The 57671-nt window shown below is 46.4% G+C and carries 55 protein-coding genes and 1 riboswitch (1 of these 56 only partly in view); of the genes, 29 read left to right on the top strand and 26 right to left on the bottom strand.

The features are described 5' to 3' along the window. On the bottom strand, positions 1-680 hold the 5' portion of the coding sequence (locus QT973_RS14920) for a glycosyltransferase (RefSeq protein WP_333211332.1). Its footprint begins 259 nt before the window's first position; the window shows 680 of its 939 coding nt (coding positions 1-680); it begins with the start codon at positions 678-680; the stop codon falls past the left edge of the window. Between the two features lie 308 nt (positions 681-988). Between QT973_RS14920 and QT973_RS14915 the strand changes: the two genes are divergently transcribed. Both QT973_RS14915 and QT973_RS14910 read left to right on the top strand, forming a co-directional pair. Beyond that, positions 989-2197 (top strand): argininosuccinate synthase, encoded by a 1209-nt coding sequence (locus QT973_RS14915; RefSeq protein ID WP_333054600.1) that lies wholly within the window; start codon positions 989-991, stop codon positions 2195-2197. 360 nt (positions 2198-2557) lie between these two features. Continuing rightward, the gene (locus QT973_RS14910) at positions 2558-3232 is read left to right on the top strand and encodes a hypothetical protein (RefSeq protein ID WP_333054599.1); all 675 of its coding nucleotides are present in this window, start codon (positions 2558-2560) and stop codon (positions 3230-3232) included. Between the two features lie 249 nt (positions 3233-3481). Here QT973_RS14910 and QT973_RS14905 read toward each other — a convergent pair whose 3' ends face one another. Next, a complete protein-coding gene (locus QT973_RS14905) occupies positions 3482-4930 on the bottom strand; it encodes a GTP-binding protein (protein ID WP_333211334.1) in 1449 nt (482 codons plus the stop codon). A 376-nt stretch (positions 4931-5306) separates the two neighbouring features. Here QT973_RS14905 and QT973_RS14900 point away from each other — a divergent pair, with 376 nt between their 5' ends. Next, a complete protein-coding gene (locus QT973_RS14900) occupies positions 5307-6140 on the top strand; it encodes a type II CAAX endopeptidase family protein (RefSeq protein ID WP_333054597.1) in 834 nt (277 codons plus the stop codon). Between the two features lie 81 nt (positions 6141-6221). After that, positions 6222-6596 (top strand): S-layer protein, encoded by a 375-nt coding sequence (locus QT973_RS14895; protein WP_333054596.1) that lies wholly within the window; start codon positions 6222-6224, stop codon positions 6594-6596. An 81-nt stretch (positions 6597-6677) separates the two neighbouring features. On the opposite strand, the gene QT973_RS14890 is transcribed toward QT973_RS14895, so the two are convergent. The 4 genes from QT973_RS14890 to psbH form a co-directional block, all read right to left on the bottom strand. After that, positions 6678-6944: a DUF3146 family protein gene (locus QT973_RS14890; protein ID WP_332958583.1), complete on the bottom strand. Its 267-nt coding sequence runs from the start codon at positions 6942-6944 to the stop codon at positions 6678-6680. Beyond that, positions 6941-7603, bottom strand: coding sequence for an aminoacyl-tRNA hydrolase (pth, locus tag QT973_RS14885; protein WP_015176009.1), 663 nt, complete (start codon positions 7601-7603; stop codon positions 6941-6943). The genes QT973_RS14890 and pth overlap by 4 nt, the downstream gene beginning before the upstream one ends. After that, on the bottom strand, positions 7604-7864 hold the full coding sequence (locus QT973_RS14880) for a TatA/E family twin arginine-targeting protein translocase (protein WP_333054595.1): 261 nt from the start codon (positions 7862-7864) through the stop codon (positions 7604-7606). 151 nt (positions 7865-8015) lie between these two features. Continuing rightward, the gene (gene psbH / locus QT973_RS14875; protein WP_015176007.1) at positions 8016-8219 is read right to left on the bottom strand and encodes a photosystem II reaction center phosphoprotein PsbH; all 204 of its coding nucleotides are present in this window, start codon (positions 8217-8219) and stop codon (positions 8016-8018) included. Positions 8220-8431: 212 nt separating this feature from the next. Between psbH and psbN the strand changes: the two genes are divergently transcribed. The 4 genes from psbN (at position 8432) to QT973_RS14855 (ending at position 12381) form a co-directional block, all read left to right on the top strand. Next, positions 8432-8563, top strand: a complete 132-nt coding sequence (gene psbN, locus QT973_RS14870; RefSeq protein WP_190742515.1) for a photosystem II reaction center protein PsbN — start codon at positions 8432-8434, stop codon at positions 8561-8563. Between the two features lie 247 nt (positions 8564-8810). Beyond that, positions 8811-9911, top strand: a complete 1101-nt coding sequence (aroC, locus tag QT973_RS14865) for a chorismate synthase (protein WP_333054594.1) — start codon at positions 8811-8813, stop codon at positions 9909-9911. A 1-nt stretch (position 9912) separates the two neighbouring features. Then, positions 9913-10824: an MBL fold metallo-hydrolase gene (locus QT973_RS14860; protein WP_333054593.1), complete on the top strand. Its 912-nt coding sequence runs from the start codon at positions 9913-9915 to the stop codon at positions 10822-10824. Between the two features lie 633 nt (positions 10825-11457). Then, positions 11458-12381, top strand: coding sequence for a hypothetical protein (locus tag QT973_RS14855; protein WP_333054592.1), 924 nt, complete (start codon positions 11458-11460; stop codon positions 12379-12381). On the opposite strand, the gene QT973_RS14850 is transcribed toward QT973_RS14855, so the two are convergent. Then, on the bottom strand, positions 12378-12554 hold the full coding sequence (locus QT973_RS14850; protein ID WP_333054591.1) for a hypothetical protein: 177 nt from the start codon (positions 12552-12554) through the stop codon (positions 12378-12380). The genes QT973_RS14855 and QT973_RS14850 overlap by 4 nt on opposite strands. Positions 12555-13379: 825 nt before the next feature. On the opposite strand from QT973_RS14850, the gene QT973_RS14845 reads away from it, so the two are divergent. The 3 genes from QT973_RS14845 (at position 13380) to QT973_RS14835 (ending at position 15785) form a co-directional block, all read left to right on the top strand. Continuing rightward, positions 13380-13991 (top strand): class II aldolase/adducin family protein, encoded by a 612-nt coding sequence (locus tag QT973_RS14845; RefSeq protein WP_333054590.1) that lies wholly within the window; start codon positions 13380-13382, stop codon positions 13989-13991. Between the two features lie 596 nt (positions 13992-14587). Then, the gene (locus QT973_RS14840) at positions 14588-15142 is read left to right on the top strand and encodes an Npun_F5560 family protein (protein WP_333054589.1); all 555 of its coding nucleotides are present in this window, start codon (positions 14588-14590) and stop codon (positions 15140-15142) included. Further along, on the top strand, positions 15135-15785 hold the full coding sequence (locus QT973_RS14835; RefSeq protein WP_333262402.1) for a hypothetical protein: 651 nt from the start codon (positions 15135-15137) through the stop codon (positions 15783-15785). Before QT973_RS14840 ends, QT973_RS14835 begins: the two co-directional genes overlap by 8 nt. A 44-nt stretch (positions 15786-15829) precedes the next feature. On the opposite strand, the gene QT973_RS14830 is transcribed toward QT973_RS14835, so the two are convergent. Continuing rightward, complete coding sequence (locus QT973_RS14830) at positions 15830-16174, bottom strand: STAS domain-containing protein (protein WP_333054586.1); 345 nt, start codon at positions 16172-16174, stop codon at positions 15830-15832. A gap of 349 nt (positions 16175-16523) precedes the next feature. On the opposite strand from QT973_RS14830, the gene QT973_RS14825 reads away from it, so the two are divergent. From QT973_RS14825 to QT973_RS14810, 4 genes are all read left to right on the top strand, one after another. Continuing rightward, complete coding sequence (locus tag QT973_RS14825) at positions 16524-17147, top strand: DedA family protein (RefSeq protein ID WP_333054585.1); 624 nt, start codon at positions 16524-16526, stop codon at positions 17145-17147. 196 nt (positions 17148-17343) lie between these two features. Then, entirely contained in the window at positions 17344-18078 is a 735-nt protein-coding gene (locus tag QT973_RS14820) for a hypothetical protein (RefSeq protein ID WP_333391610.1), read from the top strand. 175 nt (positions 18079-18253) lie between these two features. Then, on the top strand, positions 18254-18886 hold the full coding sequence (locus QT973_RS14815) for a Uma2 family endonuclease (RefSeq protein ID WP_333391608.1): 633 nt from the start codon (positions 18254-18256) through the stop codon (positions 18884-18886). 200 nt (positions 18887-19086) lie between these two features. After that, a complete protein-coding gene (locus QT973_RS14810) occupies positions 19087-19500 on the top strand; it encodes a hypothetical protein (RefSeq protein WP_333262393.1) in 414 nt (137 codons plus the stop codon). A 139-nt stretch (positions 19501-19639) separates the two neighbouring features. On the opposite strand, the gene QT973_RS14805 is transcribed toward QT973_RS14810, so the two are convergent. After that, complete coding sequence (locus QT973_RS14805; protein ID WP_333233550.1) at positions 19640-20029, bottom strand: hypothetical protein; 390 nt, start codon at positions 20027-20029, stop codon at positions 19640-19642. A gap of 70 nt (positions 20030-20099) precedes the next feature. Then, on the bottom strand, positions 20100-20711 hold the full coding sequence (locus QT973_RS14800) for a hypothetical protein (RefSeq protein WP_333233551.1): 612 nt from the start codon (positions 20709-20711) through the stop codon (positions 20100-20102). A gap of 283 nt (positions 20712-20994) precedes the next feature. Between QT973_RS14800 and QT973_RS14795 the strand changes: the two genes are divergently transcribed. After that, positions 20995-21522: a pentapeptide repeat-containing protein gene (locus tag QT973_RS14795; protein WP_333391605.1), complete on the top strand. Its 528-nt coding sequence runs from the start codon at positions 20995-20997 to the stop codon at positions 21520-21522. A 411-nt stretch (positions 21523-21933) separates the two neighbouring features. On the opposite strand, the gene purM is transcribed toward QT973_RS14795, so the two are convergent. Beyond that, positions 21934-22959, bottom strand: a complete 1026-nt coding sequence (gene purM, locus QT973_RS14790; RefSeq protein ID WP_333262387.1) for a phosphoribosylformylglycinamidine cyclo-ligase — start codon at positions 22957-22959, stop codon at positions 21934-21936. Between the two features lie 494 nt (positions 22960-23453). Between purM and QT973_RS14785 the strand changes: the two genes are divergently transcribed. From QT973_RS14785 to QT973_RS14775, 3 genes are all read left to right on the top strand, one after another. Further along, the gene (locus tag QT973_RS14785) at positions 23454-24530 is read left to right on the top strand and encodes a septal ring lytic transglycosylase RlpA family protein (protein WP_333054576.1); all 1077 of its coding nucleotides are present in this window, start codon (positions 23454-23456) and stop codon (positions 24528-24530) included. A gap of 325 nt (positions 24531-24855) precedes the next feature. Next, complete coding sequence (locus QT973_RS14780; protein WP_333211377.1) at positions 24856-26472, top strand: bifunctional pantoate--beta-alanine ligase/(d)CMP kinase; 1617 nt, start codon at positions 24856-24858, stop codon at positions 26470-26472. A 493-nt stretch (positions 26473-26965) separates the two neighbouring features. Further along, positions 26966-27901, top strand: coding sequence for a polysaccharide deacetylase family protein (locus tag QT973_RS14775; RefSeq protein ID WP_333391603.1), 936 nt, complete (start codon positions 26966-26968; stop codon positions 27899-27901). A 515-nt stretch (positions 27902-28416) separates the two neighbouring features. Here the strand turns inward: QT973_RS14775 and QT973_RS14770 are convergent. Both QT973_RS14770 and QT973_RS14765 read right to left on the bottom strand, forming a co-directional pair. Next, positions 28417-29484 carry an FAD-dependent oxidoreductase gene (locus tag QT973_RS14770; protein WP_333391601.1) on the bottom strand — a complete coding sequence of 356 codons (1068 nt, stop codon included), beginning with the start codon at positions 29482-29484 and terminating at the stop codon, positions 28417-28419. A gap of 64 nt (positions 29485-29548) precedes the next feature. Then, the gene (locus QT973_RS14765) at positions 29549-30301 is read right to left on the bottom strand and encodes a class I SAM-dependent methyltransferase (protein ID WP_333054572.1); all 753 of its coding nucleotides are present in this window, start codon (positions 30299-30301) and stop codon (positions 29549-29551) included. Between the two features lie 490 nt (positions 30302-30791). On the opposite strand from QT973_RS14765, the gene QT973_RS14760 reads away from it, so the two are divergent. Continuing rightward, a complete protein-coding gene (locus QT973_RS14760; protein ID WP_333262381.1) occupies positions 30792-31637 on the top strand; it encodes a YaaW family protein in 846 nt (281 codons plus the stop codon). Positions 31638-31680: 43 nt separating this feature from the next. Next, positions 31681-33216, top strand: a complete 1536-nt coding sequence (locus QT973_RS14755) for an O-antigen ligase family protein (RefSeq protein ID WP_333211384.1) — start codon at positions 31681-31683, stop codon at positions 33214-33216. 132 nt (positions 33217-33348) lie between these two features. Here the strand turns inward: QT973_RS14755 and glmS are convergent, their stop codons facing one another. From glmS to QT973_RS14735, 4 genes are all read right to left on the bottom strand, one after another. Beyond that, positions 33349-35271 (bottom strand): glutamine--fructose-6-phosphate transaminase (isomerizing), encoded by a 1923-nt coding sequence (glmS, locus tag QT973_RS14750; protein ID WP_333054568.1) that lies wholly within the window; start codon positions 35269-35271, stop codon positions 33349-33351. A gap of 158 nt (positions 35272-35429) precedes the next feature. After that, on the bottom strand, positions 35430-35675 hold the full coding sequence (gene psaC, locus QT973_RS14745) for a photosystem I iron-sulfur center protein PsaC (RefSeq protein ID WP_015175986.1): 246 nt from the start codon (positions 35673-35675) through the stop codon (positions 35430-35432). 269 nt (positions 35676-35944) lie between these two features. Next, positions 35945-36850, bottom strand: coding sequence for a CoB--CoM heterodisulfide reductase iron-sulfur subunit B family protein (locus tag QT973_RS14740; RefSeq protein ID WP_333054567.1), 906 nt, complete (start codon positions 36848-36850; stop codon positions 35945-35947). A gap of 174 nt (positions 36851-37024) precedes the next feature. Next, positions 37025-37216 carry a hypothetical protein gene (locus QT973_RS14735; RefSeq protein ID WP_333054566.1) on the bottom strand — a complete coding sequence of 64 codons (192 nt, stop codon included), beginning with the start codon at positions 37214-37216 and terminating at the stop codon, positions 37025-37027. A 160-nt stretch (positions 37217-37376) separates the two neighbouring features. Between QT973_RS14735 and QT973_RS14730 the strand changes: the two genes are divergently transcribed. The 6 genes from QT973_RS14730 to QT973_RS14705 all read left to right on the top strand — a co-directional run bounded on the left by QT973_RS14730 (position 37377) and on the right by QT973_RS14705 (position 42916). Beyond that, a complete protein-coding gene (locus QT973_RS14730; protein ID WP_333054565.1) occupies positions 37377-37625 on the top strand; it encodes a hypothetical protein in 249 nt (82 codons plus the stop codon). 91 nt (positions 37626-37716) lie between these two features. Beyond that, positions 37717-38256 (top strand): hypothetical protein, encoded by a 540-nt coding sequence (locus tag QT973_RS14725; RefSeq protein WP_333054564.1) that lies wholly within the window; start codon positions 37717-37719, stop codon positions 38254-38256. Positions 38257-39182: 926 nt separating this feature from the next. Then, positions 39183-39437, top strand: coding sequence for an acyl carrier protein (acpP, locus tag QT973_RS14720; protein ID WP_333054563.1), 255 nt, complete (start codon positions 39183-39185; stop codon positions 39435-39437). Positions 39438-39534: 97 nt separating this feature from the next. Continuing rightward, entirely contained in the window at positions 39535-40788 is a 1254-nt protein-coding gene (gene fabF, locus QT973_RS14715) for a beta-ketoacyl-ACP synthase II (protein WP_333054562.1), read from the top strand. 107 nt (positions 40789-40895) lie between these two features. After that, on the top strand, positions 40896-42203 hold the full coding sequence (locus QT973_RS14710; protein WP_333054561.1) for an AAA family ATPase: 1308 nt from the start codon (positions 40896-40898) through the stop codon (positions 42201-42203). Next, positions 42191-42916, top strand: a complete 726-nt coding sequence (locus QT973_RS14705) for a DUF4276 family protein (RefSeq protein WP_333054560.1) — start codon at positions 42191-42193, stop codon at positions 42914-42916. Before QT973_RS14710 ends, QT973_RS14705 begins: the two co-directional genes overlap by 13 nt. Positions 42917-43051: 135 nt before the next feature. Here QT973_RS14705 and psbA (QT973_RS14700) read toward each other — a convergent pair whose 3' ends face one another. The 4 genes from psbA (QT973_RS14700) to cobG form a co-directional block, all read right to left on the bottom strand. Further along, the gene (gene psbA / locus QT973_RS14700; protein WP_333070606.1) at positions 43052-44134 is read right to left on the bottom strand and encodes a photosystem II q(b) protein; all 1083 of its coding nucleotides are present in this window, start codon (positions 44132-44134) and stop codon (positions 43052-43054) included. A gap of 227 nt (positions 44135-44361) precedes the next feature. After that, on the bottom strand, positions 44362-45072 hold the full coding sequence (locus tag QT973_RS14695; RefSeq protein WP_333058637.1) for a precorrin-2 C(20)-methyltransferase: 711 nt from the start codon (positions 45070-45072) through the stop codon (positions 44362-44364). After that, positions 45069-45698 carry a precorrin-8X methylmutase gene (locus QT973_RS14690; RefSeq protein WP_333212848.1) on the bottom strand — a complete coding sequence of 210 codons (630 nt, stop codon included), beginning with the start codon at positions 45696-45698 and terminating at the stop codon, positions 45069-45071. The genes QT973_RS14695 and QT973_RS14690 overlap by 4 nt, the downstream gene beginning before the upstream one ends. Positions 45699-45864: 166 nt before the next feature. Then, positions 45865-47514: a precorrin-3B synthase gene (gene cobG, locus QT973_RS14685; protein WP_333391598.1), complete on the bottom strand. Its 1650-nt coding sequence runs from the start codon at positions 47512-47514 to the stop codon at positions 45865-45867. A gap of 8 nt (positions 47515-47522) precedes the next feature. Beyond that, positions 47523-47602, bottom strand: a riboswitch (adenosylcobalamin-variant (AdoCbl-variant) riboswitch). A gap of 230 nt (positions 47603-47832) precedes the next feature. Between cobG and psbA (QT973_RS14680) the strand changes: the two genes are divergently transcribed. Further along, a complete protein-coding gene (gene psbA, locus QT973_RS14680; RefSeq protein ID WP_333070606.1) occupies positions 47833-48915 on the top strand; it encodes a photosystem II q(b) protein in 1083 nt (360 codons plus the stop codon). Between the two features lie 192 nt (positions 48916-49107). Here the strand turns inward: psbA (QT973_RS14680) and QT973_RS14675 are convergent, their stop codons facing one another. From QT973_RS14675 to gltB, 5 genes are all read right to left on the bottom strand, one after another. Beyond that, entirely contained in the window at positions 49108-49692 is a 585-nt protein-coding gene (locus QT973_RS14675) for a GNAT family N-acetyltransferase (protein ID WP_333055101.1), read from the bottom strand. A gap of 143 nt (positions 49693-49835) precedes the next feature. Next, positions 49836-50693, bottom strand: a complete 858-nt coding sequence (locus QT973_RS14670) for a hypothetical protein (protein WP_333341293.1) — start codon at positions 50691-50693, stop codon at positions 49836-49838. A gap of 28 nt (positions 50694-50721) precedes the next feature. Then, positions 50722-50952 (bottom strand): type II toxin-antitoxin system RelN family antitoxin, encoded by a 231-nt coding sequence (locus tag QT973_RS14665; RefSeq protein ID WP_333055104.1) that lies wholly within the window; start codon positions 50950-50952, stop codon positions 50722-50724. 270 nt (positions 50953-51222) lie between these two features. Continuing rightward, entirely contained in the window at positions 51223-51789 is a 567-nt protein-coding gene (locus QT973_RS14660; protein WP_333055105.1) for a transposase, read from the bottom strand. Positions 51790-52166: 377 nt separating this feature from the next. After that, positions 52167-56753, bottom strand: a complete 4587-nt coding sequence (gene gltB / locus QT973_RS14655; protein ID WP_333391596.1) for a glutamate synthase large subunit — start codon at positions 56751-56753, stop codon at positions 52167-52169. Positions 56754-57165: 412 nt separating this feature from the next. Between gltB and QT973_RS14650 the strand changes: the two genes are divergently transcribed. Then, complete coding sequence (locus QT973_RS14650) at positions 57166-57426, top strand: hypothetical protein (RefSeq protein WP_333055107.1); 261 nt, start codon at positions 57166-57168, stop codon at positions 57424-57426. Positions 57427-57671: the final 245 nt, after the last annotated feature.

Genomic DNA, 57671 nt, shown 5'->3' with positions numbered 1-57671 from the left:
ACTCCCATTCTCCCGCGCTCAATTTCTCGGTTAATCATGCCTGGAATTTGCTCCAAACTAAAAGCTGGATGCCAGTGATAACCGACCGCAGCGGGACATTTAATGAGTTTTAAACCTAATTTTTTTAACCTAACTCCCAACTCTAAATCTTCCCATCCGTACAGTTGAAAGCGAGTGTCAAAAAGTCCAGCGGCCAGCAGCCAGTGGCGGGCGATCGCCACATTTCCCGTAGCAAAATAAGCCGCCGAAAAATCGGTGATTTTGTAAGGTTCTGAGGTAGGATTGTCGAAATTGCAAGTATTAATCACGCTGCCGTAAGTAAAAACAGCATCAGTATCTTTGTAACCCTGTAGTAAAGCATCGGCGTGTGCTTGCAAAAAATGCTCTGTTACCACCAAATCGCTGTCAATAAAAATAATCGTATCGCCCTTAGCATCTTCAACGCCCAAATTCCGGGCAGCGGCCGGGCCCTGGTGAGATTGACAGATCGATCGCACATGAGGCAACAAGTCAGCATTTGCGGCCAACCACTCCAGCGTCCCGTCCGTCGATCCGTCGTCCACGACAATTACTTCATAGTCTCTGACAATCTCACCGAACTGCTGATTTTCCAAAGCCAGTAGACATTTTGCCAAAATCGGTTTACGATTATACGTCGGAATTACAACACTAAAAAACACGGTTTTTCCCCATCGCCACAGTTACCGTATCCCACGGTAGCAGATTTTCCGCAGCAACTCCTCCGGTAAATAGCCAAGTTTATCAAAAAAAGAATATATAAATCTGTACTATTTCTGACAAGAATCGATCTCAATTAGGTGCATAATGAAAAGTCGGTTAAATATCACATCTTGCACCATTCTCCAGAACAGGCAAGATGCCTGTTCCACAAAAATGATATTTTTTTGTGGGGTGGGCATCTTGCCCGCCCTTAAAAGCTTAGTGACAAGGGTGCAAGATGTCAGTTAAATTCAGGATGTAAAGAGCAATGAGTCGCGCTAAAAAAGTTGTCCTAGCATATTCCGGCGGAGTCGATACCTCCGTCTGCATTCCTTACCTCAAAAACGAGTGGGGTGTTGAAGAAGTAATTACTCTGGCCGCGGATTTGGGACAGGGAGACGAATTAGAACCGATCCGCAAAAAAGCTTTAGCATCCGGTGCTTCGGAATCTTTAGTTATTGATGCTACCGAAGAATTTGTCAAAGACTATGCGTTTCCAGCGATTCAAGCTAACGCACTTTACGAAAACCGTTATCCCCTTTCGACTGCCCTGGCTCGCCCGCTGATTGCTAAATTGTTAGTAGAAGCTGCGGAAAAATACGGTGCAGATGCGATCGCCCACGGTTGCACAGGTAAAGGAAACGATCAGGTGCGGTTCGATGTGTCGATCGGCGCACTCAACCCCAAGATTAAAATCTTAGCACCAGCGCGGGAGTGGAAAATGAGCCGCGAAGAAACGATCGCATACGGCGAGAAATGCGGTATTCCGTCGCCCGTGAAAAAGTCTTCGCCTTACAGTATCGATCGCAACTTATTGGGAATGGCAATTGAAGCCGGAATCCTCGAAGATCCTTGGGCGGAACCGCCGGAAGAGGTGTATTTGATGACAAAGGCGATCGAACAAACTCCCGACACACCCGAATACCTAGAAATCGGTTTCGATTGCGGAAATCCTGTCAGTTTAAACGGCACAAATTTATCACCAGTCGCCTTAATTACCCAACTCAACGAAATAGTTGGAAACCACGGAGTCGGCCGGATTGACATGATTGAAAACCGCCTCGTCGGGATTAAATCGCGGGAAATTTACGAAACACCAGCGATTTTAGTTTTGATGCACGCGCACCGAGACTTAGAAAGTTTGACGCTGACAGCAGATGTAACGCGGTACAAGCGAGGCATCGAAGAAACCTACAGCCAAATGATTTACAACGGTCTTTGGTACAATCCTTTGAAAACAGCTTTAGACGCATTTATTCAGGACACGCAAAAGCGAGTAACTGGAACCGTGCGGCTCAAACTGTTCAAAGGAAATGCGACTATTGTCGGCCGCAAATCTGACAATTCTCTGTACAGTTTCGACTTAGCAACCTACGGCGCAGAGGACGAATTCGATCACAAAGCTGCCGAAGGATTTGTCTATGTTTGGGGACTACCAACCCGCATTTGGTCGGAAAAAAATAGAGGTTACAAATAGGAGGCAATTAGGGTTAAAAACCTGATGTTCAGCCGCCAAATCGAATTCGGATTAACAATTCGATGTTAACCCACCGAATCGAATTGGCGGCTACACAAACAAAGTCCGCCTTCGCGGAATTAGAGTAGGGTGTGCACGTCGCACCTTATCTGTCGCAATCGCCCAACCTGTGCCAGTTGCGTAAGTCTTGTTATTATTAAAATCTGTATATGATTATTAAACTCGGTAAATAACCTGAAAAGTTTTAGTCTCATCACTCACATCGGGGTATTATACTGAAAAAGTCAGTCTAATTAATAGTTAGACCTCAGCATATTTGAAGCATAATATTTGAAGCATAAGATCAGGAGAAAATTGGCTATGTCTGAAGTATGTTTTAATGTGAGCGGTCATAAAATACAATTAATTCTAAGCCTGTCGGGTCAACAAAGTATTGTTCATGATAACAAAACGATTTCCGAAAAAGGCAGCTCTCTCGCTCCGACCTCTAACCACTATTTTAAAGTCAGTGAAGATGGAAAGATGTCAAGCTATGAAGTGGTTTTCAAAGCCAACTTTTCGGGTGTAATAGAATATAGTGTTAAACGAAATAATGTGCTGGTTAAAAAGGGTATATTAAGTGCATTCACACCCGGACTAATGAGGATATCCTTTTTTTCCATTGGTCTGGCTCTGTTCTTAAATACAATATCTTTAATTTTTATTCCACAATTTAGAGAAGTTTTCCTTCAGTCGCTTTTCAATTATATTGATGTCGGAATAAAATTGCTGTTTTCTATTGCTTTTTTGGGATTTGGAATCTCCTTAAAGAGAGTTCTTTTAAGAAACTTGCGCTTTGTGACCACAGTGCTCTGGATTCATATAGGTCTAATGATTTTCGGCTCCTTATCACTTATTTTCCGCTACCTACAAGAAGGAATTATTTTGAGTAACATTTGGGTTATTGCTATGAGGCTTGGATTTATCTGGCTGTTTTGGTTTCTTTTGAACAATTGTGAGGCGCTAGCTCAAGAATTTAAGTCCCAATCTTCCTAATGTGAGAGTTATCCGGCGATCGTCAAAGCAGGGGGTAAAGTACGCAGGGCCACCCTTGTCAAAGTCCGAGCGAGCGATTTGCGTCATCAAAGGCGATAGTAATAATTGGTAATTGGTAATTGGTTGTTATCTTAATAATTTGTTAAATTGTCTTCAGACAAATTTAGCTTTGAGGCAGGGGTTGAAACCCCTGCCGGATTGCGGCAGGGCTGCGCCAGGATTGCTGGGTCAACGTAAAACAGCCGATCGCTAAGATTTCTGTTTTTCCACACTTCCCAAATCCAACTTAGCCCGCAACTCCTCCTTAATCCGATTTAAAATAGAATCCTCATCCAAAGAAGACAAAATCTTGCTCACCACAGCCTTTGGCCCATCATCTCCCCAAGAAGCACCATTAGCCAAATAAGCCTTAGTAACTTGACCGATACCATAGGAAGAAACCCCCGCGATCGCAGCTTGCGTCACCGCCACAGACAAATAAGGCCCTAAAGCCAAACCCCCCGTCGCCGGCGTCGCCAAACCCAACAATCCTTTCAAAGAACTTAAACCAAAATTAGCCAACAATTCACCCGCCGTAATTCCCCCCATACTAATCGCAATCTTTTGCAGCAATTCCACCGCGCCCGCTTCCGTCATCGCAATGCCGTAAACTTTAGATAAAGTTAATATCATCACCACATCAATTACCGCACCGCTAAGAATATCAACTACAGTAATTGGATTAAGTGCGATCGCCACCGATTTCGTCATTACGCCGTTCCAGATAATTCGATTAGCTGCGTCATCTCGAATCTCCATTTTTCGCTGCACCAAATGCTCGTTAATATCCCCCGCACAGAGCATCGTATTCAGCGCGACCAAAGATTTGCCTTCCCGGTCTAAAACCTCCAAAATCTTTAATTTTAAATCTTGCACTTGTGGCAAACTGCGAGTCATTTGCACCCCCATACTTCCGTCGGGACGGCGCACCGCCCTCGCCGTCAAAGGCGAAGCCGCCGCCATCACAATTTCATCGGGAGACAACAATTCTTTCACGCGATCGTCTCGAATTTTATGATAAATTGCCAGCCTGTCTGCATCAGGATATTGGTCAATTTTATTAAACACTAATAACATCGGTTTTCCGGCTTCCCGCAACTGCGAAAGTGCTGCGTATTCCACCTTCGTAATGTCGCCAGCAACTACAAACAAAATCAAATCTGCTTGTTGAGCAACGCGGCGCGCTAAAAGTTCGCGAGTTTCGCCGTCAACTTCATCTATTCCCGGAGTATCGATTAATTCCACTTGCGACAAACGGTAAATAACTGGCGAAAGTCTATCGGGCAACTTCTCATCAATTCCCTCTCCGACATCCCACTGCCCGATAGTCGTCGTGCGAGTCACCCCGTGAGTCGGGCCAGTTTCAAACACATTTTGACCTAGCAGCGCGTTCAAAACCGAAGATTTTCCCCTTCCCACCATCCCAAACACAGCTATTTGCACGCAAGCGCGCTCTAGCTTGTCGAGCATTTTCTCCAACCCGCCAATTTCCGGTTCCAGTCCAGTTCGCTCTTGAACTGTCAAGTCGAGATTTTCTACTATATCTCGCAGAGCATCTTTAGCGTGGCGCAGGTTGAGTTCTGCCTGAATGTCTGCGAAGCTTAAAATTGTGTCATCTAATTCTCGATCGACATTTGAAAAATCCGAGGCTTCAGTCATTGTTCCCTTATTTTATAGTTCTGTTTTGTTTAAAGTTTCAGCGAATACAATGCTATTCTAGCTTTCTCTGTCTGCTTTGTACATTCTCTCGGATTTATCCAACTCTAACTCTCGGATTTACCAAATTCTAACTCTCGGATTTACTCAAGCCTGACTCAGCCAAAAGTTCTCGCATTCACCCGCAAGCCCGCCGGGGATTTAAATCCCCGTCTTATAGCAAAAGTCGGTTAAAACCGACTGCCAACCTAAATTAGATTGTGATAAATTTCAGTCCTCTTTGAGAGGACTTTCGCTATGAGACAGGGGTTTTTAACCCCTGTCGGACAGTGCGACAGACCACTAAGCCGATTTACCCAATTTCAACTCATTTACAACAATGATTAACCGCCTCCAAATAATAGCCAGTTATCCCTTTCCTTTACGTGTGATAATTTTCCTATTAATCTTGCTAGCAATTTGGCTGCCCCTAGCAGCACCAATTTACTTGTTAGTTAAAGATAGCAACCTTGCAACTATTCTCACTATGGCGCTGTTGTTTACAGAGTTTCTATTTTTGGTGCGGATCTGGGGAAAAAAGGTTTACGGACAAACCCAATTACTCAAAAGTTACGGTTTAATCAATACGCGAAAAAACGGTTTTGAGCTTTTAATCGGATTGGCGATCGGGCTTTTGCTCACTTTTAGCTTATTTGCGGTGCAAGGACTGTTCGGCTTAGTCGCGTGGCAAAATTCTGATAATTTGCCGAGAATCATCGCAGAAGGGCTGTTAAGCGCCCTTGGAGTCGGTTTTGCGGAGGAGTTGGTATTCCGAGGTTGGTTGCTGGACGAGTTGCAGCGGGATTACAATTATAGAATATCTCTGTGGGTGAATAGCCTGGTGTTTGCCCTATCTCATTTTATCAAACCTGTGGCGGCCATGCTGCAGAGTTGGCCGCAGTTTCCGGGGTTGTTGTTGCTGGGTTTGATTCTGGTTTGGGGAAAACGATCGCGCCAAAATCGCCTCGGTTTGTCGATCGGGCTTCATGCAGGTTTAGTCTGGGGATATTACATTATTAACATCGGGCAGTTAGTGCGATATTCGGCCTCTGTTCCCGATTGGGTAACAGGAGTTAACGGCAATCCGCTAGCTGGGGCGATCGGGCTGTTGTTTTTGAGTGTCTTGGCTGTGGGAATGCGAAAAATGTCCCAACAATCCAAGGGTTTCGAGTAAGGACGAATAGTCCTTATTTCAGACTGCTTTGAGGACTAAACTCCTCACTACCAAACAACTTATTACGAAATTGATAAACTTATGAAACTCAGCATCTTTGCCATTGCCACACTGTTAACTTATCCAGGTTTATTTGCTCCCGCACAGGCGCAAAATCCAGCACAAATAAAGCAAAATAATTCTTTAGTTCAAGTGCAGCAAACGCCAGAACAAATTATCAATGCTTGCGTGCAGAATCAGGCTGAAACTCTGCCCAATCCTTTTACCGATGTACCTTCCAATCACTGGGCTTACAAAGCTGTTTTGACAATGTATTATTGCGGGGCTTACCGAGAAGGGATGAACCCTGCTTTAATTAAAGAATCACTGGAATCTGGAGATACTACTAGAGAAAGTTTGCCTTCCCGATCGCCCTTTCCCAATTTCCCATTACAGCCTTTTCCCGTAATTAATTAAAGAATTACTGGAAGCGGGATATCCTACTACAGGAAGCTTTTATTCCCGATTACCTTTTCCGCATTTCCCATTACCAAGATTTTAAAACTCAGCCCGAACCGTAAACGAATAATCCCCGCCCGGTTCAAGCTGATAATCCCATTTTTCTAGAAAACGGTGCAGCGGTTCCTGAATCAATGCCCTACCCTGAGAAGGCTCAAGAATCAGTGTTTTTTCTGACGTGAAACGCCACTGAAACTGCCACTCAAAATTGCCGGCAGTGACTTCACCCTCAATCGTGCCTTTTTGCCAAGATTGGCCAGTAACCCGGACATATGCAGTTGTTTCAGGCAAACGTCTCGAACTCACCTTTTTGTTTCCGCGTTTGTTTCTGCAATTGTGCGACTATTGTAAAGGCTCATGGCTTTTTCTACTCCTTGGTGCAGACTTAGTTCCACAGCTTCTACAACCAGTTTAAGCACTTTCTCTACTAACTGACTTTCCTCTGAGGAAAATTTTCCTAACACGAAGGAAATCGTATCTTTCTCATTTTTAGCAGCATCGTTTTGAGGTTTGCCGATGCCAATCCGCAAGCGAGGAAATTTGTCTGTGCCCAAATGAGAAATTGTCGATTTCATGCCGTTGTGTCCGCCGGCCGAACCGGCAAGACGCATTCTCAATTTCCCGATCGGCAAATCCATATCATCGTATACTATTAATACCGACTCCGCAGGTATCTTGTACCAATCCGTCGCCGCCCGAATCGCTTGACCCGACAGATTCATGTAAGTTAGAGGTTTCAGCAAGCGGATTTTCTGTCCCCGCGGCCGGTTTCCCTCGCCAAATATGCCTTGAAATTTGCGATTTTCCGACAGAGAAATCTGCCAAGATTTAGCCAAGGCATCAACAGCATTAAAGCCGATGTTGTGTCGGGTGCGATCGTATTTAGGTTCGGGATTGCCCAACCCAACAATTAGCTGGGGAATCACTAACTCCGCTGGTGTTTCCGACTTCTGAGTGTTGTTCATTTAACTCTCTGTGCTATCTTCCTTGGGAGTAGCCGCCGTGAGTTTTTCAGTTGCCGGTTTGCTGCTAGTTGCTACTGCTTCTTCTAACTGCTTAGCTTCCCGCGTGAATTCCGACTCAAAATCCCGCGAAGCGTCTTGAAAGCCCCGAATTGCTTTCCCCATACTCCGACCGATTTCAGGTAATTTTTTCGGGCCAAATACCAATAGGGCGATCGTAAAAATAACGGCCATTTCGGGCAAACCAATGCCAAAAATATTCATGGTTTTTCTCCAGCAATTTGTTTAGTTACTTTTTGTTTATTTATGGCAAAAGTAATCGGAAAGGGTAAGGAAAAACGGGAAAACTTAGCTTTTGCCCTTTCTCCTCAACCCTCAGCTTTTACTTTTAGCCTTACTGTTTTGCGATCTAGTTTTAGCGGCCGAGACTCGACCAATCCATATCCACACTCTCCAGAATCAGAGAAGAGTTGTAGATTTGCAAAATAATCAACAAGAACACGAAAAACAGTCCAATGAACACGCTCATCAATAGCGTGGTTCCCCAGCCGGGGGCTACCTTGCCGTATTCCGAGTTAAGGGGTTTGAGTATATCTCCTAACCAAGTCCGTTGTGCCATAAGTCACCTGAAATGAATCTCTACAGAAAAGTTTGACATATTTCTACCGCTAATTGCGATCGCAATTTCTCAGAAATGCCACCGGGGGACTCGCAAAACGGGGAGTGGGGGCTGGCTGCCATACCGTACAGCGCCTAAAATCACGAGACTTTCAGACGGATTGTTATTTTTTGTAATATTATAGAGTGGAGCACTCATAATCGATCAAAAATATGGAACCTGCAGCAGTTCTTGGCATTTCACTGGGCGTGTGTCTGGTGGCTATCACCGGTTTCTCGATCTACACGGCTTTCGGCCCTCCCGCTAAGGAATTGAGAGATCCTTTTGAAGAACACGAAGACTAAAGAAGAAGGAAGGCACAACACGGATTCGGACACGGATACACGGATGAATTTAAGTGTGTTTCCAGATATCTCCTATTCTCGGTCTCTCCCTCTCTCCCTGGTAGATATTCTTCTAGGGGCGGGAAGGGAGTGATGCTGTGAGGCGATCGCCTGTCGTCGTCTACTCGTCAATGGTATATTTTTCATAAATACAGTAAATCTCTATTCCATTTAAGCTAAAAATTATTAGGTTTCAGGGCAAAGCATAATGGGCAATACCTTTGGGCATTTATTTCGGATATCGACATTTGGGGAATCTCACGGCGGCGGTGTGGGAGTAGTAATTGACGGGTGCCCGCCCCTGGTGTCGATCGACGCATCGTTCATTCAAGCCGAACTCGATCGCCGCCGCCCTGGTCAAAGCAAAATTACTACGCCCCGCAAAGAAGCAGATACCTGCGAAATTCTGTCGGGGGTGTTTGAAGGCAAAACTTTGGGAACGCCGATCGCAATTTTAGTCCGCAATCAAGACACTCGCCCCCAAGATTACGGCGAAATGGCGACAACTTACCGCCCTTCTCACGCTGATGCTACCTACGATGCTAAGTACGGAATTCGTAACTGGCAAGGCGGAGGTCGCAGTTCGGCGAGAGAGACAATAGGTAGAGTAGCAGCAGGGGCGATCGCCAAAAAAATTCTCCAACAAGCAGCAGGAGTAGAAATAGTCGGCTACGTCAAACGCATCAAAGACTTAGAATGTGTCGCCGACCCGGACACTGTTACCTTAGAACAAGTAGAAAGCAACATCGTTCGCTGTCCCGATGCCGAATGTGCCGAAAGAATGATTGAACTGATCGAAAAAGTTCGCGACAGCGGAGATTCGATCGGCGGTGTAGTCGAATGCGTCGCCCGCAATGTACCAAAAGGGCTGGGAATGCCCGTATTCGATAAACTCGAAGCCGACTTGGCCAAAGCCATCATGTCCTTGCCCGCCAGCAAAGGCTTTGAAATAGGTTCCGGGTTTGCCGGGACTCTGCTCAAGGGCAGCGAACATAATGATGAATACTATACTGATGATAAGGGTGTAATTCGTACAGTGACGAATCGCTCTGGCGGAATTCAGGGTGGCATTGCTAACGGCGAAAATATAATTTTGCGGGCGGCATTCAAGCCGACTGCGACAATTCGCCAGCAGCAGCGCACCGTTACCCGAGAAGGCGAAGAAACGCTGCTGGCTGCCAAGGGACGGCATGACCCTTGTGTTTTGCCAAGAGCTGTGCCAATGGTGGAAGCAATGGTAGCTTTAGTGTTGTGCGACCATCTGCTGCGCCATCACGGACAATGTGGAACCTTAAAGCCTGAATTTTAAAATGGAAATCAGCTTGTCCTCAGTAGCGGCAAATCCCCTTGATTGCCCTCAACCCTCCGAATCAATAAAAGGTATAGATGATTTTGTAGTACAGTTTTGGGGCGTGCGGGGCAGTGTTCCGACACCCGGACAGGAAACTGTTCGCTACGGCGGCAATACTTCTTGTTTGGAAATGCGAGTCGCTGGCAAACGCTTGATTTTTGACGGCGGAACAGGCTTGCGGATGCTGGGAGACCAGTTGGTGCAAGAAATGCCCGTGCAAGCTTATATGTTTTTTACTCACTATCACTGGGATCACATTCAAGGTTTCCCGCTGTTCGCCCCAGCTTTCATCCGCGGCAATAGCTTTGATATTTACGGCGCGACTCCGCCGGATGGAGATTGCATGAAAAGGCACTTCGTTGAACGGGTGCTCCACTCGAATTCGCCGGTGCCGCTGATGGGTTTGCAGGCAGATTTGAATTTCTACGAACTCAATCACAACCAGACGATGATGCTGGACGATATTGAGATTAGGACGGGTTCTCTGAATCACCCGAATACTGCTATGGGATATCGGGTGACTTGGCAGGGACGATCTGTGGTTTATTGTTCGGATACTGAGCATTTTCCCGATCGACTAGATGAGAATGTCTACAATTTAGCCCTCGACGCTGATGTGCTGATTTACGATGCGATGTACACAGACGAGGAATATCACAACCCCAAGTCTCCGAAGGTGGGTTGGGGACACTCGACTTGGCAGGAAGCGGTGAGAATGGCTAAGGAGGCGCGGGTGAAACGAGTGGTGATTTTTCACCACGATCCGGCTCACACAGACGATTTTCTCGATCGCATCGCCGAAGATGTGCAAATTGCTTTTCCGAAGGCTGTCATGGCCCGCGAGGGTCTGATTTTGCCGATCGGCTTCTGAAAAGTCGCCCTTGCCAGAGCGATCGAACCATCAACCGATCGAACCATAATTGTTATGTGAATATGTGGATCTGGGGCGAAACCAGCTCCACAATTTTTTTGAATACGCAGCAAACTCTTAAGTGCATGGTATAATTCTTGCTTGTTAAGTTTTTAGGCAGATTATTTAAGGTTTTTTTTATTCTTCAACCGCGTCCGCAAGACGCCAAGACGTAAGATAATTGGAGGATTGCCAAGGGTGAAAAGGAGACAGTTTTGAATGTCAACAAACACGGGGAGGCGAGGCTCTCGCACGCCTGAGTGCTAGTCTGAGGCCAGTAGACTTCCAGAAGCCTTGTTACAGATTAATTATTAAGGACAAAAACTGAAGTTATAGCTCGGATCAAATAAAAGCGCGATCGGTTTTTTGGGCTCATGAATATTGACAACTCTCAAAAGCTAATAGCTTTTAGGTACAAACTGAGAAAATTTTCAGCAGTCAATTTGACTAACCAGAAAGAAACGATCGCTCTGGCGTTTGGCAGTAGCTGCGGCAAGCGAATGTTATGACTTGACTATCAAAATGGGAAATTTACGTTTTAGATCTTCAGCACATCAATACAGATGGATTGCCCTAGGCAGTTTTGCTGTAATTATGGGTATTTCAGGCGCCCTGGCCTACCGCCTCGCCCCGCCCCCCGGATTCATGGCTCAAGGCACTCTCAGTTCTAATAATCCGCCAGTCAAATTTTCGACCACGGGCACGACAATTCTCAAGCAGGGAGAGCAACTCACCCCGGAGGTTCTCCTAGCAGATAATGTTGTCAAAGCAGTGGCAGATGCAGTTAAGCTGTCGCCCCAGCAAGTTCGACAAAATGCTATTGTCAAAATTTCTAAGCCGGAACAACCCCTAGAAATTGTGGTTGGGTATCGCTCGCTAGATCAGGAGCAAGCAATCAAAACGGCGGATATGTTGATGAAGGGCATGGTTGAAAAAAGCCGCCTGATTAACAGATATCGGTGGCAATCAGTCAATCAGTCACTCAACCAACGCTTGGCACAAGTCACTCAAGACCTGAAACAAGCTCAGCAAAAACTCGACCAATACGAAAGAGAGCGCGCTCGTCTGTTGCAGCAAATGAAGCTTCAGCAAGACTTTTACAACAAAACTCAGCTTGCAATGGCGGATACGCAAGCGTCGGAAAAAGAAATGGTTAGCAGTTTGGCCGCCGCTACAGTGCCGCAAATTGTGGCGACGCCTACGAGCGATCCGACAGTGCCTCTGATTTTGGGAATTGGCTTGCTGCTAGCAATTTTGGTCAGCCGCGGTTTGATTCCTTCTGTGGCGGATTGGAGGTACAAAGCAGCTTTTCAGCGAGAAGAGAGCGAAAGGCTCCAAAGTGCTTTGTACCGATTGATCAAAGAAGGCCGGGGCGAAATCACTCTGGTGCGGTTTGCGATGGAAACGCGGCTGTCGCCGGATGTCGCTCAGCGTTTTTTGAACCAACAAGCTGAAGTTTTTAATGCCAATTGCGAAATTAAAGACGACGGCAGCATCTTGTATCACTTCCACATTTAAAGGGCTGGGGGCGATCGCGCTTCCCAGAAAAATTTAGCCGATCGAGTCATCACTGCTCGATCGGCTTGTTTTTTTCTTAATCTGATATCTTGCACCATTGTCAGCAACAGGCTTTTCGGCCTGTTCCACAAAATATAAATTTTCTTGTGGAACAGGCCGAAAAGCCTGTTCATAAAAGACTAATGGAGAATGGTGCAACATCTCAGTTAATAGGACTTATATCAGGTTCGGTCGATCGACTATCCCCCTCTAGGTAGGCGCGGGTTTACCGGATCTATAACTTATACTACTACTACAGATTTTGGTGAACCCGCCGACGCGAGCTGGCGTTGCGGTGATTTTACGTGACATAATATTAGGCTCAACCCGGTTTCTTAGGTTGTAGGATGCCCCGGAGCTAAAAATTGCTCGATCGACAGAGGTGTTGAATAACGTAGAACACCCGAAGATTGTGCCAGTGCGTCCCAGACTGGCTAAAAAATATTTTTTTTGTGTTCCGCTTGCTTTTTTCTTAAATATATGTACACTTATAAAAAATAAGTAAATCTACGGTTGCTTTTTACCGGACTTACCGGATTAAGGGTACTTTATCCTTAAATATTTCTTAAGGTAGAGCTCAACTCAGTAGAAATGCTGTAGTATAGAACAATAAGCGATTCAGGGATGTTATGTAGTTTCACATCAGAAACTCGATCGGGCAAAAGCCTAGAATCAAACTCCCCGACTGAAAGGGTACATTTTCATATTGAACTTTTGTAATCACCTAGAGGCTAAATCATGATTTTTGGAATAATTGGTTCAACTTTCCTAGCTTACTTTTTGCTAATGTCGGTAGCTAATTACGGCGACACTGGAATGTAGATTAGTTAAGGCACTTATGCACGGAGACATAAGGCAGCAAGCAAAAAAAGCTGTTTGACAACTTCTTGACAAGTTCGATTAAGTCTCAGCTTCAGCCAACTCTGTCGTGTCACAGTAGTGTCCGATCAAACAAAAAAATGGATGAAGGAGTCGTTAAGTACCGTTGTGATTGGGAAGAGGCAGGCCCTGTAGCTGCCACCAACATAACAGATTTGATGGACTGGCGCGATCGGCTCCACTCTTGGGGATTAATTGGCGTCTACGAAAATGGCATAGGGTTTGGCAACGTCAGTGTCAGACTCGGTAATTCTTGCCAATTCGTGATTTCGGGAACCCAGACTGCACACTTGAGGAATCTGGGGCCAGAATCATACTGTACTGTTACCGAATTTAACTTAGAACAAAATTACCTTGGCTGCCGGGGGCCCGTACAAGCTTCGTCGGAGTCCCTAACTCACGCGGCCCTGTACCTTCAGAGAGAGGAGGTGGGCGGGATAATTCATGTCCACAATCCTAAGCTATGGCAGCAACTGCTGTTTAAGATTCCTACTACTAGAAAAGAAATACCTTACGGCACTCCCCAGATGGCCTTAGAAATGTTTAGACTTTTTGAGGAGGAGAATTTGGCCGATCGCAAAATTCTGGCGATGGCCGGTCACGAGGACGGCATTATCTGTTTTGGCGGCACCGTGGACGAAGCTGGCAAAGTGCTTTCGGCTGCGATTAATGAGATTGGAGTTGAGCGTTGATCTCTCGAACGGTTGATCCATCGCCTCGGTTGTGGTAAAGATCGAGCATCAAACTCTCGCAACCAGCTCAAAAATTGCCAAGTGCCTCTTGCCTCTGTGGTAATGGAAAGATATTCTAAATAGCAGATATATACTAGATTTAATCGTAAAAGCTGAGAGTCATTGTCAGTAACCCAGCCCTAAAGGGACTGAGCTTGGTCGCGACTGATTGAGCAAGCTGTACTGACCAGCCTAAGACTTTAGAGGTCTACGTTATTTGGGTCACGACACCGGAGAATGCGACGCTAGTTTTCCGCTCTGTCGCTTGTAGTTAAACAGCCTTAAGGTCACTGAGGCAGTGCTGCAAGCTTAACAAGCTCTTATAACATTGGCGAAGCGAACATTACCCCGAAAGGGAGCCGGAGATAACCATATCTCCACAGAGGGGTAATTATACCCCTCTACCCCTCGCCGGAGGGGAAAGCGGATTCAAGGCTGTGGTCACGCTCGCCCTTCGGCTTCGCTCAGGATAAACTCCGTCGAATGTATTGAAACCGCCCGTGTCGTTTACCTCTCAGGGCTAAAGCCTCTGAGTTTCCCACTTACCGAGCATTCTTATGAATCAAACTAAACTTGTAAGCTCAAAAGAACTGCAATCAGAGGTATCTCGTCTCACCGAAGAGCTGCAAATGCGCGACCAATTGGTGCAGCAGTTGTCTCAAGAACTTTTCCGGCTGGTGAAGGGCAATTCTAATTTTGTGCCGGCGCCGGAAGTTTCCGATCGCCACCAAGCTCAAATGCAGGCAATGCGGGAACAACTCCAAGCTGTTGAAGAACAGGTGGGTTTTTATCAGGAACAAATCGCCGAACGGGATGCTGAGGTTTACCAACTGCGGCAGTCGGTGCAAGAATTGACGGATCGCTCTCGGATGCTAGAACAGGTAGTGCAGGAATTGCCGGGGGTTTACCGCCAGAAGTTTGCCGAGCGGCTCGATCCGATTAAGGAAAAGTTGGATCAATTGCAAAAGGAAAACCGTCAGTTGCACACTGAGTTGCAAAGCGTAACTTACCGTCTCGCGGTGCGGAGCCGCAAGGCTAAGGGCCTGGATCTGCCGAGCGTCGATGAAACGGACGATCGGGGAATTCAAATGCCGAGCTTTGGCAATGTCTAAGGTTTTGATTGTGGCGGGTGGTGAGAAAGATTCGGCCGCAAGTCTCTCCGCGGCGATCGCTCAATCTGATCCTTTAACTGAAGTCAATATCTGTGGGGTTTCTGAACTCGATTCTGGCGCGATCGCTCCGGGTGGGGCGATCGTTTGTCCTTTGACGCTGGATGTGCCAGAAAATCTGGTTTTTCCTGCTCAAGATGTGTTTCGATTTTGTAGCAATGTTTCCGCAGCGCGCGATCGAGTGTCCCAGGAGTTGCTTTTTCCCGTCGGCGGTGGCAATTTTTGGCTGCCTGTGGTGTTGACGGCAAAGGGCCCACTGTATGCTGAGGCGATCGGTGGGGAACCTTCTAAGCAGTCTGGCGAGTTGAGTTACTCTCAACCGGTGCATTTGTCGGATGTTTGGCGACAGCAGTTGTATGAGTTGGCTTACCGCTTGCTGAATCTTTTAAATGCGCCGCCAGCGACTTATTTGATGCAGTTCGGGTTTGTAGGGGAAAGGATTTGTTTCGATCGACTTTTGCCTTTTCCTGCTGCACCTGCGATCGCTTCTGTCGGCGTTCAAGTGCCGGATTTATTTCTTTGTCATTGGTATTGCTTGACAAATAAACCTATTTATGATATTGAGATTCACTCTGCGGTTGCTTGAAGTCTCTGGGAAACTTGAGATTTAAACTCGGTATCTCATTTTAATCAAGCAACTAAAGCCGGAGTTTCAGTGGAGATAACTTGCTCGAAACTGTCGAAGATTTCAAAGAGTTGGTCGAGTTGAGTAATTTCAAAAATTAGCTTGACTGTCGCTGAGAGGTTGCAGATGACGAGGCGGCATCCCCGGTGGCGGGCGGCGTTGAGTCCGCCGACTAAGGCGCAGATCCCGGAACTGTCGATGAAATCTACGGCAGCCATGTCTATTACCCAGAGTTTGTGGCGATCGGGCACAATCTCGGCTAGCTGTTGCTGGAGGAGGCTGCCGGCTTGGGAGTCGAGGCAGTTGTGAGGTTGAAGGACGATGGGTGGGTTGAAGTTGGGAGATTCCATAGCAGTTATCCTAGGATCGTAAAGTATGAATAAGTTTGTTTAGTTGCTGACTCTCTTAAGAGACTCAGGGGATTTCAGCGTATGTTTTAGGATTGGCGATCGCCCTTGTGGGAATCGGTGGGGAGAGCCGTTGTGATAAATTTAGGAGGAAAACTGGCTGGCGATCGCGCGGAACGCAACTGCAACAATTCTCTATTCATCTAGTATGCCTGAAAGCCTAATTTTTAGTTGGGCCAGCGATCGCGACAACAGTGTGTTTTTCATCACAGCGAAAGATTGCACTATTGGCTGAATCGAGCCAATATATAAATGTATTGAGCTTTGCAAAAGTTTACGAAGGCAGTATCGAATGTCTTTTGAGTTTTTATCGTTAGAGACTATTCAGCAGTTTGCGCGTGATTACGGCTACTGGGCAGTATTTCTGGGAATTTTGCTGGAAAATCTGGGAGTTCCTCTTCCAGGCGAGACTATTACGATTGCTGGCGGGTTTTTAGCTGGCAGTGGGGAACTGAATTACTGGTATGTACTCGGCAGTGCGATCGCTGGTGCTACATTGGGCGGGAATTTTGGTTATGCGATCGGCAGGTACGGCGGCTGGCCGCTGCTGCTGAAGCTGGGACAATTTTTCCGCTTTCGAGAAGAACAACTGTTTGACTTAAAAGAACAGTTTAGCAAAAATGCAGCTAAAGCCGTATTTTTGGGCCGTTTCATCGCACTGCTGCGAATTTTTGCTAGCCCCCTAGCAGGTATTGCAGAAATGCCTTTTTGGAAATTTTCGCTGTTCAATGTTCTGGGTGCTGCAAGCTGGGCATCTGTAATGGTAAGTTTATCCTACTTCTTGGGACAAGTTGTGTCTTTAGAAAAATTGGTAGCTTGGGCTGCTCAATTTGCGGTATTTGCTTTGCTGTTAGCAGTTGCTTGGATTGCAATTCCTATTTGGTTGGAGGCGCGGACTTTGGACAAGACTAAGTAGGGTTGCAATCCGTTACCCAAAAAACTCAAGATTCTTGTGGAACGGGCCGGAGAGCCCGTTCTTTATAATATTTGAACATACGAGCTTAAACTTACATTTTGTGCCAAGATTAGCCACGGGCTAGAAGCCCGTTCCACACACAATAAACTTTGTTGTAAAAAAAAACTAAACCATACATTTATAATAGGTAGAAATCATGGGATACACTACAATATTTGACGGAATATTTCATTTAAATAAACGGTTATTAGACAGCGAAGCTATTTACTTATTAGAGTTTTCTCGCACTCGACGGATGAAGAGAAATCCGGCGATTTTGCAAAGTATTCCCGATCCGGCGAGAACAGCGGTGGGTTTGCCTGTGGGCGAAGAAGGCTGCTATTTTGTCAATGAAAAATGGGATGAAGACTCCGAAGTTTCTGTTGTTAATTACAACCGCCCGCCGAAGACTCAGCCCGGATTGTGGTGTAAGTGGATTCCTACTGCTGACGGCGGGGGGATTAAATGGAGCGGCGTAGAAAAGTTTTATGATTATGTCGAATGGTTGCAGTATCTGATCGACAATTTTCTTAAACCTTGGGGTTATGTTTTAAATGGCGAAGTGAATTGGCAGGGGGAAAGGGAAGAAGATATAGGTACGATCGTAGTTGCCAGCAATCTGATTATTTTGCCAGAAGGTGCTGAGGAATTGTTGAGGTATGCAGTGTCGCCGGTATCGGTGCCAAAGTTTGTTTGGGATTGTTTGAATGCTGTGCAAGAGGCGGGAGTTAGCCTGACAATTTGGTATGAGGTAGTCGATCGATCTGTGGAGTTGGGACACGGGGAAGCTGCGCTGTGGATTAAGCCTAATATTGAGAAGTATTTTGATGGTTTGAAGCGGGGTTTTGAGTTTGAGGGGAATATCATTGAGACGACAGATTTTGTGTTGTGAGCAGTAGTTTCGATTTGTGGATGATATAGCCATAAGATGACTATGGTGGCTCAGAAACCGGGTTTTTTACGAAATACTTCGTTAGAGCATCGCAGATTCGGGAAAAAACCCGGTTTCTTTGGTCGGAGCGGGTAAGTCCTATATAATTGTAAGTACGATCGTCCGAGGATGTACTATGACAACATCAACAGAAATTCGCGAAGAAGTAGCTCAGGACAAAGTTGAGGAAAAAGTACAGATTTATTACTCTCCCGAAGAGTATTTAATGCTGGAAGAGGGGGCAAAATTTAGAAGTGAATATCAGGATGGCAGGATAATCCCTATGACAGGCGGAACACCGAATCACAATCAAATAGCTGGCAATTTTTATGGGACATTAAATTTTGCTACCAAAGGACAACCGTACCGAGTATTTATCAACGATTTGCGTTTGTGGATACCGTCGAAGCGGGTTTATACTTATCCTGATGTGATGTTGGTGGCGGGTAAGTTGGAGTTTGCTGAGGGTAGGAAAGATACGATTACTAATGCGGTGATGGTGGCTGAGGTTTTATCCGAATCGACGGCGGATTATGACAGGGGCGGGAAGTTTAAACTTTTTCGCACGATTCCTACTTTTCGAGAGTATGTTTTGATAGATCAATACGAGATGCACGTCGAACATTTTTGTAAGACCGATGATAATAAGTGGGTTTTGTCTGAGTATGATGGTGCTGATTCGGTGTTGAGATTGAGTTGCGTGGAGTTTGAGATGCGGTTAGGTGATATTTACGATCGTGTGGATTTTGAATCTGAGTCTGAAGAGTGAGCGATCGCCCTCGAACAATTTGATTAAGTAATATTATGTTCGACCAATTTACCCTAGTTCTTGTAGGGGCGGGTTCACCAACAATACCTGCCAATAATTAACAATCTCAAAAACCCGCCCCGGCCGAGATATCGCGAGAGTTCGACAGGACATAAGGATCGAATTAAGCGAGTAGATTCACGTAGAATCCCAGAAGCATTATGAAATCTGAAAAGTCGGCTATTAGCTATAATATCGGTCAAAAATGGGCTGTGACTCTTTGCTGCGAAGCAGAAAAAAAAATGGAATTGAGAGTTGCAAAAATCGTTGGGTATTTAGACAAAAATTATCTCTTAAAGCAATGGGCAATATCTGATATTGAAGCTACGGGCAGTTACGGCAATTGCTTGACTACGCGGTGTAATAATCAGGAAATATTTCAAGTATCTACTTCTGATTTGTTGGAGGTAATGAGGGAAGAAGGTCAAGTTATTGAATTAAATGCTAGTTTGATAAAAGATGACGAAGAAGTGTTTAAAATATTGAGTCGAGATGGGGTTTCAATTGATTTACTTGGCAGCGGGGAGATGATGCCGCTGACGGTTTTGGGGAAGTATGTTTATGTTGACAAATAACTGTTTATGTGGTACAGGACGTGGGAGCGATCGCACTTCAAAAAGCTCGATCGCTATAATTGACAGAATGCTGCGAACAAGGGAGGAGAAGAAGTGCGATCGTAATTATTTGGCGCGTTTGCTGAAAGGCGATCGCTTACTAAAACCCAAACACTTTAGTAATCAATGGCAGTAGATTATTACAGAATTCTAGGAATTGTGTGGCTTGTGGTACACTTTTTATAATTCGTCCGAGCATCCTATTTGCTGTTTTGGCTTTATTCTTCATTTCTGGATCATTAGGATTTTGAGCAGCATCAGCTAACTCTTTTACTTGTTCTAAAGCATCCTGTTTGTCGTCATCAATCAAGTTTGGATCGGCTTCAATTGCTGCTTGGAGTTGGGTAAGTAACTCTTTGATTCCGGGTTTATCGGCTTCAGAGGATGAAGGTAACTCGTTGATAATGTTTGATACATTTCCCGTAGAATTTCCTCCTATGAAGTTGCCTCCAACACTGCCACCAACATAATTTTTCGATTGTTCTTCCATGATTTTTTCCTAGTTTAATTGACGATCGATCTTGAATGTAATTCAAATGTGGTTCAATAGAACAGCACCTTTATATCTTATTTATTACATCTCCCATAGCATTACGTCCTATGAAATTACCTCCAATACCTCCTTCTATTTTGATCGAGTTATCGTTTGAATAGACTACATAACGACCTTCTTCATGGCTTTCCATGAAATCATATAAGACTGAAACTACTCCTTTTAACCCTCGCATATCACTGGTAACAAATATTGGCAATGGAGAACCTGAATTTAGGTATAATTTAAGACCGTATGTTAGTGGCCAAAACGTATTATAAAGAAATGCGAGAAATGTGACAAATATCATAGCGAATCCTGCACTTTTTTCTCCACGATCATCAGTATAAAAAACAAATAGAAAAAAGCCAACTATAAAGAATAACCCAATCAATGGCACTGGCACTTTAAAGGTCCGAACAGGGCATACGCCAAAACCTGTGACGTTACGAAACTGATAGACATCTGAACCAAATTTAACTGTATTTTTGGTGATTTCTATGGTGGCATTCTTGATCTGTCTGTCAATATTTTGTGATGTGTTATTTCCACTCATCATTATTTTTTGCAACAATTTAAACATTAACCTGCTTCCTCCATAAATGAAATCCTTGGGACTACCACTTAATGCTATTGCCATTGACAATACTCCGGACAGTTTTCCAATATGATGAGATCGCCAGCCCGCTAGCTGAGTGCGCTCCTCTTCAGGGGCTGCCCTAACGACGTATTTACGTCATCCTAGCTGTATTGCGATCGGTAATCAATCTTGTTATTCCCGCTCGCCCGCAACGAAATTTCGAGGTTTTGAGGTTTTTCTTCACCACCTTGACGTGGGCTAGAGGGCGATCGCGATCCCACACAAGTGAAAAAAGTGAGTACGACCTGAACCCAAAATAAACAGAAAAATACGAAAAACTTCAGTGAATCTACAGCGAAATCTGACGATCGAAGTTAACCTCAGCGGTGCAAATCTGAGCGGAGCCAACTTAAGTGGAGCTAGATTATTCGCAAACTTAAATGAAGCTGATTATGTTCAAACTGATTTAGATAAAACAATAAATGCTGATAGTGAAACTAAATTATCTGGCTCAGAAAACGAAATTAACTGGAACGGTTTTCGCCTTCACTCCGACGCACAAGTAAAAATTGCCGAAATACTCGATCGCACTTCCACTCTCTTCATCCCCAACTCCCAACTGCGACTGACAACACCCGCCGGGAGACAAAACCAAGAAGCTGACTTTCTGATATTCCACCAAAACAAGTTAGGGATACTGAAAATTGACAGTGGATCATCCCATCCAAACGCAACAGAAGATGAAATGTGCCAGCTTTTCATAGATTCTGGCATCAGTCTTGTCAAACATTACGATGCTACCCGATGCAGCGAACAACCCGATCTAGTTGTGCAGGAGTTTTTGGAAAATTTGAGTCAGGTACAAGCCTAATCAGGTGTTTTTTATTTAAACTGTGATACAAACATTACCTTGGCTTTTGATATTTTCTCACTTCAACAATTAACAATCCTTCATTTTATAGTCGATGTAATAAATAGTATAGCTGTTCAATTAATTTAAACCTTCTGGGTAAAATTTTACACTAATTCACGGAATTAGTTTTGAATTATACCGTATTTAAAGGCACAACAGCTTATTTCACTTTCATTTAAATTTGTAGCAACGAGTCATCTGTTGTGAATTCCTTTTTCTCTTTCTTCCTCTGTGTCCTCTGCGTCCTCTGCGGTTACTTTCATAATTATAAATTTAACCGCAGATATACACAGATGAAGGCAGGTTGAGATTGTCTGTTAACGCATAAAACAAAGCCAAGCAATCTTCACCCCCTGCGATTGATTCCTACTAATTATCCACGATCAATTCTCCTTTCCCCTCAATCACTTCCCCGATCGCCCAAGCACCAATTCCCTGAGACTCAAACCATTTAACAGCCTGTTCTACTTCCCTCGAATCGAGCAACAGCACAAACCCAATCCCCATATTAAAAGTATTGAACATATCTGCTGGGGCAACTTCGCCCGCTTCAGCAATCCACTGGAAAATGGGCAAATTTGGCCAGCTATTGCTGTCAATTTTCACAGATTGATTAACTCCCAAACAGCGGGGCAAATTTTCCGGCAAACCGCCGCCCGTAATGTGAGCCATGCCGTGAATTTCTAGACCGCTCTTAATTGCTTCGAGGACTGGTTTAACATAAATTGTAGTCGGAGTTAACAGCACTTCTCCTAAACTTTTGCCACCTAACTTTTCGGGTTGGGAATGCCAATCAAAACCCAGATCGCCCGCAATTTTTCTCACCAAACTAAAACCGTTGCTGTGCACGCCCGAACTTGCCAGCCCCACAGCCACATCTCCCACCTGCACCCGCGAACCGTCCAACAATTTGCTCTTTTCGACAATTCCCACACAAAAACCGGCCAAATCGTACTCACCCGCTTGGTAAAAACCGGGCATTTCTGCCGTTTCTCCTCCGAGTAAAGCACAGCCCGCTTGCTTGCAACCGTCAGCAATGCCGGCCACCACCGCAGCTAATTGTTCGGGATTTAACTTTCCCGTGGCTAAATAATCGAGAAAAAAGAGGGGTTCGGCCCCGGATGTCAGCACGTCGTTGACGCACATCGCCACCAAGTCGATACCTACCGTGTCGTGCCGATCGAGATTGTGGGCCAATTTTAACTTAGTCCCAACGCCGTCAGTACCCGAAACCATAATCGGCTCTTTTAAGCCCTCCGGGACGCTGAAAAACCCGCTAAACCCGCCGAATCCGCCCAAAACTCCCGATCGGTGCGTGCTCTTAACCATACTCCCGATGCGCGAGACAAAAGCTCTGCCCGCCTCAACATCCACACCTGCTTCTCGATAATCCATAAGTCCGCCAAATCGATTTCTTCTAATTTTTAGTTTATTCCCATAACAGTTGACAAACAGCTTTTTTAAGACTAGCCATTCGGCAGCCCACAAAATACACTAAAGTTTTGTAAAGTTTTGTAAAGTTTTCCGTAATGGCTGAAACGGCTGTAAGCCTTGGAACTAAAGGATTTTATGATAGAGGGTTTTGAGAAGATTTGATGAAGATTTGGTGAAAATCGCGATCCCAGCGATCCCCAAGCACAAAAGTTTGTGGTAGTCTGTTGCAGTTCGTGAACAAAACACAAATTGCGAATCGAGTATGAGTTGTCAAGTGTCAGGGAAGTTTCCGCCAATTTTTTTGGGGCGGAAGCATTAAAGCAAAAACGCACCCGGATACTTTGCTTTGACTCACGGGGGAATGGCGAAGGGCAAGAGAGAAATCCTTGACGCCCGCCGCCAAATGGCCAATCCTCCAATCTCGGTTGGCAATGGCTATTCACAAAAATGGACGTATGAAGGAAAAATTTGTTGGTGGTCTACTCGCTGTCCTGTTAGTTCCTATGGTAGGAACGGCATCCTCTTGTCACGCACAAGCCACAGGTGCCGACAACCAAAACTCTCAGGTTTCCGAGCAAGTAATTGCCACCCAACCGTCCCGGCAGTTAAACGCTACTCGGGTCGAAGCGCAAAAAGTCGGACAGTATCAGTATCAAGCAAGAGCTGAAATTGCCCGAGACTCGATCGCCAAAATTCAGCCCCACGACTTAGGCGGGCGACAAGCAGCGACAGTCTACGTGCGAAACATTCCAGTCATCACCTTTCTGAACGCCAATCCGGAAACAAACACCCCTTTGGGAGAAACTGGCAACAGCCAAGTCGGTGCTAGCAGTCCGTCAAAAGTAGCGGGCGCAAGAGAAAATCCCAAAGTCGGAAACATTGCCAGCAACTCTAGCAACCAAGAACCCGATCCAGTTTGGCGGGCATCAAGCTTAGCAGCAAGACTCAATCAGCTAGCCCGCAACAACATCGATCCCAACAGCATTACCGTTAAGTGGGAAAAAGGCGATCGCTACATTATCCAGGCAAACGGCGAGGACTTGGTAAAGATCAACGCCGAAACCATCCTCCCCGACACCACCAGCAACTTTAGCCGAGACGCCCTGCAAGCAACCAATCGCCTCCGGCGACTTCTGGGCAACGCCCCACCCCTGGAAGAAGTCGCAGGCAAACCCCAACCAGAACGCTCCGTGCTGTCTCTGGGCCCAGTTCAAGTGCGGCTTAGCGGCTGGGCTTCCTGGTACGGCCCGGGATTTGACGGCAACCTCAGCGCCAGCGGCGAACGTTTCAACCAAAATGATATGACCGCAGCCCACCCAAATTTGCCTTTTGGAACGAGAGTCATGGTGAGAAATCTCGACAACGGCCGCACTGTAGTCGTCCGCATTAATGACCGCGGCCCCTATGTGGGCGATCGGCTCATTGACTTGTCCGCCGGCGCCGCCAACGTGCTAGGAATGATCAGCAGTGGCGTAGCCAGAGTGGAAATCGAAGTGATCGAACCGCCGCAGCAAACAACTGGTGGACGCTGAACGGTAGTCTAAGGCAGAATACAAAACTTATCCGCAGTGTAGAAGGCAGAAAGTAGAATAAAACTGACATCTTGTACCATTGTCAACAACGGGCAAGATGCCCGTTCCACAAAGAATGAGTTTTCTTGTGGAACAGGCCGAAAAGCCTGTTCCTAAACAAGTAATTGAGAAGGGTGCAAGATGTGAGATAAAACTGACATCTTGCACTATTCTTTGTGGAACAGGCCGAAAAGCCTGTTCTTGACGGTGGTGCCAGATGTCAACTCGAACAAATTCTGACAAATAAACTCTGCATTCTGCCGAATGCCTTCAGGAGATTCTACCGGTGCGCCTGTTTACTACCATTGCAGCACTTCGCTGCTACTTAAATTTACAAAAGTCTGCTGCACCTCATTTGACAGTCGGTTTAGTGCCGACGATGGGAGCTTTGCACGCAGGACATCTGAGCTTGATCCAGCGGGCCAGGCAAGAAAATGCGATCGCCCTGGTCAGCATTTTTGTCAACCCGCTGCAATTTGGGCCGACAGAAGATTTTCAAGATTATCCTCGGAATTTCGAGCAAGACCGGCTGTTGTGCGAACAAGCAGGGATTGATGCCATATTTGCTCCCTCAGCAACGGAAATGTTCGGCCATCAAGCAGTCGATTCCCTACGGGATAGCTTCGCTTCACACACAGAAACAGAGAAAACCGCCCAAAAACAGATAGAGATTCACCTTTCATCCTTAACTCAAGTAGTGCCGCCACCGGCGATGACATCTGTTTTGTGCGGCAAAGCAAGGCCCGGTCATTTTCAAGGCGTCGCGGCAATTGTTACTAAACTTTTGAGTTTGGTGCAGCCGACAAAAGCTTATTTCGGTCAAAAAGACGCCCAGCAGCTAGCAATTATTCGGAAGCTGGTCTTTGATTTTAACTTGCCTGTAGAGATTGTCGCTTGTCCGATCGTCCGCGAAGAGTCGGGACTGGCAATGAGTTCTCGCAATCAGTATTTAACAGCAGAGCAAAAACAGCAAGCCTCCGTACTCTACCGCGCCCTGCAACAAGCCTCGAAAACTTTTTCTTCAGGCGACCGCACCGCAGCAGCAGCACTCGCCGCAGCCCACGCAGCAGTCGCAGGAGAGCCCGCAGTCAAGCTCGAATACGCCGAACTCGTCGATCCCCACACTTTGACGCCCTTGCAGGTTGTGGAAACAGCCGGACTTTTAGCCGTGGCCGCCAGAGTTGGCTCTACTCGTTTGATTGACAATATAATTCTCAGGAACCGCCGGCCCATTGTGGCGATCGACGGCCCGGCGGGAGCAGGCAAATCTACCGTAACTCGCCTTGCAGCAACAGCTTTAAACTTGTTTTATCTGGATACCGGCGCGATGTATCGGGCGCTGACTTGGCTGGCCTTGAAAACAGACACGCCGATTTCCGACGAATGCGCGATCGCCGAATTAATCAGTTCCAGTTATTTAGAATACAACCTCGATCCCGCATCAAAGATGTTGAAGATTAACGGCGAAGACGTAACCGAGGCAATTCGCAGTTTGGAAGTGACATCCCGCGTCTCGGAAATGGCGGCAATTCCCGCCGTGCGGCAGTTTCTGCTGGAGGAACAGCGGCGCTGCGGCACAAAAGGCGGAATTATAGCAGAAGGCCGCGATATCGGCACTAACGTGTTTCCCGATGCGGAAGTGAAGATTTTTTTGACGGCTTCGGTACAAGAGCGATCGCGCCGGCGGCTGTTAGAACTTAAAGATAGCGATCGGGCTAATATTAGCTTGGCCCAATTGGAACAAGACATCGCCTTGCGGGACGAAAAAGACAGCACCCGCGAGGTTGCACCTTTGCGTAAAGCGGCAGATGCTGTGGAAATTCAAACAGACAATCTGACTGTTGCTGAAGTTATTGATCGGATTGTCGGCTTGTACAAAGAGAGAACTGGCCCTAAAAATTAATTTTAGGAGTGGCGGGCGGGCGATCGCCCTCATATCAAATTTGGTTAAACTCACATCTTGCACTATTCTCGCTTAACAGGCTTTTCGGCCTGTTCCACAAAGACTAGATTTTCTTGTGGAACAGGCCGAAAAGCCTGTTCCTAAAAAGCTTATTGACAATAGTGCAACATCTGACGTTAAACCAACTTGCAGTGTCAGGTAGGGACGCGGGTCGAAGCCAGCCCAGTCCCTAAGAATATCGTGCCATTAATCCGATTTGAGCGCCGTCCCCCTAGCTGGGGAAAAAGTTCACCCATCCCGCGTTTTCATGGATTAGGGCATTTCTGGCACACAAATCTTAAATTTTTTTATCCGGGCGGACTTCCCCACGATCGGTTATTTCCAGTAGCATTTTTACGGACTGTCCAATTTAAGATTATCCTCTTAAGTGGATTAACTTGATACCAACATAAAATCTCAAATTAACTGTACAAGGTGTGAAGGAGACAATGACGTGACAAAATTGAAACTGCTGTGGAGGCGGCGAAAAACTTTAATAGTTGCTTTTATGGCAGCAACAGGAAGTTTTTTGCTGGGTGTGACATGGCCGATTAACTTGCGGGCCAATCAGCCATTGCAACCGATTCAGGCGCAAGTCTTGGCCGTATCCCAGTCGCCAGAACAACCGCCGATGTCCAATATTAATAAGTTCTCCGAGGCGATCGCCCATCGAGTTGAATTTTCCCAAAATGCTCTAGCCCAAGTGCAAGCAATCCGATTTCAATCAGCCGTACCGGATCAGTTTCAAGGTACAACCCTTCGTCACGCGAAACTCGACTCCCAGCGCAAGGCGATCGCCCTGACATTTGACGACGGCCCCTGGCCGAAAACAACTACACAAATCCTAGATATTCTCAAGGAAAATAATATTAAGGCTACATTCTTCTGGGTAGGAAAATACCTGAAAAATTCTCCCGAAATAGGCCAACAGGTTGCACAAGCCGGTCACGCGATCGGCAATCACACTTGGAACCATCAATACCTTCAGTATAACGAAGACGGTGCCGCTCGCGAGATCGATCGCACTTCATCCTTAATTCAGGACTTGACCGGCATCCAAACATCGATGTTCCGCCCGCCAGGAGGCATTTTAAACAATGGATTGACAGCTTATGCTCAAAAGAAAAATTATGCAGTTGTGATGTGGTCTGCTGATTCTTTTGATTGGCGCACCCTTACGGAATCTTTGATAGACAACGTGATGAGGCAGGCAAATTCGGGCGGCATTGTGCTGATGCACGACGGCGGCGGCAATCGAGCAAGAACTGTAAAAGCTTTGCCTGATATTATTGCTCGATTGAGAAATGAAGGGTACAGTTTCGTAACAGTTCCCGAGTTATTGCAGATGCAAGAACAAGACTTACAACAACAGGAAACAGCACAAAAGTAACAATTTGGAAAAGTGGGATTTTACACCATTTCCCCCTTTTTTTGTATGTCGATAGATTAATTTTTCAGAACTCTAGCGGAACGAAGAAGGAAGAAGTAGTAACTGCGGCCGATTACCAGCGACGTTCTTGACTGCTGAAATCATTGCATTTCCCTTCTTCCTTCTTCCCTCTTCCTTTTTCCTTCTTCCTGACATCCGTTACATCCGTCGAGCGAATCCGTTGCCGAACTTCCTTATTCCTTCTTCCTGACCGAAAGCATCCAGGATACAATCCCCCGGATTCATCCGTGGAGAAATAAAAAACCTGTATCCGATGAAACTTGCCGAACGTATTTATCTCGCGCAAGTCAATGCTTCAATCGAAAATCGAAAATCGAAAATCGAAAATCGATTGACCTCCGTTATTCATGCCGGACGGTATTATCATGTTCGAGGGCAAGGTAATCTTCGGGGCTAAACCCAGACGGGATGGCCATAGCGTTAGAGGCAAAATTGATACCTTAATTGTAGCCATATTACCAATTTAGGCTTGAATCTAACGGCAAATCCTGCAACTGAGAATTCACCCAATTAGCTGCCGCCCAACCAGATCGCAAAGCACCCTCTATTTGACCTTCCCCGCACAAATCCCCCGCACAAACCAGTGGCAAATTCCCCCCAGCCGCCAAACAAGAAACAGGCAAAGGATTTCGACAAAAAGCATAGCGCCAGCGGTGAACCTGCAACCATTCCGGCTGTTTCAGCCAAGGGATTAAATATTCAGAAGTGCGATCGAGCAATTCTTGACCGACTGTTGGCAAATCGGCCGATTCTAGATGGCGATCGGCAAAATTTGCGCTGCTGTGAACCACAAACACAGGCTGCTGCGACTCAAGCCGTTTGCTGCTGTCCCAACCAACCCAAGCTAAATCAGAATTATCGGCAAAAGAAACAGATTTCCACTGCGGATTTAGATTGCTTAAATCTTGCTGTTTTGCCGCAGGATAGCCAGCCATAACCGTAATGCAAGGCTCGTACTCCACAGAACGCAATTTGTCAAGAAAATCAGATTTAAAACCGATTTCCGAACTCAAAAACATTAAAGCTTGAGGTGCAGGAATTGCCACAACCACAGCCTTAGCAATCAATTCTTGAGGTATCTCTAAATTGCTGTCAGTGACTTCTAGGGAAAGACGCCACCTTTGGTTATCTGTAGTAGAAATAGCTTGTACGCGGCGGCCAAACCAAATCTCTAAATCCTGGGCCAGATACTTACCGATAGCATTCATACCCGCAGGTGCGACATAACAAGAACTAGGAATAGCAGAAAGTTTTCCCTGTCTGAATTCCCAGACAGTATCAGTCCAGAGTTTGAGGATGTGGCGATCGACCAAAACCTCAATTAACCCCTGCACCGCATCCCCCTGCGGTTCCAGATACCGCGCCCCGTGATCTGCCCTCGTACCCTGTACGCGGCGGGTAGCAACACGTCCCCCCGCCCCGCGAGATTTCTCAACAACAGCCACAGAATAACCAGCTTGACGCAACCGTTGAGCGCAACTCAGCCCCGCCATACCCGCACCAATCACCGCAACATCGAACATAATGGGACTTTCAGATACATTACTTACCGGACTTTTTCTAGGAAATAAGCCTTAAGATGATTTCTTAACTTGCAGTTAATTTGCGATAGCAACGAGCGGTGATTAAATGAGGATGAAAAACCTCCATAAAATTAGACTGAAGTTTAGTAAAAAATGTGTTCATCTCTTGCTTATCTTCTAAATGAAAAGGAAATTCTTGATTAAAACCTTTAAAGAAATACCAGTTAAGGATAATCTTCCCTGACGGAGCCAGCATTTTGTGAAAATCCATCAATTGCTGACTTGGCTTTAGTAAATGTTCCATTACATCAAAACAAATAATCGAATCGAAAACTTCCGTCGGCGATACTTCCAGACAACAGGAAATTTTCTCACTCAATCCTAACTTAGCAGCTCGGCTTTGAACAAAATTGCAATTTATGGGGTTAAGATCGCAATAGACTACTTGTTCTACTTGAGGACAAAGAGCTGCTGCAATAGCATGAGTGCCAATACCGCCGCCAAAATCTAAAACTCGACCGGCAGCCATATCTGATATTAATGTTAAAGTGCCTCCTATGTAATCCTGATTGGACATATGCCAAGCTCCGAGGTCAAATAGGTAAGCTTGGCCGACTCGATCGCGATAAAACTCGCTAGCTTTTTCCCAATCAAAATCCCGATGGCCTATTTCTTTTAGGGATTGTTGACCGACAGCGAGCTCTTGTTCAATTGTTTCTAAATCTAAATTTAAAAAATCCTGTAGATGCTGCTTGAGATTGAAAGTATCTTGCCAATATCCCTGCAAAAAAGACGGTGCGACAGAAGAAGACATCATTTACTTTGTTCTAAAAAAACCAAACTCATTATAGGATTAACTGACATTTTTGAACAGAACTACACTAAATTATTTTTCTTTTGTTTATAGCGAATAAAATAGTGGGCGTTCATGGCGACGGTTTGACTCCTCAAGCTGCGGGGTTGCAGACGTACCGAGGGGTTCCGGGTTGGCTGTTGGGCATCTAAATTGTATTTTTAGGAGCGGCGGGACACCAAACTTGACTGTAAAATTTAGATGCGCGTCCGCCGATCGATGTAGCTGCTGAGGTTATAGCTTCTAGCAGTCGGATCTTCTGTGCAAATCCTGCCGATCGTCCTGCGCCAGGTAGTAGAATAATGGACAGCACGAATCCATGATTAAGACCCGATAAAAAATGCCACTGTAGGTAAATCCTAAATCCCACGGGTTGTCAACCAGCAGCAATCTAAAATCTAAAATCTAAAATCTAAAATCTAAAATCTAAAATCGTATACGGGAGGGCAAAATTTTGGACGAACTCAGAGCAGCACTCGAATTAACAACAGAAGAAGAATTGCAGCAACTAACAGAACTTCTGTTCAGCCGCAAGTTTAACCCTTTAGATTACGTGCAAACCCCCGCACCGATAGATGTACAAAGTCGCGATCGCGAAGCATGGCTCGACGCCGTAGAACAGCGGTTTCGCTATCTTGCAGCCGACGGGTTGACGGTACTCAGAGGGCGAACCCAACAAGTAACTTACAGACAAGCACTAATTCAAGTTTGTCGCTATCTCAAAATCCCTTATCCCAGACAGTTGTCAACCACCGACTTAGAGGCAGAAGTATTTCTGCACTTAATGGGCCGCGCGTGGAAGCGTTTACCTGCAGACGAACAGCAAGCGCTGACACTGCGCGTACAGCGAGCGATCGTTGATTCTAAACTCTCAGAACCCCTGCCAATTACTGCTGAAAAAGACCCGCTGGGTTTACTGTTCAAAGGGGGCAGCGCTTTAGCTGTTAGTTCCATCTTAAAACCAATGCTGCTCAAACTAATGGCTAATCAATTTGCGCTGCATTTTGCCACCTATCAAATGGCAAAACAAGGAGTGCTTACAGGCACTGCAACTGCAGCAACCCAGTTTCAAAATTATGTCGCAATTCAGACGGCGCGGCGCGGTATGGCTGTGAGTGCCGCTCGTTACGGTGCGACGCGCAGCGTGTTCTCGTTTCTCGGCCCGGTGATGTGGACTTGGTTTTTCGCGGATTTGGGTTGGCGATCGATTTCCACGAACTACGGCCGCATTATCCCGACCATTTTTGCCCTAGCTCAAATTCGATTAACGCGATCGGAATGCGTTTGGGAACTAGCTTAACGATGGTAGATTGTAGATTTTAGATTTGAGATTGGGAGTGTGGGTGAATATCAAAAATCGGTTGAAATTAGCGGCCAAACAGACAGCAGAAAATCTCAAGTCTCGCCTCCAAAAACATCCAGATCCCCGCCTGCAAATTCCTTGGAATTTCGCCCAATTGGGGATGCTGATTTTTCCCTTAATTCCGATTTTGGGAGCTTTAGGTTTATTCCTGGGATTGGCCGGCACTTGCAAGCAAAAGTTCCGTCAAATTAGTCGCCGCCCGTTGAATCGAGGATTCGCAATTCTGAGCGCGCTGCTAGTCATCACAGCGGTTTTTGCTAACAACCGTATCGAGGCTTTTGTAGGGTTATACAATTTCTTGCCGTTCTTTATATTGTTTGCCGTTTTCAGCAGTTTAATTCAAACTTTGCCTCAATTGCGGCAATTGTCTTGGGTGATTGTAATTAGTTCAATTCCAGTGATAATTTTAGGCCTGGGACAGCAATTTTTCGGTTGGAGCGGCATCGCTCAATTGCAGCCTGTTTTTGGCTGGGTACTCGAACCCCAAGGCAATCCCCCCGGCCGTATGGCTTCTGTATTTATGTACGCTAATATTTTAGCTTGCTATCTGACAATTGCTTTTATTTTAGCACTGGGACTGTGGATGGAAGAAGGCAGAAGGCAGAAGGCAGAAGGCAGAAGGCAGAAGGCAGAGGGAAGAAGGCAGAAGGAAATAATTAATGAATTGCAAATTACCAATTCCCAGTTACCGATTCCCAATTCCCAATTCCCAATTCCCAATTCCCAATTACCGATTCCCAGTTACCGATTCCTATTTTTAAGTTTGGCCGTGGTGGGAAATGCTGTTGCTTTGATTTTTACTAATTCTCGCAATGCCTGGGGGCTGGCAGTTTTTGCAGTTTTGGCTTTTGCATTTTATGCGGGTTATAAAAAAATATTAGCTGCGGTTTTTAGTGTGGCTAGCACAGTTTTTTTGTCTGCCTTTGGCCCCGAACCATTACGGCAGTATTTGCGAAGAATTGTCCCTGCTTTCTTTTGGGCTAGACTCACCGACGAGATGTTCCCAAATCGGCCGACAGCTACTTTGAGAACTACTCAATGGCAATTTGCTTGGTCGATGACGCAGCAGCGTCCTTGGACTGGTTGGGGATTGCGAAATTTTACGCCTCTCTATCAAGCTCAGATGCAAGAATGGCTTGGTCATCCTCACAGTTTGATACTAATGTTGACTGCGGAAACGGGAATACCGGCAACGCTTTTGTTGTTTGGTTTAGTTGGCTGGGTTTTGGCTAGGGGTGTTTTGCTGCTGGCAAATTGGCCGCATTTTCCTGGGGATATTAAGCAGGAAAAAATAGACGCAGAGGAAACTGAGAAAAATTCTATTTTACACAGCACGAATCTGGTGAATTGTCAACAGGAAAATTCAGGCGATCGCCTAATTTTTTTCAGTTATTTATTAGCCTTCGCCGCCTGTACGCTTTTTAACACTGTAGACGTGACGCTGTTTGATTTCCGACTCAATACTACAAGCTGGTTGCTGTTAGCCGCAATTTGCGGAGTCAGCCAGAGGGAATAGGGAATAGGGCATTGGGCATTGGGCATTGGGCATCGGGCATCGGGCATCGGGCATAGGTTATTGGTTATTAGAACGAACAACCAACAACCAATAACCAACTACTGACTAATGACTACTGACTAATGACTTCCTTTATTCCACTGTCACCGACTTCGCCAAATTTCGTGGCTGATCCACATCCAAACCTCGACGCGCTGCAATGTGGTAAGCCAACAATTGCAGCGGAATCACTGTTACAATCGGTGACAACAATTCATCCACCAAAGGCACGGGCAAAACGTGGTCAAAAATGTCGGCTTCCGCCACACCTTGCTTCGGCGTAACGCCAATTAAACGGGCGTCGCGGGCCTTGGCTTCCTGAGCGTTGGAAAGCACCTTTTCGTAGACGCTTCCGGGCATGGCGATCGCCACTACAGGCACTTTCGCATCCAAAAGGGCGATCGGGCCGTGTTTCATCTCTCCCGCCGGATATCCTTCGGCGTGAATGTAGCTAATTTCCTTCAGTTTCAGCGCCCCTTCCAAAGCAATCGGAAAGTTAATTCCCCGCCCCAAAAAGATAAAATCTTGGGTGTCTGTAAACTGGTGGGACAATTCCTCCACATACTGTTCTTGAATCTCCAAAAACTTCTCAATTTCTGCCGGCAACTGGCGCAAACCAGTAATAATTTCTGCCAATCTCTCAGTGCTGATTGTTTGCCGCTGGTGCGCCAAATCCAAAGCTAAGAAATAGAATGCCATCAACTGAGTGACAAAAGTTTTAGTCGCAGCAACGCCGACTTCTATACCGGCGTGGGTGTTGATTACCTGCGGCATCATGTGGGCGATCGAACTTTCGGTTCTGTTAGTAATGCCTAACATTCTCGCCCGGAATTTATCAGTAAAACCCGCGCGGCGCTGCTGTTCCATCCCCAAAGCAGCCAGCGTGTCCGCCGTTTCTCCCGACTGAGTTACCCCAATAGTTAAAGTATTTGCTGTCAGCGGTGCCGGTGCGTAGCGGTACTCAGAAGCGTACTGCACCGCAGTCGGAATATTAGCTAATTGTTCCAACAAATATTTGCCAATTAGCGAGGCGTGCCAGCTCGTTCCGCAGGCGAGAATTGAAATTTGTTCGACATCGGCGCAAAGTTCATTGGGCAAGTTGAGATTGATGGGAGAGTTCGGATTTCCTGGCTGCCAATCGCTGTCTAAATAAGCCTCCAAACAAGCTCGGACTACGGCGGGCTGTTCATAAATCTCCTTGTGCATGAAGTGTTTGAAGCCTTGTTTTTCGACTAAAACCGGACTCCAACCAAGGATGCGCGGGCTTTTTTTCAGCCTTTCCCCTGCAAAGCTGTAAACTTCCACTCCCATCGAAGTTAGCCTTGCCAATTCGCCATTTTCTAAGGACAAAACAGTGCGGGTGTGAGATACTAAGGCCGGCGTGTCGGAAGCGCAGAAAAATTCACCAGCACCAAACCCAATCACCAAAGGAGCTTGCTGTCTGGCGACAATTATTTCCTCTGGAAAATCTGCACAGATAACGGCGATCGCAAAAGCTCCTTCTAATTTATTTACCGCATTTAAAACCGTTTCCAAAAACGATAAATCAGCAATCTTTTCTGTTTTTTTATCTTTTTCTTCTTCCTTCTCCCTTCTTGCTTCTTTCAAAAATTCAGCTATTAAATGAGGGATAACTTCTGTATCGGTATCGGAGACAAATTTATGTCCCTTCGCTTTCAATTCTTCCCGCAACTCGCGATAATTTTCGACAATTCCATTTTGAACTACCGCAATTCGCCCGCTATTATCTAGGTGAGGGTGAGCGTTATATTCTTCTGGTTTGCCGTGAGTTGCCCAGCGGGTGTGTCCGATGCCGATGGGAGCCAGAGAGTCTATCTCTGCTAACTTTTCCCGGAGGTTGTGCAATTTGCCCTTTGCTCGGATGCAGGTAATTTCTCCTTCGGAGATGGTAGCGAGGCCCGCTGAATCGTAGCCCCGGTATTCTAGTTTCTCCAATCCTGCTAGCAAAATCTCGCTTGCTGCTTGCGTGCCGATATAGCCAACGATTCCGCACATTTAACGTACTACTCCTGCTTAGCGATCGCAATAAAACTCAAGTTTTATCATTTTTACCTTCTTCCGGCCCCGAATGCAGATTCCGCGACAAAAAAGAGGGGGCAATTTAATCGCCCCCTCTTTTGTGCCCGTAATTCGATCGGCGTGTCGATCGATATTTAGTAGGCTAGACCCATACTGCGAGTGGTTTCTGCTCCCAGGTAAACCCGGATGCTCAGAAAATCGGTGGGACAAGCAGTTTCGCACCGCTTGCAGCCTACACAGTCTTCGGTGCGGGGAGATGAGGCAATCTGAGCTGCTTTGCAGCCATCCCAGGGCACCATCTCCAAAACGTCAGTCGGACAAGCGCGGACGCATTGAGTGCAGCCGATGCAAGTATCGTAAATTTTGACTGAATGAGACATTGAATAAAGGCTCCCAACGAGTCACTAAAAATTTGCTGCCTCTGCGAGTGAACAGATTTGACGGCGAGGTGCCACCGCTATAGCCTGCACAGAGAATTAAAGGTTAGTCTACCGCAGTGCCTGGAAGCACTTCGCGAAAAAGCGACAAAACTTCACAGTTATTCACGCGGAGAGTCTTATCAAAGTAGGTTCCTACTGAGCAAGTCTGTGGTTAGAGGGGAGTTATCAAGGACGGACTTCTTTACTACAAATCTGTGCAAATCGATCGACTAAAAGCCTAATTTTTCTAACACGGGCTTTGTGGAAACAATATGTCGATCGAGTCCTAGTTTTTTCGGTTCCACACCCAAAGCCAAAGCCACCAATTGCGGTAAATGCAGCACCGGCAAACCCAATTTGCGCCCGATTACTTTTTCTACCTCCGGCTGTCGCGAATCCAAATTTAAATGACAAAGCGGGCAAGGCGTTACCATACAATCAGCGCCATTGTCAAGAGCATCTTGAATATGTTTGCCTGCCATCTGAAAAGATTGGTTAGTGGCATAACTCGCCAACGGCCAGCCGCAGCACTGCGTCCGCCCTCGATAGTAAACCGGAGTTGCCCCGATCGCCCGAAACACATTTTCCATCGATTCCGGTTGGTGCGGGTCATCGTAAAGCAGCTTATCCTGAGCTCGCAGCAGGTAGCACCCGTAAAAAGACGCGCACTTCAAACCCGACAGCTTGCGGGTGACACGCTTCTGCACCTCGTCGAGCCCGTAATCTGCCACGATCGCCCACAACAGATGTTTCACCTCGGTACTGCCTTGATAAGGCGAACAGCCTTGTTTTTCCAGTAAACCGTTGACTTTTTCTACGTAGTTGGGATCGGTTTTCTGAGATTCCTTGAGGCGATCGTCCACATGACCGATTACCCCTTGACAAGTGCTGCAATGCGTGAGTAAAGGCAGATTAAGTTCCTCAGCCAAAGCAATATTGCGGGCGTTGACAGTATCTTCGAGTAACTGCGAATCTTCCTTGAAAGTGCCAGAACCGCAGCAGGAAGCTTTCTTTAGTTCCACCAGTTCAATCCCCAACGCTTGAGTCAGTGCTTGGGTAGACAGGTAAAGTTCGCGGGCGGCTCCTTGGGCGACACAACCGGGAAAATAAGCATATTTGAGATTTGGGGATGGCATAATCGTTTCTGCAGGGGAGAAAAGGCAAGGGAAAAGAAACGAGAGCGCTGGAGGTCGGGATGCTTCCTGCTTCGTTTCTCCTCTCCATATCCTTACAGAAAACTAGCGTGAAAGCCCCCCTCTTTTAAGGCACAGATGAAACGCAGTTTTCAGGTTGGTGGCGGGGTGATCGCGCTAATTTGCTGAAGGCGCTTTTGGAAAAATCCCATCGCTGATGGTTCGTCTAGACACTGGAATCAATCGCACCGTCAAAGTTATGTATCTGCGATCGCTGCTGGGCAAGCAAAAATGAGTTACTAAGTTTGCCAGTTCGCAAAGGCGAAGGGCGAGCACATTAGCATAAGTAATTGTTAGGCGATCGAGCATAACACATCGTTACACCCGACCCATTAGAGTGTTATGATTCAAGAGTAAATAAGCCAAGGTGGCTGAACTACACCGTTAGCTTGCTGGGTTATCAGTGCGATTGTACTTCAATGCTGTCGGTAGTTGCAAAATCATCTGGTTCCAGACATAGCGGTAGTTTATGATACTGCTTTCATCTCACCCAAAATGTCAAATCATGCAGTCGGGTCAAGCACAATTCCCCCAAGCCGTCACAATTTACAAAGCTCCTCACAAATATCGAGGGCAACAGAGGTATTGCCGAGGAGTTCAATCAAAACTTCAAGAAGGCGTTCTTGAAGTTTTGATGATCGGGCAAGCTACGATCGATATTTCAAAACGTTTGAGTATGGCTAGGATAAAAATGACAATTTTGAGCGGAATGAGGTAGTCCTTAGCCGCCCATACTGCCTAAACATGAATGATTTGGAGGGAATTCAATAATGTTAAACTCAATAAGGTTCGACTGGCAACAGTTAGCCATGATCGAAGAGCTCAAAGAGTATTGTGAAACTGATTTCCACGGATTTAGTAAACGGATTGAGCATCATATTCATGAATTGCAGAAAATCGATTCAAAAGAGCTTGATAACCTCGCAATTTTACGAGTTCTTGAAGTTACAAATGGTTGCACTCAATGGGGATTTAGAAGAAAAGATGAGGGATGCTTATCAGTTGAACAAACCCGTGAATGCATGAAGAAGGTGATTGGATTTATTCAAGATAAAAAAATCGACTTCCCAAGTGGAGAGTCGATTCATTTTACTTCATCCATTCAACAATTGATTGAGGAGGGACGTGGGCTTTACCAAGATGCCTTCAAGAAAAATATTGTCGGTAAAGAGAAAGAATACTATGCCTATTCGACGGCTCAGTTTTTAGTATACGGTCGCCCACGTTTGAATGCTGCACTTCAATTAGTAAAACAGGAGTTTGAATCTCTGTTTACAAAGTACTATATCGAAAAAGGTCGCAATTATATTGCCCCATATATGGAGGCGCTTCTTCCTGAAAATCCATGAAATGACGGGAATCATCCACAATTGATGGACAAAGTGCAATCTCTGATCTTGTAAGTAGAGTTGATGTTAAGCTTTCTAACAATTCGCTTGGAGCCGACTGGGGAAAGTCAGTGGTGTAGATGCAATGGTTTTGACAGCCCCTCAAGCACACCGTTAGGCGGAACAGATCGCGCCTGTTAAATTTGTCGTTTTTCAGCCGAGATTAAGCAAAAGCAAAGATGGTTGGCTCCGTTGTTGAGTCCAGAGAAGCTATGGGCGATCGCGAAACATAAGTAATTGTGAAGTGATGGGTGTATAACATATCCTTGGCTCTGACAAAAGTGATATTTTGGTGTTGAGATCGAGGCGCTCGTTTGCCGCTCAATTCAGCCGTTATGTGTAGGTTTTTATCGTAGGCGCATCCGGGAAACTCGGGGAGTACATGGTGCAGCAGGCGCTAAATAGGGGCTAAGAGGTGGTTTGTGTTTGTCGGGAACGCAGCGTAGGCAAACTCCATCGTTGTACAGATGCGATGTACAGATGCGATACTTCCATTGAGTCCGTTGAGGTTATCTGAGTGCGAGCGCAAGTAGGAAAGCAAGACGGATCGTATGCGTTTGGGCGTTGCTTTTGAGAATTTCTAGGGGACAAGCAGTCACTAGGGCATGATCTCTTGCAGATAGTCATTCAATCAGTCCGGGACGCAAAAATTGCTTTGCAACACTATTGGTAGCGGTAAGGTACGGTGTGCACCGCCAGATAGAGTTTATGCCTCCAGAACTATTCAAATAGCGATCGCCACCCCATAACAGTCCTAGAGTTGCTGCGATCGTCCGTGTCCCAATTGTCCCTGGCCCGTGTCACTTAGAAAAGCGGCCAGCCTTTGTCCTGCAGATCCCCCTTTCGGATAAGATTAGATACGCAGCAACCAATGAGGACACGATGTTATGAGCCAAGACGACATTTTTACTAGAGTCCAGAAAATTGTGAAAGAGCAACTGGAAGTCGAGCTGAGCGAAGTCAAGCCCGAAGCCAACTTTGCTAACGATTTAGGAGCAGATTCCTTAGATACAGTAGAGCTGGTAATGGCCTTGGAAGAAGAGTTTGATATTGAAATTCCCGACGAAGCAGCCGAAGGAATTACTACGGTTCAAGCTTGTGTAGATTACATCAGCAGCCAACTTGCAGCTCCAAAAGCATAAAATACCTGTTTTTTCCCCTAAGAGGAGAGAAGTTATAAAACTGGAAACTCCTCTTTAGTTCTGCGTTCTGGGTGTTTAATTTTTTGAAACTGAAATCATGACAAATTTAGAGCGTAAGCGCGTTGTTATCACGGGTCTCGGCGCGATTACACCGATCGGCAATACCTTGTCCGAATATTGGGACGGGTTGCTTGCCGGCAAGAATGGTATAGGCCCGATCACCTTATTCGACCCGTCGCGGCACGACTGCCGCTTTGCCGCAGAGGTGAAGGGTTACGACCCACACGACTATTTAGAGCGCAAGGAAGCAAAGCGCATGGATCGCTTTGCTCAATTTGGGGTGTCAGCGAGCAAACAAGCTCTTGCTGATGCGAAGTTGGAGATTAATGACCTGAACGCAGAACAGGTGGGTGTCATTCTTGGCACTGGCATTGGTGGCCTGAAGGTTTTGGAAGACCAGCAAGAGATTTATCTGAATCGCGGCCCCGATCGATGCAGCCCGTTTATGATTCCCATGATGATTGCGAATATGGCCGCGGGCCTGACGGCGATTCAAACGGGTGCTAAGGGGCCAAACTCTTGCACGGTGACGGCCTGCGCTGCCGGGTCGAATGCCGTGGGCGATGCGTTTCGCTTAGTTCAGGCGGGTTACGCCCAAGCCATGATTTGCGGCGGTACAGAAGCTGCGGTGACACCTTTGTGCGTGGCGGGTTTTGCTGCGGCGAGGGCGCTTTCGACTCGCAACGATGACCCGACTCATGCTTGCCGTCCGTTCGATCGCGATCGTGATGGTTTTGTCGTCGGCGAAGGTGCTGGCATTCTGATTCTAGAAGAAATGGAACACGCTCTGGCGCGTGGCGCGAAGATTTACGCAGAAATCGTCGGCTACGGTTTAACTTGCGATGCGTATCACATGACTTCTCCGGTACCGGGGGGAGAGGGTGCGTCGCGGGCCATGGCTTTAGCGCTCAAGGATGGGGGTTTGACGCCGGATATGGTGAGCTATATCAACGCTCACGGCACAAGCACGCTTCCCAACGATTCTACGGAAACCAAGGCGATTAAAAAGACTTTGGGAGACCATGCTTACAAAGTAGCAATTAGTTCTACCAAGTCAATGACCGGTCATCTTTTGGGCGGTTCTGGGGGAATTGAGGCGGTGGCGACGGTAATGTCGATCGCCAATGACAAAATCGCGCCGACAATTAATCTGGAAAATCCCGATCCTGAGTGCGATTTGGACTATGTTCCTCATACAAGCCGCGATCTAAAAGTTGATGTGGCGCTGTCGAATTCTTTTGGATTTGGCGGCCACAACGTGACTCTGGCATTCAAGAAGTTTGTTCAGTAACGGCTAATCCAAAATCGAGAGTTAAAAGGTAAAAAATTAATTTTTTACCTTTGTAGGGTAGGCATCTTGCCTGCCCTAACTTTCTGAAGTATAACCGGAGCGATCGTATGAATCAACCAATTATTCGATTTTTGACAACAAAGAATTATAAAAATCTGCACTTAGATCCATCTGTAAATTTAAACAACCTTAATATATTTATCGGCTCAAACGGTTCAGGCAAAAGCAATTTCATCAGTTGTTTAAAATTTTTAAAAGATTGCCTAATAGCTATTCCTGACGCAAATCGGGACGTGAGTAGTTTTGAGGATGCTGTTTCTAAAATTGGTGGTGGTAGAATTTTAGATGTCAATGTTGAAAGTCCAGCAAAGGTCAGTATAGCTTGCTGTTTTTCGCAAATTAACCACACTGGTAATCTTCAAAAAGACAGCGCAATTCTTGATTTCAAACTTTATACCGATAGACAAAAAGTAAGGGCGAGCATCTCTGAAGAATATCTATATGGCGGAGAAGATTTGCAGGAAACTTCCAGCAGGCAACCTTTCTATTACTATAAATTGCATAACAGAGAATTAGGGCAAGGAGTTTTATCTGTTTACAAGTCTCTCGGTCAAGAGCCAACTCAGTTTGAACCTTTAGATAACATTCCTACCAATTCTTTTGGTTTGTTGACAATTCCGACACTGCTTGAAAATAGTCTATTACCACCAGAAACTACACCTATTTACAAAATTAGAAGAGAATTAATTGAATTTATTTCAAAATGGCAATTTTATAATGCCAATAACATGAATTTGAATTCAATCAGAACCGCCGAACCTAAAATAGGTGGCAGTGATATTTACTTATCTGCATCGGGAGATAATCTGCCTTTAGTATTGTACAATTTAAACCAAAAATCTATCAATTTTGAAGATAGCATTAACGAGGCAATGAAGTCCATCCTGCCAAAAACTCGTCGCCTTAGAGCTTTACCTTCGGGTCGCCTATCTCTCACTGTAGAATGGTATTTTGAAGGTATTGATGATGAAGCATTCTACCTAAATGAAATGTCGGATGGAACTGTCAGGATGCTTTGTTGGGCAACTATATTACATTCTCCACTTCTTCCTTCTTTGATAGTCATTGATGAACCTGAATTAGGATTGCACGTCTCGTGGATGCCAATTTTAGCTGAGTGGATTAAAAAAGCTGCCACCAGAACTCAGATAATTATTACCACACATAGTCCCGACCTTTTAGATCACTTTACCGATCGTTTAGAGAATGTTCTTTGTTTTTATCCCGAAAACAGAACGTATTTCTCAGTCAAATCTCTTTCAAAAGAACTGCTGAAGCCAAAACTTGAAGAGGGATGGCAATTGGGCGACTTATACCGTGTTGGCGATCCAAGTATTGGAGGATGGCCGTGGTAGTGTGGGTTTTCTCTGGTGGCGGTGAGGCTGAGGTTAGAGGATTCTTTCCTTTTTTAGAAAAAACTTTTCCGGGCTGTAGATTTGAACGAAAAACACCAGTTCGCCAAAAACCCGGCCCTAAAGCTAATAAAGCAGGTAGTTATGGAAGAACAGGTCAAAGCTTAATCGAGCAAATAAAGCAAGAATTACCGATCGCCTTAAAAGCGGAAGCAAATAAATGCGACTTGATTTTAGTTTTTGACGATTTGGATTGTCGCGATTCTCAGACACAAAAATCAAAAATATTGGTAGAGTTATCAAAAATACCCGAATGTGCTGACATCGAAAAATTTGTTGGGTTTGCCGCGCCGGAAATCGAAGCTTGGATTATTGCTGATTGGAATAATTCAATAGCTAAACATTCAGATTTTCGTCGAGGCAAAAGACATGAACGGATGCGTTGGTGGCTAAGTACACAAAGAAAAGTTTCTTTTGAGAATCCAGAAGCATTTAGTGAATACGATGCTGAAAAAGATTGCTGTCGAGAAAAACTATCAGAATATTTAATTGAGTCAAGTGTTCAAGATGAACTCGATCGCGATAAAGCACGCTTTTCTAAAGGAGATCATACTCCTTTGCTATTGAGGGAAATCGATCCAAATGAAGTCCAGAAAAAATGTCCCTTATTTCGCGAACTCTATAACTATCTCAATAATTTTTGTCGTTGTCCATAAAGGGTCAGATAAAAATTTATTTAAGTAAACTGTAAGCCAACTTTTGCAAAGCATTAGTAGTGTTAAATTAGATTTTCCCCAAACAAAAAGCGCCCCTATTTCTAGGAGCGCTTTTTGTCAATCTCAGACTAAAACTTAGCCATTGATAGAAGGAGCAACCAAAGCTACAGGAGTGACTTCACTAGCAGCCAAGTCGAGTGGGAAGTTGTGAGCATTGCGCTCGTGCATTACTTCCATACCCAAGTTAGCGCGGTTGATAACATCAGCCCAGGTATTGATGACACGACCTTGAGAGTCGATAATCGATTGGTTGAAGTTGAAACCGTTCAAGTTGAAAGCCATCGTGGAGATACCCAAAGCGGTAAACCAGATGCCGACTACTGGCCATGCACCTAACAAGAAGTGCAAGGAACGGCTGTTGTTGAAAGAAGCGTATTGGAAAATCAAACGACCGAAGTAGCCGTGGGCTGCAACGATGTTGTAGGTTTCTTCTTCTTGACCGAATTTGTAACCGTAGTTTTGAGATTCGGTTTCGGTTGTTTCACGAACCAAGGAAGAAGTAACGAGAGAACCGTGCATGGCGGAGAACAAAGAACCACCGAAGACACCAGCAACTCCCAACATGTGGAAGGGGTGCATCAGGATGTTGTGCTCGGCTTGGAACACGATCATGAAGTTGAATGTACCGGAGATACCCAAAGGCATACCGTCAGAGAAAGAACCTTGTCCAATTGGGTAGATCAAGAATACTGCGGTTGCTGCTGCAACTGGTGCAGAGTAAGCGACGCAGATCCAAGGACGCATACCTAAGCGGTAGGACAATTCCCATTCACGACCCATGTAGCAGAAAACGCCAATGAGGAAGTGGAAAATTACCAATTGGTAAGGGCCGCCGTTGTACAACCACTCGTCTAAGGAAGCTGCTTCCCAGATTGGGTAGAAGTGCAAGCCGATCGCGTTAGATGAAGGAACAACAGCACCTGTGATGATGTTGTTACCGTACATCAAGGAACCTGCTACTGGTTCGCGGATGCCGTCGATGTCCACTGGAGGGGCAGCGATGAAGGCGATGATGTAGCAAATGGTGGCGCTTAAGAGGGTAGGAATCATCAAGACTCCGAACCAACCTACATAAATGCGGTTGTCGGTTGATGTGACCCACTCACAAAAGCGTTCCCAGACGTTGGCGCTTTCGCGCTGCTGTAAGGTTGTTGTCATTTGTTTATGATTGCTTTATTTGGTTTTCAATGTTCGTGACGGCTTTGTGTTCCGCCATGTAAATAAACATAAAGCATATTCTCAGGTTTGTAAAGTTTTTTAACAACAGATTAACTGATGATATGTATAAGATTGACTTATAAATAGCAGGAATGGTGGATAAATGGGAAAGAATGGACAAAAACTAGGTAAAGCCTGGAAGCGCGTCGCCTTCAGGCATGGAAATATTAAGATACAGACTTCTGCTGGCTAGGTATCATAATGAGAGCCCAATAGGGAACTTCAGCGGGCTCGACATCTGCGATCGCCCGAATTCGCTGATTCGGCATAGTTGCGCGTTCTATATACAATGCTCGATCGAACTGTCCCAACTCAATCAGTACGTCCCGGACTTTCGCAAAATGCCGCCCCAGTTTAATAATTACAGCAGCATCAACAACCGCCAGTCGATCGCGCAAAACCTCAGCATCCAGCGTCGCAGGCATAATACTTAACACATCGTTACGATAAGTCAGCGGCACTCCCAACGCAGCCGCACTCGCCATTGTCGAAGAAATTCCCGGCACAACTTCAGTGGTAAATCTCGCCGACAAACGGTTGAATAGATACATAAACGAGCCGTAGAGAAAAGGTTCGCCCTCACACAGCACCGCCACATCCTGTCCCTCGCTCAGATGGGCGGCAATTTTCTCGGCAGCAATATCATAATAAGGTTGAGACGATCGCGTCGGACTAAAAGGCAACGGCATCGGAATCTCAATTTGCTCCGGGCGCAGATAATCAGCAACGATCGCCCGCGCCAGCACCTTACCATTTTCCATCGCCGGATAGGCAATCACCGGCACCGATTGCAAAATCCGATAAGCTTTCAATGTGATCAATTCTGGATCGCCAGGGCCAATACCCAAACCGTACAATTTACCAGTAGCCTTAGTCATAATTCATCCTTTTTCGCTAACGCATTCACGGCTGCCGTTGCCATTGCACTGCCACCACGCCGCCCGTGCAACGTAATAAATGGCACTCCCCGACTGTTGGCAGCGAGTTCGGCTTTGGATTCGGCAGCCCCCACAAATCCTACCGGGAAACCCAGAATTAAAGCCGGTTTGGGTGCTCCGGCATCCAACATTTCCAGTAGTCGGAACAAAGCAGTCGGGGCATTGCCAATTGCCACAACCGCACCCTCCAAGTTATCCAGCCATAAATCAAGCGCCGCAGCCGATCGAGTATTTCCTATTTGTCGCGCCAACTCCGGGATTTCGGAATGCCAGAGGGTGCAAATCACCGGATTGTCAGCGGGAAGGCGTTTGCGAGTGATACCTTCGGCCACCATCCGGGCATCGCACAGAATCGGCGCACCTGCGGCGAGGGCTTGGCGTCCGCAGGTGGCTGCACCGGGCGAAGCTGCTAAATCTGCAACAATATCCGTCATGCCGCAACTGTGAATTAGTCGCACGGCTACCGATTCTAAATCGGGCGGCAAGCTTGACAAATCTGCTTCGGCTCGAATTGTGGCGAAGGATTTGGTGTAGATTTCTGTTCCGTCTCGAATGTAGTCAATCATTGTTTAAAACTGCTATGGGAAGTTTGTGGGATTTGTGAAATAGATTTTTTGAATGAACCGCCAACATGGAAAGGACGCGAAAGAAGAAATATCCAGAAATATAGAAAGAGAAATAATTAAAAATTGTCAGTTTTCATGGGATATTTTTTCACTTTCAATTCCGATTTTAGGTGCTCAACAACTCCTGCAATTGGTCGATCGCCTGCCGATCAATAAACTCACCAAATGACTCCAAAGGCTCTCGAAACCGCTGATACACCCGCAACATTCGCTCGATCGCACCGGGCATCTCGACCGCACTCACCGCCGGAAAAATTGGTTGTCCGAAGGGCAAATCTTTTCTACCCGCATAAATGTCGTAACCTTCGATCGTCTCGTGTCCTCGCTCAATCTGAATTCCCACCAGCGTGATATCAATTGGCTGGTGCTGGGCGCAGGACTTTTGGCAACCGCTGAAATGAATGTTAATCGGCAGGTCGATCGTCAATTTTTGCGCTAAATCCCTCACCATTGATAGGGCGTGACTTTGAGTATCTGTCGCCGCCGACGCACAGCCGCTGCTGCCAGCACAAGCCACCAAGCACGAATCTAGGCGAGTCGCCGACGAGTGCAATCCCAAATCGGCGATTTGCTGTTTTACCTCAAAAAGCTGGGAGTTGGGGATATCAGAAATCAACAGATTTTGCCACGGCGTAAGTCTCAGGGTACCGCTGGCTAGATTTTGGGCTAAATTTGCCAAATTCCGCAGTTGCTTTGATTCTAGCCTACCGAGAGGCAGCGCAATTCCCATGTAGGAAAAACCGGACTGTCGCTGAGGATGAATGCCGAGATGTCGGGATTGTTTGATCGCCCTTGCAGATGAGTCGATCGAACGGGCGGGCAAGATGCCCACCCCACAAGGAAATTCACTCTTTGTGGAACAGGCATCTTGCCTGTTTTTGGGAAAGGCGATCGAACGGGCGGGTAAGATGCCCACCCCACAAGGAAATTCACTGTTTGTGGAACAGGCATCTTGCCTGTTTTTGGGAAATGTGCAAGATGTGAATTGCCATAAAAATGGTAAATTCTGCTGTACCCTTTCTAGATAACTTTTAGCGCCCCAATCTGTCAGCAGGTGACGCAAACGCGGTTTTTTGCCATCAATTCGAGGTCGATTTTTGGTGTATTCAAGATAGGTGCTAGCGAGGGCGGCTAATACTGAAATACATTGCGATTCTTGGATGAAAATTCCTGTATCGCCGTTTAAATGCAGCCGAAAAACGATTTCTGATTGGGTTGAAAGCGCTTCAGCAGCTAATAAAATATCGTTGCGTAAAGCCTGGATCGAAACCGATTCCCCGCCGTCGAAGCCAATACTGAACTTAGGCGAAAGTTCCGACAATTCGGGATGCGTTTGCAGGTAATCATCCCAAGCTTTCACTAGCGGGCGAGTATCCAGTAACTGCTGGCGATCGATCCCTGCTGTCGGGCTTGCCATAATATTGCGAATCGGGTCAACTTCAACGCGGCGAGACGCTATCCCCAATTCCTGCAAGCGGTTCCAGACTTCCGGGGGAATTTCCGAGTGCACTTCTCGGATTTGCAAATTTCCCCGATTCGTCACTTGCAAACAGCCGGTACTGTATTGATCTGCCAAATCGGCGATCGTCCCACACTGCTGCGCGTTTAAAATTCCCCCCGGAATCCGCATTCTCGATAAAACTCCGTCTCGGGCTTGGGAACCGTAAAATAAACCCGGACAAGTCGGCAAATCAGTCAAAGCTAACAAATAATCTCCTCCCCGTGCTACGCAGGGAATCCAAAAGTAAACGCCCACAAAGCGCCCCCGAAATCGGCATTCTGACTTTTACAGTTGCGGCACAGCGCCGGAATTGCACCGGACTTTCCCGCTTTCAGGTTTTAGAAAGGTATCACGAGCTGACCCACAGAAAGCAAAACCCTCAACTTTCTTAACAAAACTTCTGGCGATGGCGTCGGGCCCCGCAAGCTACGCCCCTGTCTCTGGTTTCATCAGCTTTCCTAATCACACTCATCAGTTTAACTGTCGTCAAACCCCTTTACAAACCTTAACGATAGGCGTAATAATATAAACATCATCCGAACATTGACAACCAAATACAGCAATCATAAAACCATGACAACAACCTTACAGCAGCGCGAAAGCGCCAACGTCTGGGAACGCTTTTGTGAATGGGTCACAAGCACCGACAACCGCATTTATGTAGGTTGGTTCGGAGTCTTGATGATTCCTACCCTCCTGAGCGCCACCATTTGCTACATCATCGCCTTCATCGCTGCTCCTCCAGTGGACATCGACGGCATTCGCGAACCAGTAGCAGGTTCCTTGATGTACGGTAACAACATCATCACAGGTGCTGTTGTTCCTTCATCTAACGCGATCGGCTTGCACTTCTACCCAATCTGGGAAGCAGCTTCCTTAGACGAGTGGTTGTACAACGGCGGCCCTTACCAATTGGTAATTTTCCACTTCCTCATTGGCGTTTTCTGCTACATGGGTCGTGAATGGGAATTGTCCTACCGCTTAGGTATGCGTCCTTGGATCTGCGTCGCTTACTCTGCACCTGTTGCAGCAGCAACCGCAGTATTCTTGATCTACCCAATTGGACAAGGTTCTTTCTCTGACGGTATGCCTTTGGGTATCTCCGGTACATTCAACTTCATGATCGTGTTCCAAGCCGAGCACAACATCCTGATGCACCCCTTCCACATGTTGGGAGTTGCTGGTGTCTTCGGTGGTTCTTTGTTCTCCGCCATGCACGGTTCTCTCGTTACTTCTTCCTTGGTTCGTGAAACAACCGAAACCGAATCTCAAAACTACGGTTACAAATTCGGTCAAGAAGAAGAAACCTACAACATCGTTGCAGCCCACGGCTACTTCGGTCGTTTGATTTTCCAATACGCTTCTTTCAACAACAGCCGTTCTTTGCACTTCTTGTTAGGTGCATGGCCAGTAGTCGGCATCTGGTTTACCGCTTTGGGTATCTCCACGATGGCTTTCAACTTGAACGGTTTCAACTTCAACCAATCGATTATCGACTCTCAAGGTCGTGTCATCAATACTTGGGCTGATGTCATCAACCGCGCTAACTTGGGTATGGAAGTAATGCACGAGCGCAATGCTCACAACTTCCCACTCGACTTGGCTGCTAGTGAAGTCACTCCTGTAGCTTTGGTTGCTCCTTCCATCAATGGCTAAGTTTTAGCTTTTGATTAACAAAAAGCGCTCCTAGAAATAGGGGCGCTTTTTGTTTTGGGAAAAAATATTTTTCCTGCGGGGAGGCGAAGTATCCCAGCAGCCAAGGAAGTTATATCGAGTCCCTCGCTTCTGGTAATTCCTGTTAGGCTGGATTGATGTCGGCTTCTCGTGGGAGACTCACTCATGATAAATTCAAGTTTCTTTAAACATCACAATACATTCATAATTTTCTAAATCTAGAAATCGGTCAATTTGCAAAGTTCCTATTTGTTCAAATCCCTGTTTTTGGTGAAACATTAGGGAACGAGTATTAGCTATTGGCTGGGTAACAATAAACAGCGAAATCAATGAAGTTGGAAAAACTTGATAAATTTCGTTATACATAAATTGAGCCACACCTCTACCCATCCAATCTAACTTGGTTGCTACTCTTTCGAGATAAAAATGCCTATCGCTGGTGACTCTTTTCTTAAAAACCTCATCTTTCCAGATAATTTTATCCAAGATTTCATCTGATATTTTGGGTTGTGATATAGCCACAAATCCCACAATTTCCCCATCGGTTTTAGCTGACACAAAATATTTGCATGAATTATTTAAGCTTTGGACAATCTCATCTTCAGTAATTTGTGTTAGCAAAAAGCCGCGCTCGATCGACGTATTTTGACCGCGCGCATGAGAATTGTGAATATTGGCGATCGCCTGTATGTCCTCTCCATCGGCTTCCCTAAAAGTTAGATATTCCATAGCATAGTGTGTAGGAACGCTGTCATACATTTGCGATTTTAACGCTCAGGTTTGTCTATTCTAACAGCTAGATATAGATCGCATACCAGATTTAGTTTTGTAAATATTTTAGGGGCGAGATCCTTGGGACAATATCATGACTGTAGGTATGTCTGCACTTGTGGGCGATCGCATCAAATCCCTGATTCAGTAAAAGCTAGGTTCAAATCATCAATCAACCCCAATTGTTGGGCCCACCCTGTTAAGTAACCCCGATCTAAATTCTCAGATTGGACTTTCAGAATTCCCAAAACATCATTCCATTGTTTTTGAGACTGAGACTGTTGCCGCCAGAGCAGTTTGGCCAACACAATATCTTCAGGAGAAGCCACCCAAAATTGTTCTACACCAGCTTCGTCAAGCGCTTCTAATCGTCGTCTTGCCATTTTTGAGCGATCGAATGCAGTATTAGAATTCAGCACAATATCAGCGTTCAATACTAAAGTCATGTGAGTGACGCTCAACACCATGCCTCTACCCTCTTGAATATCTTTGACCGAACCCGGAGGGCAGTAAAAACCAGCCGTTTCTAGTGCTTCAACTAATTGAAAAATATTGTCCCGCAGCAATTCAATTACTAAATCTAAATCGCGTGTTGTTCTAGGGTCGCCATAGACAGAAGCGGCAACGCCTCCTGTAATATAATAAGAGACACCTAATGTTTCAAAAATTGGGTGCAACAGTCTAGCAATTTCGCTGGGGTCTTGCGTCCACATAGATGGCTCACTGGTGGGGGTTAAAATTGGCAACCACTTGCTACCTAATATCGATCGAGCAAATCGCTCTTTGTAGGTTGAGGGACAAGCTTTTTTCATCCCGCGCAAGCTAACAGTTTTTGCCCAACGATTTAATTTTGCCCCCATTTGCCACCGTTGGGAATTGGTGAGTTGCCGCAGTAGGTAAAAATCAATTGCATCAGCTTCAGGAGTTTTATCATCCGACTGGGGACGGTATCCAGGTTTGATGGATATTTTCGGTATGGATTGAATCATTTTGCTTGTTGATTTCCCTAATTTTATATCAATTCCACAGTTGGGACAAAGGGAGAGTTTGTCCGGTAATTGCCTCATGGAAGCCTTGCTGAAGCCCTTCGAGGACAGTTTCAGTGGGGTTATCATCTGGATCGATATCAGTGTCTTCCGGCACTAAGACAATAATCCGAACGTGTCTGTGGTTGACAAGGGTAAGGGGTCTATCTATACACAGCATCCCTCGATCGTCAATTGTTCCAGTGGTTTCGATCGCTTTCATAGTCTACTTTTTTTTCTGTAAATAACAGTGTTTCCAAGGATATCAAAGAACTCAATGGATCGTGAGATATGGAGTCAGAAACCCGGTTTCTTACAACATCTCGGTGAGAATGCCAAAATTATCGCAGAAACCCGGTTTCTGGGATTTGGGCTCTGTGCGCGGGGAGTCAGAAACCGGGTTTCTTCACCAAATTTCGGTGAGGATGCTTAAATTATGGCAGAAACCCGGTTTCTGGGATTGGGGGCGGAAACCCGGTTTCTTGGTTTCTTTCTATTCTTCAAAGGTTAAATGCTGGATTAATCGATCGCTAGTTGAATCTTCTAAAAAGTAACGATAAGCATCTGCTGACTGAAATTTCGCTCGCACTCCATCTATTTTAGGTAAATTTCCCTGGCGCAAATCAATATATTCTTGATAGCTAGAAAACTCCCAATTCTCGGCTTTTTCAACTATATTAGCAGAGACTGGGTTTAAGTGAATATAGCGAGTTAAGTGTAATAAATACTCTTCTGTCTCTACATGAATCGCCTGAAATCGTCCCTGAAACAATGAACCCACCCTTTGATAGCGTTTACTGATAGCCTTAACATAAGACAGAGTAAACGCCTGCATCAGCTTGGAAAAACGATCGGTTTTCAAGTAAACTAATAAATGATAGTGGTTTGGCATCAAACAATACGCAATAATATCGACACCATGATTAATCAGATGGTTTCTTAATTGGCGTAAAAAATAAATATAGTTTTCTCGCTCAAAAAAGATAAGCTGACGGTTATTGCCTCGGTTATAAATATGGTAGTAATTACCCGCTTGCAAGATAACTTGGCGACGTGGCATTTGGCAGATCGGATGGTACGTGTGCGACTCAGAAACCGGGTTTCTTCCTAAATCCGGCGTGAGATGCCAAAATTATCGCAGAAACCCGGTTTCTGGGATTTGGGCTCTGTGCGCGGGAGTCAGAAACCGGGTTTCTTCCTAAAATCTCGGCGATGATGCAGAAATTATCGCAGAAACCCGGTTTCTGGGATTTGGGCTCTGTGCGCGGGAGTCAGAAACCGGGTTTCTTCCTAAATCGGGCGTGAGATACCAAAATTATCGCAAAAACCCGGTTTCTGGGATTTGGGCTCTGTGCGCGGGAGTCAGAAACCGGGTTTCTTCCTAAAATCTCGGCGATGATGCAGAAATTATCGCAAAAACCCGGTTTCTTGGATTTACTAGCTGCCGCCAATCCGGGCGACATCGCGAGCATTTTCTTCAAACGCAGCCGTCAGCGCATCATCACCGCTTAAACCCGATGCGATCGCCCTTTCAATAGCCTGCAACACCCGCTTGTAATCCCTCGGCATCACCTTCACAAACACCGGCACCATCGAATCCCAATTTGCCAAAACCTTCGATGCTTTCGCACTTCCAGTTAAATCAAAGTGAGTCTGAATTAACTGCCGCAAATCGCTAATTTCCTCAACATCCTCCAATTTTTCCAAATCCACCATCGACATATTGCAGCGAGTAGCAAAATCCCCCGCTTCATCCAAAATGTAAGCGACGCCGCCACTCATACCCGCTGCAAAATTGCGCCCGGTTTCGCCCAAAACTACAACTTTGCCACCAGTCATGTACTCGCAACCGTGATCGCCCACACCTTCAACTACTGCGTTAACGCCGGAGTTACGCACCCCAAAACGTTCGCCCGCCATCCCTCGGATGAAAACCTCACCAGCAGTCGCGCCGTAAAGCACTACGTTACCGACAATCACGTTTTCTTCCGCGACAAAGGTGGAAGCGTGCGACGGATACAGGATAATCTTGCCGCCGCTGAGCCCCTTGCCCAAATAGTCGTTAGCTTCGCCTTCGAGTTCCAGGGTGACTCCCTTGGGCACGAATGCGCCAAAGCTTTGCCCAGCGCTGCCTTGGAAGTGCAGGTGCACCGTGTCATCCGGCAAACCTTCCCAGTTGCGCTTGGTGATTTCGTTGCCGAGAATTGTGCCGACAACGCGGTTGACATTGGTAATCGGCAGTTTGGCGTGGACTTTTTCGCCATTTTCGATCGCACCTTTGCACAAATCCAACAACACAGTCATGTCGAGGGACTTTTCCAAACCGTGATCCTGCGCCATCTGACAATAGCGCCCGACATCCGCGCCAACTTCCGGCTGATAAAGGATTTTCGAGAAATCCAAACCCTTAGCCTTCCAGTGTTCCACCGCTTGCTGAGGTTCCAAAACATCAGTGCGGCCAACCATTTCATTCAACGTGCGGAAGCCCAACTGCGCCATAATTTCCCGGACTTCCTGCGCGATGAAAGTCATAAAGTTTACCGTGTGATCGGGGTCGCCGGTAAAGTTTTTCCGCAGCAGTGGGTCTTGCGTTGCCACGCCCACGGGGCAAGTGTTCAGGTGGCAAACGCGCATCATGATGCAGCCCAATGTCACCAGCGGCGCGGTAGCAAAACCGAATTCCTCAGCGCCAAGCAAGGCAGCAATTACTACATCGCGGCCGGTTTTCATTTGACCGTCAGTTTCCACGACAATCCGGCTGCGGAGATTGTTGAGTACCAAAGTTTGGTGAGTTTCAGCCAGTCCCAATTCCCAAGGTAATCCCGCGTGTTTGATCGAAGTTTGCGGCGAAGCGCCGGTTCCGCCGTCGTAGCCGGAAATCAACACGACATCGGCGTGGGCTTTCGCAACCCCGGCCGCGATCGTCCCGACTCCCACTTCCGACACGAGTTTGACGCTAATCCGCGCTTCCCGGTTGGAATTTTTCAAGTCGTGAATCAATTCGGCCAAATCTTCGATCGAATAAATGTCGTGGTGAGGAGGAGGCGAAATCAAACCCACACCCGGAGTCGAGTTCCGCACCTTCGCAATCCACGGGTATACTTTTTTACCGGGCAACTGTCCGCCTTCACCGGGTTTCGCGCCTTGCGCCATCTTGATTTGCAGTTCCCGCGCTTGGGAAAGGTACAAGCTGGTAACGCCGAAACGCCCGGAAGCAACTTGTTTGATCGCGCTGTTTTTCGAGTCGCCGCGATCGTTCGTCCAAGTGTAGCGATCGGGATCTTCGCCGCCTTCACCGGTGTTCGATTTGCCACCAATGCGGTTCATCGCGATCGCCAGAGATTCGTGGGCTTCTTTAGAAATCGAACCGTAACTCATCGCCCCAGTTTTAAAGCGTTTGAGAATAGATTCGATCGGCTCAACTTCCTCAATGGGTATCGATTCCCGCTGTTTGAATTGCAACAAACCGCGCAAGGTAAAATGCTGCTGGTTTTGTTCGTTTACCAGCCCAGAATACTGTTTGAAAAGCGTATAACTGCCCTCGCGCACCGACTTTTGCAGCGCGTGAATTGTCTGCGGACTAAACAAGTGCGCCTCGCCTTCTTTCCGCCACTGATATTCGCCGCCGACATCGAGAGTATGTCCGCTGGCTGGGCGGTCTGGGAATGCGTGGGTATGGCGCAAAATAGCTTCTTGGGCGATGACTTCGAGGTCTACGCCTTCAATCCGGGAGGCTGTCCAAGCAAAGTATTTATCGACTACGGATTTGTTTAAGCCGATCGCCTCAAAAATCTGCGCGCCGCGATAACTTTGAATTGTAGAAATCCCAATTTTCGAGGCAACTTTCGTCACACCTTTTGTTGCGGCTTTGATGTAGTTTTTGCAAGCTGTTTTGTACTCGACATTTAGCAGCAATCCTTCGCGGATCGAATCGGCGATCGTCTCAAAGGCCAAATACGGATTAATCGCGCCGCAACCATATCCAATAAGTGTCGCAAAGTGGTGCACTTCGCGCGGTTCGCCGGATTCGAGCACGAGTCCCGCCCGCGTGCGCGTACCTTTACGGATCAAGTGGTGGTGCAGGCCCGCAACTGCCAGCAGCGCCGGAATTGGGGCTTTGTCTGGACTGATACCCCGATCGCTCAGAATGAGGATATTCACCCCGGAGGCGATCGCGCTGTCTGCTGCTGCAAAAACCTCTTCTAAGGCTTGTTCTAGACCTTTTACGCCGCTTTTGGGGTCAAACAAAATCGGCACGGTGACGGACTTGAAATTGCCCTCATTTACGTGTTGGAGCTTAGCTAATTCTTCATTGCTGAGAATTGGCGTTTTCAGTTCAATTAAATGACAGCTTTCGGGTTCTGGTTTGAGCAAATTGCGTTCAGCGCCGATCGTAGTTTCGGCAGAAGTTACAATTTCTTCGCGGATAGAATCGATCGGCGGATTGGTAACTTGAGCAAACAACTGCTGGAAGTATTCGTAAAGCAATTTTGGCCGATTGGAAAGCACCGCCAGCGGCGTATCCGCACCCATCGCGCCGACAGCTTCCACGCCATCTTTTGCCATCGGTGCTAACAGCAACCGCAGTTCTTCAAAGGTGTAGCCAAAGGCCATTTGGCGCTGCAATAATGTTTCGGGATGAGATTCTGCCAATGCCGGCGCATCTTTCAGTTTGGCGATTTCGACCATGTGCTGGTCGATCCACTGGCGGTACGGGTGTTCTGTGGCGATTTTGGTTTTAATTTCCTCGTCAGAGACGATGCGGCCTTCCTCGGTATTTACCAGGAACATCCGCCCCGGTTGCAAGCGACCTTTTGATACAATTCGTTCAGGGGCGATCGGCAAAACTCCGGCTTCCGATGCCATAATTACCAAGTCGTCTTTGGTAACGCAGTAGCGGGAAGGGCGCAAACCGTTGCGATCGAGCACGGCCCCGATCGATGTACCATCGGTAAATGCGATCGAAGCTGGGCCGTCCCAAGGTTCCATCAAGCAAGAATGGTATTCGTAGAAAGCTTTTTTCTCGTCACTCATGGACTCGTGGGCTGTCCAAGGTTCGGGAATCATCATCATGACAGCGTGCGGCAAAGAACGCCCGGCCAAAGTCAGCAATTCCAAAGCATTGTCAAAAATCGTCGAGTCGCTGCCTTCGATATTGATTAAATTGGGGATTTTCTTTAAGTCATCGCCGAATAGTTCCGACTCGAACAGCGATTGCCGCGCGTGCATCCAGTTAATGTTGCCGCGCATTGTGTTAATTTCGCCGTTGTGGGCGATGTAGCGGTAAGGGTGCGATCGTTCCCAACTCGGAAAAGTATTGGTGCTGAAGCGCGAGTGAACTAGGGCTAGAGCGCTTTCCATGTCTGGGTCGTGCAGTTCGGGATAGTAATCGCCGACTTGCACCGGCATTAACATACCCTTGTAGACGATCGTCCGGCACGAGAGAGTGGAATTGTACCAGTAGGGGTCTGTGTTAGTTCTGCGGATGGCGTTGTGAGCCCGTTTGCGGATGACGTACAGTTTCCGCTCGAAAGCCGCCTCGTCAATACCTGCGGCGCGCCGGAGGAACACTTGCTGCATGAAGGGTTCGCTAGATTTGGCGGTGTCGCCGAGGGACGAGTTGTCCGTGGGCACATCGCGCCAGCCCAGCACTTCCTGGCCTTCTTCTGCGGCGATTTCCTCAAAAATGCGTTTGCCGTTTTCCCGTTCAGTTCGATTTGGCGACGAGTAAATCGCGCCAACGCCGTACTCGCCGGCTTCGGGAAGTTCGATGTTTAGGGCCGCCGTTACTTTCTTGAGAAACTTGTGGGGCACCTGCATCAAAATCCCCGCCCCGTCTCCGGTGTTGGGTTCGCAGCCGCACGCGCCTCGGTGGTCGAGGTTCAGCAGGATTGTTAGTGCCTGCTCGACTATTTCGTGGGATTTGTTACCCTTCATGTGTACGATGAATCCGACTCCGCAAGCGTCGTGCTCGAACTGCGGATCGTACAAGCCTTGTTTTTGTGGCAGTCCGTTGCTGTTCATTTTGATGTGTCTCTCAAAGTGGTGAAAAGATGTTGATCTAGAGTAGATGGTGGGATGCCGATCGATCTAGTATCATGTATTATATGTGGATCTACTCAATTAGGTAGAGTTACCAAAAAATCCCAGCTTTTTATATTCGAGTAAAAAAATAGTTAAAGCCGATCACTTAACTATGGAACCCGGAGGTCTAAATATTTATGCTTAAAGACTCTTCAATTATGTGAATTATTAAACCGCAGAGGCCGCAGAGAGCGCAGAGGAAGAGAGATGAGTAATTCCGATACCAACTCACATCTTGCACCATTGTTAATAAGCTTTTCAAGGGCGGGCAAGATGCCTGTTCCACAAAATTTACTCTCTGTGGAACAGGCCGGAAAGCCTGTTCTTGAGAAATGAGTTTATAGCATTGTTAATGCGACTGTATCCTCAGCGTCTGGGTGACATTCTCCACCAGCATTTTGCCTTCTCATCCGCGATGAACCTTTCTGAAAAATTGCAAAAAGTCGATCGACTCAAAGCCTGGTTGGATAGCTTTCGTCCGCTTTCTCCCACGCTGGTTGCAGAATTGAAAAAACTCTACGATGTTCGGTTTACTTATCACTGCTTCACAGAACTTAGCCAAACTTATTCAAGTCTAACTATTCAACCAGGTTTCATCCCAGAGGGTCTCTAACCAGATGCTAGAATTTTTGCAGCAGCAGTCTCAAGAGCTGGATTAGGATTCACCTTTAATCAATATTCAAGAACCAGCGCCCTTTCTATGAAGATTTGATGTAGATTGGGGCGATCGAACCCATAACAGGTGACAACAGCTATGTTGGTTTTGCTATGGTTGTTAAGGCAGGTCGATCGGGCTGAGCGCAACTCTTGCAAAACTCTACAGTCGGCTAACCAGTGCCCGCAGGTGGGCTTCGGTTT

Source organism: Microcoleus sp. Z1_A1 (assembly GCF_036700305.1).
GTDB lineage: Bacteria > Cyanobacteriota > Cyanobacteriia > Cyanobacteriales > Microcoleaceae > Microcoleus.
The sequence above is the reverse complement of the archived record's forward strand: the minus strand, read 5'-3'. Positions and strand labels throughout refer to the sequence as shown.

Excerpts from the sequence above, each read along its gene's own strand:
- QT973_RS14725 (WP_333054564.1), top strand. The coding sequence starts at position 37,717 with ATGATCGAAGAGCTCAAAGAGTATTGTGAAACTGATTTCCACGGATTT.
- purM (WP_333262387.1), bottom strand. The coding sequence starts at position 22,959 with ATGGATTATCGAGAAGCAGGTGTGGATGTTGAGGCGGGCAGAGCTTTT.
- QT973_RS14805 (WP_333233550.1), bottom strand. The coding sequence starts at position 20,029 with ATGGAAGAACAATCGAAAAATTATGTTGGTGGCAGTGTTGGAGGCAAC.
- QT973_RS14825 (WP_333054585.1), top strand. The coding sequence starts at position 16,524 with ATGTCTTTTGAGTTTTTATCGTTAGAGACTATTCAGCAGTTTGCGCGT.
- QT973_RS14845 (WP_333054590.1), top strand. The coding sequence starts at position 13,380 with ATGGATGAAGGAGTCGTTAAGTACCGTTGTGATTGGGAAGAGGCAGGC.
- QT973_RS14735 (WP_333054566.1), bottom strand. The coding sequence starts at position 37,216 with ATGCTCGATCGCCTAACAATTACTTATGCTAATGTGCTCGCCCTTCGC.
- QT973_RS14840 (WP_333054589.1), top strand. The coding sequence starts at position 14,588 with ATGAATCAAACTAAACTTGTAAGCTCAAAAGAACTGCAATCAGAGGTA.
- QT973_RS14660 (WP_333055105.1), bottom strand. The coding sequence starts at position 51,789 with ATGCCACGTCGCCAAGTTATCTTGCAAGCGGGTAATTACTACCATATT.
- QT973_RS14905 (WP_333211334.1), bottom strand. The coding sequence starts at position 4,930 with ATGACTGAAGCCTCGGATTTTTCAAATGTCGATCGAGAATTAGATGAC.
- QT973_RS14785 (WP_333054576.1), top strand. The coding sequence starts at position 23,454 with ATGAAGGAAAAATTTGTTGGTGGTCTACTCGCTGTCCTGTTAGTTCCT.
- aroC (WP_333054594.1), top strand. The coding sequence starts at position 8,811 with ATGGGCAATACCTTTGGGCATTTATTTCGGATATCGACATTTGGGGAA.
- psaC (WP_015175986.1), bottom strand. The coding sequence starts at position 35,675 with ATGTCTCATTCAGTCAAAATTTACGATACTTGCATCGGCTGCACTCAA.
- QT973_RS14815 (WP_333391608.1), top strand. The coding sequence starts at position 18,254 with ATGACAACATCAACAGAAATTCGCGAAGAAGTAGCTCAGGACAAAGTT.
- QT973_RS14650 (WP_333055107.1), top strand. The coding sequence starts at position 57,166 with ATGCGACTGTATCCTCAGCGTCTGGGTGACATTCTCCACCAGCATTTT.
- glmS (WP_333054568.1), bottom strand. The coding sequence starts at position 35,271 with ATGTGCGGAATCGTTGGCTATATCGGCACGCAAGCAGCAAGCGAGATT.
- QT973_RS14695 (WP_333058637.1), bottom strand. The coding sequence starts at position 45,072 with ATGACTAAGGCTACTGGTAAATTGTACGGTTTGGGTATTGGCCCTGGC.
- QT973_RS14690 (WP_333212848.1), bottom strand. The coding sequence starts at position 45,698 with ATGATTGACTACATTCGAGACGGAACAGAAATCTACACCAAATCCTTC.
- QT973_RS14730 (WP_333054565.1), top strand. The coding sequence starts at position 37,377 with ATGATACTGCTTTCATCTCACCCAAAATGTCAAATCATGCAGTCGGGT.
- QT973_RS14740 (WP_333054567.1), bottom strand. The coding sequence starts at position 36,850 with ATGCCATCCCCAAATCTCAAATATGCTTATTTTCCCGGTTGTGTCGCC.
- QT973_RS14665 (WP_333055104.1), bottom strand. The coding sequence starts at position 50,952 with ATGAAAGCGATCGAAACCACTGGAACAATTGACGATCGAGGGATGCTG.
- QT973_RS14910 (WP_333054599.1), top strand. The coding sequence starts at position 2,558 with ATGTCTGAAGTATGTTTTAATGTGAGCGGTCATAAAATACAATTAATT.
- psbN (WP_190742515.1), top strand. The coding sequence starts at position 8,432 with ATGGAACCTGCAGCAGTTCTTGGCATTTCACTGGGCGTGTGTCTGGTG.
- QT973_RS14895 (WP_333054596.1), top strand. The coding sequence starts at position 6,222 with ATGAAACTCAGCATCTTTGCCATTGCCACACTGTTAACTTATCCAGGT.
- QT973_RS14860 (WP_333054593.1), top strand. The coding sequence starts at position 9,913 with ATGGAAATCAGCTTGTCCTCAGTAGCGGCAAATCCCCTTGATTGCCCT.
- QT973_RS14850 (WP_333054591.1), bottom strand. The coding sequence starts at position 12,554 with ATGAACAGGCTTTTCGGCCTGTTCCACAAGAAAATTTATATTTTGTGG.
- fabF (WP_333054562.1), top strand. The coding sequence starts at position 39,535 with ATGACAAATTTAGAGCGTAAGCGCGTTGTTATCACGGGTCTCGGCGCG.
- QT973_RS14765 (WP_333054572.1), bottom strand. The coding sequence starts at position 30,301 with ATGATGTCTTCTTCTGTCGCACCGTCTTTTTTGCAGGGATATTGGCAA.
- QT973_RS14835 (WP_333262402.1), top strand. The coding sequence starts at position 15,135 with ATGTCTAAGGTTTTGATTGTGGCGGGTGGTGAGAAAGATTCGGCCGCA.
- QT973_RS14855 (WP_333054592.1), top strand. The coding sequence starts at position 11,458 with ATGGGTATTTCAGGCGCCCTGGCCTACCGCCTCGCCCCGCCCCCCGGA.
- psbA (WP_333070606.1), top strand. The coding sequence starts at position 47,833 with ATGACAACAACCTTACAGCAGCGCGAAAGCGCCAACGTCTGGGAACGC.
- QT973_RS14900 (WP_333054597.1), top strand. The coding sequence starts at position 5,307 with ATGATTAACCGCCTCCAAATAATAGCCAGTTATCCCTTTCCTTTACGT.
- QT973_RS14675 (WP_333055101.1), bottom strand. The coding sequence starts at position 49,692 with ATGTATGACAGCGTTCCTACACACTATGCTATGGAATATCTAACTTTT.
- gltB (WP_333391596.1), bottom strand. The coding sequence starts at position 56,753 with ATGAACAGCAACGGACTGCCACAAAAACAAGGCTTGTACGATCCGCAG.
- pth (WP_015176009.1), bottom strand. The coding sequence starts at position 7,603 with ATGAACAACACTCAGAAGTCGGAAACACCAGCGGAGTTAGTGATTCCC.
- psbH (WP_015176007.1), bottom strand. The coding sequence starts at position 8,219 with ATGGCACAACGGACTTGGTTAGGAGATATACTCAAACCCCTTAACTCG.
- QT973_RS14705 (WP_333054560.1), top strand. The coding sequence starts at position 42,191 with ATGGCCGTGGTAGTGTGGGTTTTCTCTGGTGGCGGTGAGGCTGAGGTT.
- acpP (WP_333054563.1), top strand. The coding sequence starts at position 39,183 with ATGAGCCAAGACGACATTTTTACTAGAGTCCAGAAAATTGTGAAAGAG.
- QT973_RS14915 (WP_333054600.1), top strand. The coding sequence starts at position 989 with ATGAGTCGCGCTAAAAAAGTTGTCCTAGCATATTCCGGCGGAGTCGAT.
- QT973_RS14880 (WP_333054595.1), bottom strand. The coding sequence starts at position 7,864 with ATGAATATTTTTGGCATTGGTTTGCCCGAAATGGCCGTTATTTTTACG.
- psbA (WP_333070606.1), bottom strand. The coding sequence starts at position 44,134 with ATGACAACAACCTTACAGCAGCGCGAAAGCGCCAACGTCTGGGAACGC.
- QT973_RS14710 (WP_333054561.1), top strand. The coding sequence starts at position 40,896 with ATGAATCAACCAATTATTCGATTTTTGACAACAAAGAATTATAAAAAT.
- QT973_RS14820 (WP_333391610.1), top strand. The coding sequence starts at position 17,344 with ATGGGATACACTACAATATTTGACGGAATATTTCATTTAAATAAACGG.
- QT973_RS14800 (WP_333233551.1), bottom strand. The coding sequence starts at position 20,711 with ATGGCAATAGCATTAAGTGGTAGTCCCAAGGATTTCATTTATGGAGGA.
- QT973_RS14810 (WP_333262393.1), top strand. The coding sequence starts at position 19,087 with ATGAAATCTGAAAAGTCGGCTATTAGCTATAATATCGGTCAAAAATGG.
- QT973_RS14830 (WP_333054586.1), bottom strand. The coding sequence starts at position 16,174 with ATGGAATCTCCCAACTTCAACCCACCCATCGTCCTTCAACCTCACAAC.
- QT973_RS14770 (WP_333391601.1), bottom strand. The coding sequence starts at position 29,484 with ATGTTCGATGTTGCGGTGATTGGTGCGGGTATGGCGGGGCTGAGTTGC.
- QT973_RS14670 (WP_333341293.1), bottom strand. The coding sequence starts at position 50,693 with ATGATTCAATCCATACCGAAAATATCCATCAAACCTGGATACCGTCCC.